The organism is Achromobacter sp. MYb9, assembly GCF_002975275.1.
GTDB lineage: Bacteria > Pseudomonadota > Gammaproteobacteria > Burkholderiales > Burkholderiaceae_B > Achromobacter.
This window is the reverse complement of sequence record NZ_PCOQ01000007.1, coordinates 1-57,017: the sequence shown is the minus strand read 5'-3', so window position 1 is coordinate 57,017 and position 57,017 is coordinate 1. Positions and strand designations below refer to the sequence as shown.

General features: G+C 65.1%; 53 protein-coding genes (1 of these 53 running past the window's edge). 26 read left to right on the top strand and 27 right to left on the bottom strand.

The annotated features are described in order from the left end of the window. Positions 1 to 691 carry the 5' portion of an NADPH:quinone reductase gene (locus tag CQ050_RS12625; protein WP_105557176.1) on the bottom strand. Its footprint begins 293 nt before the window's first position, so the window shows 691 of its 984 coding nt (coding positions 1-691); its start codon is at positions 689 to 691; its stop codon lies beyond the left edge, outside the window. A gap of 141 nt (positions 692 to 832) precedes the next feature. Here CQ050_RS12625 and CQ050_RS12620 point away from each other — a divergent pair, with 141 nt between their 5' ends. After that, complete coding sequence (locus CQ050_RS12620) at positions 833 to 1,177, top strand: helix-turn-helix domain-containing protein (protein ID WP_105557175.1); 345 nt, start codon at positions 833 to 835, stop codon at positions 1,175 to 1,177. Positions 1,178 to 1,358: 181 nt separating this feature from the next. Here CQ050_RS12620 and CQ050_RS12615 read toward each other — a convergent pair whose 3' ends face one another. Further along, complete coding sequence (locus CQ050_RS12615) at positions 1,359 to 3,143, bottom strand: tetratricopeptide repeat protein (RefSeq protein ID WP_105557339.1); 1,785 nt, start codon at positions 3,141 to 3,143, stop codon at positions 1,359 to 1,361. Between the two features lie 208 nt (positions 3,144 to 3,351). Between CQ050_RS12615 and CQ050_RS12610 the strand changes: the two genes are divergently transcribed. The 4 genes from CQ050_RS12610 to CQ050_RS12590 all read left to right on the top strand — a co-directional run bounded on the left by CQ050_RS12610 (position 3,352) and on the right by CQ050_RS12590 (position 10,916). Then, on the top strand, positions 3,352 to 8,688 hold the full coding sequence (locus CQ050_RS12610; protein ID WP_158266048.1) for an autotransporter domain-containing protein: 5,337 nt from the start codon (positions 3,352 to 3,354) through the stop codon (positions 8,686 to 8,688). A 648-nt stretch (positions 8,689 to 9,336) separates the two neighbouring features. Further along, a complete protein-coding gene (locus CQ050_RS12600; protein ID WP_158266047.1) occupies positions 9,337 to 9,867 on the top strand; it encodes a hypothetical protein in 531 nt (176 codons plus the stop codon). Between the two features lie 151 nt (positions 9,868 to 10,018). After that, positions 10,019 to 10,519, top strand: coding sequence for a hypothetical protein (locus CQ050_RS12595; RefSeq protein ID WP_105557172.1), 501 nt, complete (start codon positions 10,019 to 10,021; stop codon positions 10,517 to 10,519). 67 nt (positions 10,520 to 10,586) lie between these two features. Continuing rightward, on the top strand, positions 10,587 to 10,916 hold the full coding sequence (locus tag CQ050_RS12590) for a YciI family protein (protein ID WP_105557171.1): 330 nt from the start codon (positions 10,587 to 10,589) through the stop codon (positions 10,914 to 10,916). 4 nt (positions 10,917 to 10,920) lie between these two features. Here CQ050_RS12590 and CQ050_RS12585 read toward each other — a convergent pair whose 3' ends face one another. Then, positions 10,921 to 11,808, bottom strand: coding sequence for a LysR substrate-binding domain-containing protein (locus CQ050_RS12585; protein ID WP_105557170.1), 888 nt, complete (start codon positions 11,806 to 11,808; stop codon positions 10,921 to 10,923). A 150-nt stretch (positions 11,809 to 11,958) separates the two neighbouring features. Between CQ050_RS12585 and CQ050_RS12580 the strand changes: the two genes are divergently transcribed. The 3 genes from CQ050_RS12580 to CQ050_RS12570 all read left to right on the top strand — a co-directional run bounded on the left by CQ050_RS12580 (position 11,959) and on the right by CQ050_RS12570 (position 14,600). Continuing rightward, complete coding sequence (locus CQ050_RS12580) at positions 11,959 to 12,354, top strand: RidA family protein (RefSeq protein ID WP_105557169.1); 396 nt, start codon at positions 11,959 to 11,961, stop codon at positions 12,352 to 12,354. 1 nt (position 12,355) lies between these two features. Further along, on the top strand, positions 12,356 to 13,513 hold the full coding sequence (locus CQ050_RS12575) for an NADH:flavin oxidoreductase (RefSeq protein WP_105557168.1): 1,158 nt from the start codon (positions 12,356 to 12,358) through the stop codon (positions 13,511 to 13,513). 133 nt (positions 13,514 to 13,646) lie between these two features. After that, positions 13,647 to 14,600, top strand: a complete 954-nt coding sequence (locus CQ050_RS12570) for a LysR family transcriptional regulator (RefSeq protein ID WP_105557167.1) — start codon at positions 13,647 to 13,649, stop codon at positions 14,598 to 14,600. Here the strand turns inward: CQ050_RS12570 and CQ050_RS12565 are convergent. The 7 genes from CQ050_RS12565 to CQ050_RS12535 form a co-directional block, all read right to left on the bottom strand. Then, complete coding sequence (locus CQ050_RS12565; protein WP_105557166.1) at positions 14,535 to 15,269, bottom strand: SDR family oxidoreductase; 735 nt, start codon at positions 15,267 to 15,269, stop codon at positions 14,535 to 14,537. The genes CQ050_RS12570 and CQ050_RS12565 overlap by 66 nt on opposite strands. 109 nt (positions 15,270 to 15,378) lie before the next feature. After that, positions 15,379 to 15,759 carry a hypothetical protein gene (locus CQ050_RS12560; protein WP_233214003.1) on the bottom strand — a complete coding sequence of 127 codons (381 nt, stop codon included), beginning with the start codon at positions 15,757 to 15,759 and terminating at the stop codon, positions 15,379 to 15,381. 168 nt (positions 15,760 to 15,927) lie between these two features. Further along, positions 15,928 to 16,365 (bottom strand): GNAT family N-acetyltransferase, encoded by a 438-nt coding sequence (locus CQ050_RS12555; protein ID WP_105557165.1) that lies wholly within the window; start codon positions 16,363 to 16,365, stop codon positions 15,928 to 15,930. Positions 16,366 to 16,545: 180 nt separating this feature from the next. Then, positions 16,546 to 17,175 (bottom strand): TetR/AcrR family transcriptional regulator, encoded by a 630-nt coding sequence (locus tag CQ050_RS12550; RefSeq protein WP_105557164.1) that lies wholly within the window; start codon positions 17,173 to 17,175, stop codon positions 16,546 to 16,548. Next, the gene (locus tag CQ050_RS12545; protein ID WP_105557163.1) at positions 17,172 to 17,489 is read right to left on the bottom strand and encodes a multidrug efflux SMR transporter; all 318 of its coding nucleotides are present in this window, start codon (positions 17,487 to 17,489) and stop codon (positions 17,172 to 17,174) included. Before CQ050_RS12545 ends, CQ050_RS12550 begins: the two co-directional genes overlap by 4 nt. Positions 17,490 to 17,554: 65 nt before the next feature. Then, a complete protein-coding gene (locus CQ050_RS12540; RefSeq protein WP_105557162.1) occupies positions 17,555 to 18,292 on the bottom strand; it encodes a 3-oxoacyl-ACP reductase family protein in 738 nt (245 codons plus the stop codon). A 105-nt stretch (positions 18,293 to 18,397) separates the two neighbouring features. Continuing rightward, the gene (locus tag CQ050_RS12535) at positions 18,398 to 19,174 is read right to left on the bottom strand and encodes a bifunctional diguanylate cyclase/phosphodiesterase (RefSeq protein ID WP_158266046.1); all 777 of its coding nucleotides are present in this window, start codon (positions 19,172 to 19,174) and stop codon (positions 18,398 to 18,400) included. A 214-nt stretch (positions 19,175 to 19,388) separates the two neighbouring features. Here CQ050_RS12535 and CQ050_RS12530 point away from each other — a divergent pair, with 214 nt between their 5' ends. From CQ050_RS12530 to CQ050_RS12515, 4 genes are all read left to right on the top strand, one after another. Further along, on the top strand, positions 19,389 to 19,973 hold the full coding sequence (locus CQ050_RS12530) for a YSC84-related protein (RefSeq protein ID WP_146121023.1): 585 nt from the start codon (positions 19,389 to 19,391) through the stop codon (positions 19,971 to 19,973). Between the two features lie 157 nt (positions 19,974 to 20,130). Continuing rightward, on the top strand, positions 20,131 to 21,126 hold the full coding sequence (locus CQ050_RS12525) for an AraC family transcriptional regulator (protein WP_233214000.1): 996 nt from the start codon (positions 20,131 to 20,133) through the stop codon (positions 21,124 to 21,126). Positions 21,127 to 21,443: 317 nt separating this feature from the next. Then, on the top strand, positions 21,444 to 22,343 hold the full coding sequence (locus CQ050_RS12520; protein ID WP_369868274.1) for a DUF1254 domain-containing protein: 900 nt from the start codon (positions 21,444 to 21,446) through the stop codon (positions 22,341 to 22,343). A 34-nt stretch (positions 22,344 to 22,377) separates the two neighbouring features. Beyond that, entirely contained in the window at positions 22,378 to 23,418 is a 1,041-nt protein-coding gene (locus CQ050_RS12515) for a helix-turn-helix domain-containing protein (RefSeq protein ID WP_105557158.1), read from the top strand. Between the two features lie 12 nt (positions 23,419 to 23,430). On the opposite strand, the gene CQ050_RS12510 is transcribed toward CQ050_RS12515, so the two are convergent. The 4 genes from CQ050_RS12510 to CQ050_RS12495 all read right to left on the bottom strand — a co-directional run bounded on the left by CQ050_RS12510 (position 23,431) and on the right by CQ050_RS12495 (position 26,725). Next, positions 23,431 to 24,222, bottom strand: a complete 792-nt coding sequence (locus CQ050_RS12510; protein WP_105557157.1) for a hypothetical protein — start codon at positions 24,220 to 24,222, stop codon at positions 23,431 to 23,433. Positions 24,223 to 24,275: 53 nt separating this feature from the next. Further along, positions 24,276 to 25,034, bottom strand: a complete 759-nt coding sequence (locus CQ050_RS12505; protein ID WP_233213998.1) for a phosphatase PAP2 family protein — start codon at positions 25,032 to 25,034, stop codon at positions 24,276 to 24,278. A gap of 384 nt (positions 25,035 to 25,418) precedes the next feature. Continuing rightward, positions 25,419 to 25,970 (bottom strand): Dps family protein, encoded by a 552-nt coding sequence (locus tag CQ050_RS12500; RefSeq protein ID WP_105557155.1) that lies wholly within the window; start codon positions 25,968 to 25,970, stop codon positions 25,419 to 25,421. Between the two features lie 146 nt (positions 25,971 to 26,116). Continuing rightward, a complete protein-coding gene (locus CQ050_RS12495) occupies positions 26,117 to 26,725 on the bottom strand; it encodes a TetR/AcrR family transcriptional regulator (protein ID WP_199196808.1) in 609 nt (202 codons plus the stop codon). A gap of 182 nt (positions 26,726 to 26,907) precedes the next feature. Between CQ050_RS12495 and CQ050_RS12490 the strand changes: the two genes are divergently transcribed. After that, positions 26,908 to 27,609: a DAPG hydrolase family protein gene (locus CQ050_RS12490; protein ID WP_105557153.1), complete on the top strand. Its 702-nt coding sequence runs from the start codon at positions 26,908 to 26,910 to the stop codon at positions 27,607 to 27,609. A 61-nt stretch (positions 27,610 to 27,670) separates the two neighbouring features. Further along, entirely contained in the window at positions 27,671 to 28,846 is a 1,176-nt protein-coding gene (locus CQ050_RS12485; protein WP_105557152.1) for an MFS transporter, read from the top strand. Positions 28,847 to 28,969: 123 nt separating this feature from the next. On the opposite strand, the gene CQ050_RS12480 is transcribed toward CQ050_RS12485, so the two are convergent. Next, positions 28,970 to 29,182 (bottom strand): YbdD/YjiX family protein, encoded by a 213-nt coding sequence (locus CQ050_RS12480; protein WP_085946884.1) that lies wholly within the window; start codon positions 29,180 to 29,182, stop codon positions 28,970 to 28,972. Between the two features lie 18 nt (positions 29,183 to 29,200). After that, the gene (locus CQ050_RS12475) at positions 29,201 to 31,282 is read right to left on the bottom strand and encodes a carbon starvation CstA family protein (RefSeq protein ID WP_105557151.1); all 2,082 of its coding nucleotides are present in this window, start codon (positions 31,280 to 31,282) and stop codon (positions 29,201 to 29,203) included. A 313-nt stretch (positions 31,283 to 31,595) separates the two neighbouring features. On the opposite strand from CQ050_RS12475, the gene CQ050_RS12470 reads away from it, so the two are divergent. The 7 genes from CQ050_RS12470 (at position 31,596) to CQ050_RS12440 (ending at position 38,959) form a co-directional block, all read left to right on the top strand. Continuing rightward, positions 31,596 to 33,017 carry a cache domain-containing protein gene (locus CQ050_RS12470; protein ID WP_105557150.1) on the top strand — a complete coding sequence of 474 codons (1,422 nt, stop codon included), beginning with the start codon at positions 31,596 to 31,598 and terminating at the stop codon, positions 33,015 to 33,017. Continuing rightward, a complete protein-coding gene (locus CQ050_RS12465; protein WP_105557149.1) occupies positions 33,014 to 33,670 on the top strand; it encodes a response regulator transcription factor in 657 nt (218 codons plus the stop codon). The genes CQ050_RS12470 and CQ050_RS12465 overlap by 4 nt, the downstream gene beginning before the upstream one ends. A gap of 129 nt (positions 33,671 to 33,799) precedes the next feature. Further along, a complete protein-coding gene (gene folE / locus CQ050_RS12460) occupies positions 33,800 to 34,345 on the top strand; it encodes a GTP cyclohydrolase I FolE (RefSeq protein WP_105557148.1) in 546 nt (181 codons plus the stop codon). A 230-nt stretch (positions 34,346 to 34,575) separates the two neighbouring features. Then, the gene (tauA, locus tag CQ050_RS12455) at positions 34,576 to 35,604 is read left to right on the top strand and encodes a taurine ABC transporter substrate-binding protein (protein ID WP_105557147.1); all 1,029 of its coding nucleotides are present in this window, start codon (positions 34,576 to 34,578) and stop codon (positions 35,602 to 35,604) included. Between the two features lie 30 nt (positions 35,605 to 35,634). Next, the gene (locus CQ050_RS12450; protein WP_105557146.1) at positions 35,635 to 36,471 is read left to right on the top strand and encodes a taurine ABC transporter ATP-binding protein; all 837 of its coding nucleotides are present in this window, start codon (positions 35,635 to 35,637) and stop codon (positions 36,469 to 36,471) included. Further along, positions 36,464 to 37,291, top strand: coding sequence for an ABC transporter permease subunit (locus CQ050_RS12445; RefSeq protein WP_105557145.1), 828 nt, complete (start codon positions 36,464 to 36,466; stop codon positions 37,289 to 37,291). The genes CQ050_RS12450 and CQ050_RS12445 overlap by 8 nt, the downstream gene beginning before the upstream one ends. 129 nt (positions 37,292 to 37,420) lie before the next feature. Continuing rightward, positions 37,421 to 38,959, top strand: coding sequence for a PLP-dependent aminotransferase family protein (locus CQ050_RS12440; RefSeq protein ID WP_105557144.1), 1,539 nt, complete (start codon positions 37,421 to 37,423; stop codon positions 38,957 to 38,959). 31 nt (positions 38,960 to 38,990) lie between these two features. Here the strand turns inward: CQ050_RS12440 and CQ050_RS12435 are convergent, their stop codons facing one another. The 11 genes from CQ050_RS12435 to xsc all read right to left on the bottom strand — a co-directional run bounded on the left by CQ050_RS12435 (position 38,991) and on the right by xsc (position 52,072). Continuing rightward, on the bottom strand, positions 38,991 to 40,406 hold the full coding sequence (locus tag CQ050_RS12435) for an FAD-binding oxidoreductase (protein WP_105557143.1): 1,416 nt from the start codon (positions 40,404 to 40,406) through the stop codon (positions 38,991 to 38,993). A 68-nt stretch (positions 40,407 to 40,474) separates the two neighbouring features. Beyond that, on the bottom strand, positions 40,475 to 40,867 hold the full coding sequence (locus CQ050_RS12430; RefSeq protein WP_105557142.1) for a nuclear transport factor 2 family protein: 393 nt from the start codon (positions 40,865 to 40,867) through the stop codon (positions 40,475 to 40,477). 110 nt (positions 40,868 to 40,977) lie between these two features. Continuing rightward, entirely contained in the window at positions 40,978 to 41,952 is a 975-nt protein-coding gene (locus tag CQ050_RS12425; RefSeq protein ID WP_105557141.1) for a GTP-binding protein, read from the bottom strand. Between the two features lies 1 nt (position 41,953). Continuing rightward, on the bottom strand, positions 41,954 to 43,609 hold the full coding sequence (locus CQ050_RS12420; protein ID WP_105557336.1) for an amidohydrolase: 1,656 nt from the start codon (positions 43,607 to 43,609) through the stop codon (positions 41,954 to 41,956). 25 nt (positions 43,610 to 43,634) lie between these two features. After that, entirely contained in the window at positions 43,635 to 44,660 is a 1,026-nt protein-coding gene (locus CQ050_RS12415; RefSeq protein WP_199196800.1) for an ABC transporter ATP-binding protein, read from the bottom strand. After that, entirely contained in the window at positions 44,657 to 45,655 is a 999-nt protein-coding gene (locus tag CQ050_RS12410) for an ABC transporter ATP-binding protein (protein ID WP_105557140.1), read from the bottom strand. The genes CQ050_RS12415 and CQ050_RS12410 overlap by 4 nt, the downstream gene beginning before the upstream one ends. After that, positions 45,652 to 46,554, bottom strand: a complete 903-nt coding sequence (locus CQ050_RS12405) for an ABC transporter permease (RefSeq protein ID WP_105557139.1) — start codon at positions 46,552 to 46,554, stop codon at positions 45,652 to 45,654. Before CQ050_RS12405 ends, CQ050_RS12410 begins: the two co-directional genes overlap by 4 nt. Continuing rightward, positions 46,551 to 47,519, bottom strand: a complete 969-nt coding sequence (locus tag CQ050_RS12400) for an ABC transporter permease (protein ID WP_105557138.1) — start codon at positions 47,517 to 47,519, stop codon at positions 46,551 to 46,553. The genes CQ050_RS12405 and CQ050_RS12400 overlap by 4 nt, the downstream gene beginning before the upstream one ends. Positions 47,520 to 47,531: 12 nt before the next feature. Next, the gene (locus CQ050_RS12395) at positions 47,532 to 49,109 is read right to left on the bottom strand and encodes an ABC transporter substrate-binding protein (RefSeq protein ID WP_105557137.1); all 1,578 of its coding nucleotides are present in this window, start codon (positions 49,107 to 49,109) and stop codon (positions 47,532 to 47,534) included. 131 nt (positions 49,110 to 49,240) lie between these two features. Beyond that, positions 49,241 to 50,179 carry a bifunctional enoyl-CoA hydratase/phosphate acetyltransferase gene (locus CQ050_RS12390; protein WP_105557136.1) on the bottom strand — a complete coding sequence of 313 codons (939 nt, stop codon included), beginning with the start codon at positions 50,177 to 50,179 and terminating at the stop codon, positions 49,241 to 49,243. 81 nt (positions 50,180 to 50,260) lie between these two features. Next, complete coding sequence (xsc, locus tag CQ050_RS12385) at positions 50,261 to 52,072, bottom strand: sulfoacetaldehyde acetyltransferase (protein ID WP_105557135.1); 1,812 nt, start codon at positions 52,070 to 52,072, stop codon at positions 50,261 to 50,263. 160 nt (positions 52,073 to 52,232) lie between these two features. Between xsc and CQ050_RS12380 the strand changes: the two genes are divergently transcribed. The 5 genes from CQ050_RS12380 to CQ050_RS12365 form a co-directional block, all read left to right on the top strand. Next, positions 52,233 to 52,991 carry an IclR family transcriptional regulator gene (locus tag CQ050_RS12380; RefSeq protein ID WP_105557134.1) on the top strand — a complete coding sequence of 253 codons (759 nt, stop codon included), beginning with the start codon at positions 52,233 to 52,235 and terminating at the stop codon, positions 52,989 to 52,991. A gap of 163 nt (positions 52,992 to 53,154) precedes the next feature. Then, complete coding sequence (dbpA, locus tag CQ050_RS12375; protein ID WP_105557133.1) at positions 53,155 to 54,543, top strand: ATP-dependent RNA helicase DbpA; 1,389 nt, start codon at positions 53,155 to 53,157, stop codon at positions 54,541 to 54,543. Positions 54,544 to 54,746: 203 nt separating this feature from the next. Further along, positions 54,747 to 55,154 carry a DoxX family protein gene (locus CQ050_RS12370; RefSeq protein ID WP_105557132.1) on the top strand — a complete coding sequence of 136 codons (408 nt, stop codon included), beginning with the start codon at positions 54,747 to 54,749 and terminating at the stop codon, positions 55,152 to 55,154. A 250-nt stretch (positions 55,155 to 55,404) separates the two neighbouring features. After that, entirely contained in the window at positions 55,405 to 55,569 is a 165-nt protein-coding gene (locus tag CQ050_RS30960; RefSeq protein ID WP_199196799.1) for a hypothetical protein, read from the top strand. Positions 55,570 to 55,599: 30 nt separating this feature from the next. After that, a partial coding sequence (locus CQ050_RS12365; RefSeq protein WP_105557334.1) for a BcpO-related WXXGXW repeat protein occupies positions 55,600 to 57,017 on the top strand: 1,418 nt, incomplete at its 3' end.

Here is a 57,017-nt window from a genome sequence, read left to right as displayed (position 1 = left end):
CAATGTCGATATCCAGGTTCGCCTTCACGTTAACGTCGACGATGCGGTCCACGCCCGTGTTTCCCGTGCGTGCGTTGACGGCGGCGGCAACGTCGTCATTCAAACGGTCCAGCACCAGATCCGCGCCCGCCGCGCGCGCGACGGCGGCCTGCTCTTCATTCATGACGGTGGCCGCCACCCACGCGCCCGCCCACTTTGCCAAGAGGATGGCGGCGGTACCGACCACGCCCGCTCCACCCTGCACCAGTACATTCCTGCCCCGGATGTCGCCATCGGCGAAGAGACAGCGATGGGCCGTCAAGGCCGGGATGCCGAGTGATGCCCCGACCTCGAAGGACACGTTGTCAGGCAGTGGCACGGCTTGCGTCGACGGCACCACGACATAGTCAGCCGCGGTTCCCGTCGGCCTGCCGTACTGCGCCTCATAGATCCATACCCGCTGGCCCACCCGACCCGCCTCTTTCGAATCGCCCACCGCATCGATGACGCCCGCGCCGTCCTGGTGCGGGATGACTCGCGGGAACGGCATCGCGGCAGAGAACCCCGTGCGGGCCTTGAGGTCCGTCGGGTTCAGCCCCGACGCGTGCACCCGCACCCGGACTTCCCCGGGACCGGGTTGGGGATCGGGAACTTCAGCGACGCAAAGCACCTCATGCGCGGGGCCCTGGCGTTCGTAAAAAGCGGCTTTCATGGATTTTTCTCCGACATGGAAGGCAAGCTTCCGTAAGACGGCATTATCAAAATCCAGTGTCTTTTTTACAAGTAGGCACACTCTTTATACCTAAGGATAAAAACTATACTATTGAGCCTCAATCCGAACGGAGGCAGCGTCATGGCGGCTGGAAAGCTCGATCAATACCGATGCGCGGTGGAAATCACCGTACACATCGCGGGCGGCAAATGGAAGCCGTTGATCATTCACTACCTGCTTGGCGGAACCAAGCGTTTCGGCGAACTGAAAAAGCTGATCGGCAGCGTCACGCAGCGCTCGTTGACGTTGCAGCTGCGCGAACTTGAGGCCAGCGGCATTGTCAGCCGTGAAGTCTTTGCCGAAGTGCCTCCACGGGTGGAATACACGCTGACGACGCTGGGCACCACGCTGGCTCCGACACTGGAAGCGATGAAGTCCTGGGGCGAACACTACCTGGAGAGCAAGACCCGCAAACGGAAGGGCTGACCACCGCAAGCCGCGCCCCTACTGCGTAAATCCGGGGCACAATCACGCCGGTGCCAACTTTCCGGAATCATCATGTAAGCCATCATTGCCGCCTTGACCTGTGCCGTGTTCATCGTGCTGTCGCTGTGGCATATCTATTGGGCACTGGGGGGCCGGGTGGCCTACCTGATTGCCTTGCCGGTTAAAGACGGCAAGCGCTTTTCAGCATGCAGAGCGCGTCCGCTACTTCCGCCAGCACCGGGGCCCACGCTTGCGGGGCGGGTTGGCGGAACAGCCGCATGGACGGATACCACGGGGAGTCCGCACGGTCGCGAAGCCAGCGCCAGTCGGGTTCAAACGGCAACATGACCCAGACCGGACAGCCCAGCGCGCCCGCAAGATGCGCGGGCGATGAGTCCACGGACACCAGCACGTCCAGCAATGTGAGGATGGCGGCGGTGTCGTCGAAATCGCGGATGTCATCGCAAAGCGACACCATCGCCATGCCCTGGGGCGGCATGGCGGCCTGAGCCGCCGCATTGCCCTTTTGCAGCGCGATGAAGGTCACGCCGTCTTGCGCCAGCGGCGCCAGGTCGGCCAGCGCCAGCGATCGTTGCGCATCGTTCGGATGGCTTGGCCGCCCCGCCCATGCCAGCCCGACCCATGGACGCGGCAACGTCGCCAGGCGTTTGCGCCACTGTTCGACCCGCTCCGGGTCCGCGCGCAGATAGGCGGTGCGGACCGGCAGGTCGGTCACGCGCAAACCCAGCGCAAGCGGCAAACTCATCAATTCACAATGGAAATCGAAAGCGGGCGGTATCGTGCCGGCACGAATCACCTTGTCGGCCCCCTCTCCGCGTTCGGCCAACGCATGGATATTCGGATTGACTTCCAGGACCACGCGCGCACCGCTGCGTTCACGCGCCCATGCCAGCAACTGCAAAAACTGGAACGTGTCGCCGTAGCCCTGTTCGTCGTGAATCAGCAGCGTCTGGCCTTCGATGGGCTGCCCCGCCCATCGCGGCTTTTGCATATGCCGTTCGCGCATCGCGGTATGCGCCATCCGGTAGCGGAAGCGGTACTCGCGCCAACCCGCTTCGAAGTCGCCTTGCAACAGCAACACCTCGGCCAAATTGAACCGCGCGCCGGCATCGCCCGGCACGGCGCGCACGATGCGTTCCAGCATCGACCGCGCCTCGTCCACCCTGCCCTGCGAACGCAGGGCCTGAACGGCTTTCCGCCAATGCGCGACGGCCTCCGGATCTGCCGGTACGCCTTCGGCCTTCATCGCGTCGCAAGCAAGCTCGATGCGCGCCAGGATCTGAGGGCCCTGCGGTATCAGCGGGTCGATGTCGATGGCGCGGCGGATGGCCGCCAGGGCCTCGTCATGGCGACCGTCGTCGCTCAGGGCCACCGACTGGTTGCAGAGCGCTCGCGCGTAGTCGGGATTCAATGCCAGCGCGCGGCCGTAATGTGCAAGCGCCTGCGCGTTATCGCCCAGGCGCTTGCACGTATTGCCCAGATTGTTGTGAACCTCGGGACTGTCGGGCAATAGCGCGGCGACGCGTTGCAGGCATTCAAGGCTGGCGGGCAGTTGCCCGGATTCCTGCAAGATGATGCCCAGATTGTTCCAGCCCTCGACCGACTGAGGCTCCAGCGCCACCGCGCGCCGCGCCGCGGTTTCTGCTTCGTCCAGCAGCCCCTTCTGGCGACACATCTCGGCCAGATTGCTATGACAGACGCTCGGCGCAAGCGGTGAGCGGCAGGCGGCCCGCATGTGCTCGATACCCACGTCCAACTGCCCATAGGCGTGCGCCATCACACCCAGCAACTGACGCGCGCCGGGATGATCCGGCGCCACGTCCAGCACCCGCAGGCAAAGTTGTTCGGCATGTGCCGCCTGGCCTGCGTCCCAATGCGCGCACGCCTGGCTTAACGCGGTTGAGATGGTCAGCGTTGGGACGGCTGGCGGGTTGTTCTTGCCCATGCGATCAAGATCCACGACGGGGAGGCGGCGGTCAACGAGCAGGCATTATCCCTCATGCCGCCAAAGACTCCACGCAATGGCCAGGCAGCCTTCGTCGCCGGGGATATGTCTTTTCAAAAGCCGGAATTTGGCCTTTTTTCGGCCGATTACCTTCCGCGAAGATCGATTATTTATTGACCCGAATTCACGCCCACCGGAGCACCCTGCTTTGAACCACATATACCGCCTGGTATGGAACCGTCGCTTGCGCGTCTGGCAAGCCGCGTCGGAACTGGCATCGCAATCGCGCGGCGGACCGTCGCCGGCGGGAGGCTGCGTCACGGGGCGCCGGCCCCGCTATGTGGCACAGCTGACCCTAACGATCGGCCTATCCGCCCTGAGCGCCGCGGTTCAGGCGGCCTGCACGGAATTGGGCACGGACGTGACCTGCACAGAAGCGGCCGATCCGGCATCGCCCAGCTTCTCCAGCGGCGCGAACGACCTCACGGTGCACGTCGCGCGGGACGCATCGTTGGGGGTCTTGCTGAACAGCGGCAGCGCGGCGATGGCGTTGACGGGCAACAACGTGGCATTGACCAACGAAGGCAGGATCGACTCCAATCTGCTCGGCAGCCCCATCTTGCCTTCGGCGGGGCTGACCGTCGGCAATGCCGCCGCCAACACCCACCGCATCGTCAACACGGTCAACGGAACCATCTCCGGCACCGCGGGGGGCTACACCACCCTCCCCAACTTGAATGGCATGGCGATAGCCGTTCAGAACGGCAGCGGCGGAGTGAGCCATCTTAGCAACGCAGGCATGATAAGCAGCCGCACGATCTCAAGCGTGCAGATCAATAGCGCGGACCTGCCCGTCGTGGCGGCCTTTGGCGGCGGCAACATCGAATTCGTCAATTCGGGCACGATCCTGGGCCGCGTTGCGCTCGAGGCGCCCGCCGATCCCGACAAGGGAAACAGCTTTGCCAATTCAGGGTTCGTCGTTGGCAGCGTATCGCTGGGCCAGGGCCGAGATAACACGTTTACCGCTGTCACCGGTTCCCTCGTCGTGCGCGGAGGCGGCTCCGCCAATGCTGACCTTACCGTTACCGGCATGCCGGGCCTGCGTTTTGCGCCCCCCGGCACGATCGATGGCGGGACAGGCGGCAACAACACGCTGGTTCTGCAGAATGTGCTGCCGGCAGATTCGGGCAGTGGCACCAGCGGCAACGGCAGCGCGTCCGGCGACACCTACATCAACTTCCAGAATTTGCGGATCAACAGCGGCACATGGAGTCTGAGTGGCGCACCGCTCACGACGGGCGGCGGCATTGAGCTCAACGGCGGTTCGGCGCAGCTGGCAAATGGCGAGGTGCTGGGAACGGGCGCCATCACCGCTCGGGGCGGCAGCGTCTCTGCCGCCGCCGACGATTTGACGGTCGCCAACCCCATCACGCTCGTGAACCTCGGGGCCGGCAATCACAGCCTCCTGGCGACCGGCACCCACCCCTTCACCTTGTCGGGCGTCCTGTCGGGGATGGGCGGCCTGACCGTCGCAAGCGGCAGCACGCTTATCCTGCGCGGTATCAACACGTATGCCGGCGGCACCACCGTCAACGCCGGAGCCACCCTTCAGGGTGATACCGCCAGCCTCCAAGGCAACATCGCCAACAGTGGCACGTTGTCTTTCACGCAGGACACCACGGGCACCTATGCCGGCGTACTTTCCGGCACCGGAACGCTAAGCAAATCCGGCACAGGCACGCTGATGCTGGCCGGCGCGAATACCCATACCGGTGAAACCCGCGTCACCGCGGGCACGCTTGCAATCAGCACGGGGGGCAGCCTGGCAGCGTCGACGGCCAACCTGTCGTCTGGCACGACGCTGGATCTGAGCGCCGCAGGAAACCAGTCCCTGCAAGCGCTGCTGGGCGCGGGCAACGTATTGCTGGGTGCCAATACGTTGACGCTTGACGGCAACACCAGCAGCACATTCCAAGGCATCATTTCGGGTACCGGCGCGCTGGTCAAGGCAGGCACCGGAAGCCAGACGCTGACGGGACCGAACCCGTTCGCGGGCGGTCTGACGGTCAACGGCGGCACGCTGGCGTTGGGGCCGGGGGGCAGCCTCATCGCAAGCTCCACGATCACCGTCAACACCGGCGGCACCTTGGACCTGTCCGGCGGCAGCGACCATTCGTTGCAAACGCTGAACGGCACCGGTGGAAAAGTGGATCTTGGCGCCACGACGCTGACCTTGCAGACGGGCGCCTACGCCGGAGAGATCGCGGGCACCGGCGGCCTGCAAAAGTACGGGGCCGGCACGCTGGCGCTCAACGGCGTCAACAGCTATACCGGCAACACCCAGGTAATGGGAGGCTTGCTGCAGATCGGTGCGGACGCCTCGCACGCCACGGCGCGCGTCAATGGCAATATCACCGTGGCCAACCACGCCACGCTGGGCGGCTTCGGCCAGGTTAACGGTGACGTCACCGTGACGGCTGGCGGCCGTCTCGCCCCGGGTAATCCGGGCGGCGTGTTCACCGTCAATGGCGACCTGAGCCTGGGCGCCTCAAGCCTGGTCGAGTTTAGCCTGGGCGCATCCGGCGCCAGCCACAGCGTGACGGTCAATGGCGACCTGCGCCTGAATGGCAGCCAGTTGACCGTGCAGGATGCTGGCGGCTTCGGCATCGGACTGTATCGGCTGTTCGACTATACCGGCTTGCTGTCCACGTCCGGCGCCGGCCTCGTGGGGCCTGCGGATCTGTCCATTCAGTACCTTGCCGGATCCATCAACCTTCTAAACACCGCAGGCACGGACCTCAATTTCTGGAACGCCAACGGATTGGCCAGCCCCACTCAGATGGGCGGCGGTTCGGGCGTGTGGTCGGCAACCGGCGCCAGCTGGACGAACGCCGCGGGCGCCGTGACCGGCCCCCGCCAGCCTGCCGACGCGTTTGCGATTTTCGGCGGCGCGGCGGGCATCGTGACGGTCGATGCAACGCCAGGGACGGTGTCCGCGAAAGGCATACAGTTCGCCAGCGACGGCTATCGCTTGAACGGCGACGCGCTGACACTGGGCGGCGTTTCGTCCGCCGCGTTTGGCGAAGTGCGTGTCGGCGATGGCAGCGCGGCCGCCGCGTCATGGACGGCCACCATCGACAACGTGCTGACCGGCAACGGTATCAATAAGACAGGCCTGGGCACGCTGGTGCTAAACGGGGCCAACGCCTACACGCTTGCCACGCGCCTGACCCTGGGCACGCTTTCGGTGTCCAGCGACAGCAACCTTGGCGCCTCGACGGCCGGGCTGGACTTCCAGGGCGGCACGCTACGCGTGACCGGCACGGGATTCCAGAGCACCGGCCGGGCCATCACGCTGGGCGCCGCAGGCGGTGGTCTGGACATTGCCGACGCCGGCAACACCTTCACGGTTGCGCAGGCGCTTGCAGGCGACGGCGGTTTGGCCAAGCTGGGGGCTGGCACCCTCGTGCTGACCGGCAACAACACCTATCTCGGCGGCACCTCGGTCCGGGCCGGCACGCTGCAAGTCGGCGATGGCGCCAGCTCGGGCAGCATCACCGGCAACGCCGACGTGTCCGCCGGGGCGGCGCTTGCCTTCCAGCGCGGCGACCGCGTGGTATTCGCGGGCAACCTGAGCGGCGCCGGTCAATTACGCCAGGCCGGCATGGGCACGCTGGTGCTGACGGGCCAGAACACACACACCGGCGTGACGACGATTGAAACCGGCACGCTGCAGGTGGGCGACGGCGGCACAACCGGTTCGATCGTCGGCGATATCGTCAACCAGGGCAGTCTGGTCTTCAACCGCTTGGACGACTTCACCTACGCTGGCGCGCTTTCCGGCGCAGGCGCGACCGCCAAGCAAGGCGCCGGCGCCCTGCTCATGACGGGCGACAGCAGCGCATATACCGGCACCACGCAGTTGACCGCCGGCACCCTGCAGGTCGACGGCCAGCTGGGCGGCAAGGTCCAGGCCGCTGCGGGCACCACACTGGCGGGCACCGGCACCCTGGACAGCGTGACCATCGGATCCGGCGCCACGCTGTCGCCGGGCAATGCCGCCCAACCGCTTGGCCAGATGCGGCTGCGGGGTGACCTGGCATTCCAGCCGGGCTCCACCTATCGCGTCGCGTCAACCGCCAGCGGCCAGAATAGCGGCGTGCACGTGGCAGGCACGGCCACGCTGTCGGGTTCAGTCGTGCAAATGGCCCAAAACGGCAACTATGCCCCCTCCACGACCTACGCGATCCTGACCGCCGAGAATGGCGTGCTGGGACGTTTTGACGCAGTGTCCAGCAACCTGGCTTTCCTGACGCCGACGCTGTCGTACGACAGCCACCGCGTCGATCTGACGGTGAGCCTGAAGCAGGTGCCCGACGACGGCGGCACGCGCCCGATCCAGTTCGCCGACGCCGCCACCACCGGCAACCAACGCGCGGTCGCCGGGGGGCTGCAAAGCCTGCCCACGAACAGCGCGCTCTACCAGCATGTACTGAACCTGCCTGACGGCGCGCCGCCTGCGGCCTACAACGCCCTGTCCGGCGAGTCGCACGCCAGCGCGATTTCGGCGCTGCAAGGATTGACCAGCACCTTCAGCCAGGCGCCCATCACGCGCCTGCGCGCCAATCTCAATGCGGGCTGGATGCCCGGCGCGCCGACCGCCCAGCTTGGCCTGGGCGACGCGGCAGCGCTACCGCAGGCAGCCGCCCAGCCGTTGTGGACACAGGTATCGGGCAACTGGACCACGCTGGGTGGCGACGGCAATACGGCCAGAACGACTCTCTCCGACGCCGGCATCACCATCGGCGGCGACCACGCTGTGGGCGCTGGCTGGCGCCTGGGAGGTGCGTTAGGCTACAACGACGGCCGCAGCCGGACCACCGACCGCGCTTCCCGTACCGAAGCCGACAGCTACAGCATCGCGGTCTACGGTGGCAAGGCATTCGACGCGGGCGCGGGCAAGATCAACGTGAGCCTGGGAGCGGCCTACACCTGGAGCGACCTGGACACGCAGCGCAACACCGCCGCCGCCGGGCTCGACCAGACGCTGAAGGCCAGTTACAGCGCCAGCACCAGTCAGTTCTTCACCGAACTGGGCTACGCCGCAGCGGTAAACGACCATCTCACCCTGGAACCCTTTGCCGCGGCGAACTATAGCGATATGCGCACGCGTGGCTTCTCGGAATCGGGCGGCGACGCGGCACTGCGCGGACAAAGCAGCCGCAACGACGTCACCACCACGACCCTTGGACTGCATGCGCTGACCCGCTTCGATAGCGCGGGCGCGCGCGGCTACGCGCGCGGCACGTTGGGGTGGCGCCATGCCTTCGGCGACGTGAATCCGGCTAGCGCGCTGAGCTTCGTCCAGGGCGGCGATTCGTTCACGGTGACTGGCGCGCCCGTCGCGCGGGATGCGGCCGCGGTCGAACTCGCCGTGGGAATCGAGGTCAGCAAACGCACCACGGTCGGGGTCGCGTACGGCGGACAATTTGGCGACGGCAACCGCCAGAACACCGGCACGCTCGACGTGCGCTACCGGTTCTGATCGGGCAGGTTGGACCGGAATGGTCGGAGGCGGCCTTGTGCCGCAGCCGGCCGCCGGCACGCCTGCTATTGGTCCACTGACCGCATGTCGCAGGTTGTCTCCGCCGATGCGCAGAGGCCCCGAAACCACGCCCGCCCCCGCGCGCGATCCTTGGGAGCAAGCGGCTCCCACTTGGCGCTGTTGCGCATTTCGTAATCCAGCAACCGCTCGCTGCCCGCGTCCGGACGGGCGTATCTCCGCGCCGATTGGATGCCGACCTGCGCATCGCCCGCTTCGATCCAGCCCTCGCCGCGATATACGGGCCGCGGCCGGATCTCGTCGCTACCGTGGCAGCCGCCTGGATGCCGGACACGGGCGCCAGCCCCAACGTGGCAAGCGCCATGAGCATTCGTCGAACACGCATGGGTTTCATCATGTCGTCGGGTTGAAGCCTTGGGTCGGCAAAAGCCGAGCACGGCAAACGGTCGTGAAATCCGCCTTGGCTGCGCGGCTCGCTGGGCGTCGGGTGGCGCACGCCGGCCCCGAACGGTCAATGGTTGTATCCTTTCGGCCGTTGCAATCATTCGCGAGGGAGCGCCCGTGCATTGCCAAACCTGTGGGGCCGCGCATCGTGGCCGCGGCCGTCTTTGCGACGAATGCCAAAGGACCTTGTCCGGCCTTTCCGAGCCCAGGAAGACGCCGGAGCCCGGCGGTTTCAACACAGATCCAGATCCCATGGTGGCGCCCGCCTCTCAAGAACCTCCGCCCGGGGATGGCGGCTGGAGCCGGCCCGCGCTCGTTCGCACAAGCGTCATTCCCATTGCGTTGGGCGGCCGCCCCCTGAAGCAGCGCTGGCTCGCGGCAGTGGGCGCGGCCGGCCTGATGGCGACGATTGGCGAAATGGCTTTCAGGTGGGGCGTCTGGTGGTTCTGGCTGGTCGTCCCCAGCGGATTCGCGTGCTTTATCGGTTATCGCCTGATTCGGAAGGGATTTGTCCGGCTTGCGGATCTGATCAACGTCGAATCCGATCCGTCGGGGCGCGTCTATCTCACCACCTTGAGCGGAGACTGCCCGGTATGTAACGGAGAGGTCAAGCTCAAGGGCGTGGGCCCCAAGCAACATATCAAGACCGTCATTCAATGCACGGCTGACTCGACGCATCGCTGGGAATTCGACCCCGCCCGCCTGGATAAGCTATAGGCGCCAGGCGCCTGCCGCTTGCGGTTATGCCAAAATTGTCCTGCAAGCCACCTGGGCGCGCGGAATTCCCGCAAGCGCCGGGCTACAGTGCAACCTTCAGGGCCGCCAGGCCATGGGGCCGCACGCCACCGAATCCAGGAGAACTACCGCAGTGAATGACACCCGCATACCCGAGACTGGCATGCCCGAAGACCGAAAGGAACAAGAGGCCAGGCTTTGGCGCGATGACGGCTGGACCGCCCGGATCATCAAGAACGAGGACGATGACGGTTGGGCTGTCGAGATGACCCTGGACGGACAAGCCGAGCCGGCCCTGGTGGGCCCCTGGACCATGGGCCGTGACAAAAAGAACCCCAAGCCGCTCGACTCCCCAGCCTTCTTCACGTTGGTCAAAACCGCCAATGAAGTCCTGCGCCGCCATGAACAGCAATTGCATGCGACGCTGCACAAAAGCGTGAAGATCGACGCCGCCGCCGGCCGCCTGACGGTGAAGCTGGATATCGTGCCCGACGAAGACGAGCCCTATGCCGTGCTAAGCGCCTACGACGAATTCGGCGAGCAACTGGCCGAAACCCATGTTGCGCCGACCTACAAGCTGACCGTTCAGCGCGCCTCGGACTGGGCCAGCGGGGGCTTCGGCAAGCACGGCTGACACGCCGGCCTCAGGCAGAGGGACAAGGCCGGCGACGGATTTTTCAACCCTCTCAAGGAGACCGACCATGCCAAAGTTCGTAACGATCGGATATGGCGACCAGGCAGGTTACGACCGCACGCCGGCCGCCATTCGCGACGCCGCCCATGCGCACGACGCCACACTGCAGAAAGACGGCGTGCTGATGGGCATTGCAGGCCAACCCGTGCAGGTGCGCAACCCCGAAGCTGCCGGGGTCGAAACCACGCACCAGGCCTTCATGAAATCCCCCTTGCCGGTGGCGGGCTTTGCCATCATCGAAGCGGCCAACCTGGCCGAGGCCATAGACATGGTGTCGCGAACCCCCTGCGCGGTCGCGCACGGTGTCGTTGAGGTCTGGCCGCTGCAACAGCCATAACGGGTCAGCCTCCCGCCGCCTGCGCACGCAACCACTGCGCCACCGCCTGGACGGGCGCCGAAGGCGGGCGATCGGCGTGCCTGGCCAAATGGTAGGTGTGCCCGTCGATCGCGGGTCCGAACGGCTGCACCAGATGGCCCGCTTCCAGTTCGTCGGCGATCAGCGCCAGGCTGACCAGCGCAATGCCATGGCCCGCGACGGCCGCCTGTATGGCATGACCTTCGTCGGAAAATCGAAGTTGACCCGCTTCTGGCGGCAGGGGCCGCCCCGCGACCGTGCACCAACGTTCCCAGGTCGGGTTGTCGGGCTGAGGACGTTTCCAGTCGAAACGGATCAACGGCACGCGAGCCAGGTCGTCCGCCGACACCACGCCCAGACGCGGATTGGCCACGGGCGCAAAGCGGTCGGTGAACAGCGGCTCCGTGACCAGGCCGGGATACGGCCCCCGGCCGTAACGAATCGCGATGTCGACCGCCGTCGAGCGCAGGTCGACAAGGTCGTCGCTTGCCTGCAACTGCAAGTCGATACCGGGATGCCGGCTGCGGAAATCGCTCATGCGTGGCACCAGCCACTTCACGGTAAAGGCATTCGTCGCCGAGATGCTGACCTGACTGCGTGTTGGCTGCTGCATCAACTTGGCCAGCGTCGCCTCGAACGCGTCGAACCCGTCGCGCAGCACCGGATACAGCTGCGTGCCCGCGTTGCTTAGCGACACCTTGCGCACCTGGCGATCAAACAGAACCAGCCCGATCTGCGTCTCCAGCGCCCGGATCTGGTGGCTGACGGCGGTCGGCGTCACCGCCAGTTCGCTGGCGGCGGCCTTGAAACTGCCCAGGCGCGCGGCGGCTTCGAATGCCCGAAGCGCAGAAAGCGGAAGAAATCGGCGTTGCATGAACGGTTCCGGCAGATAGATGAGATATTCTCTTCTTATAGCTGACAAATGAACCTTTGTCACACGCGCTGCGAATTCCTACATTTACGGCATGGACAGGCGATTTTCCGCTCTGTCCTCCGATCAACGATAAGTGAAGGAATTCGCACCATGCTAGAACGTGTCATCACCCAACCCGACAATTACGCCCCTTTCCTGCTGTCGCAAGGCATCCGCTTCGGAGACCTGCTCTTCATCTCGGGCCAGGCAGGCGCCGCTGATGACGGAAAGATCGTCGAAGGCGGCTTTCTTGCTCAAGGCGAGCAAGCCTTCTCGAATTTGCGCCGCGCGCTGGAAGCCGGCGGCTCCAGCCTGAAGGACGTGATCAAAGTCACCATCTTCGTGACGGATATGGGGCATTTCCAGGACGTGGTGACCTTGCGTCGCCGCTTCTTTTCGGCCCCCTACCCGGCCGACACGATTGCCGAGATCAAGGCGCTGTACGACCCCGCCGCAATGATCGAGATCGAAGCCATCGCGGCCGTCCGCCAAACGGAGGACCGTTGACATGAGCACGCAAATCGATCGTCCGGCGGGCGATGCGCAGACCGCGCACGCCAGATTGTTCGCGCCGCTGCGGCTGGGAACGGAACTTGAGTTGTCCAACCGCCTGGCCGTGGCGCCCATGACCCGGGTCAGCGCCACGGCGGATGGCCGCGCCACGGCGCTGATGGCCGATTACTACGAAGCCTTCGCGGCGGGCGGCTTCGGCATGGTGATCACGGAAGGCATCTACACGGACAAGGCTCATGCGCAGGGCTACCTTTTCCAGCCTGGCTTGGCGGACGACGAGCAACGTGATGCATGGCGGACCGTCGTGGATCGGGTGCATCGGCACGGCGGGCGCATTGTCGCGCAACTGATGCATGCCGGCGCGCTGTCGCAAGGCAATCCCCATCGGGGCTCGACGAAAGGCCCCTCGGCCGTGCAGCCGATCGGGCAGCAGATGGCCTTCTATCGGGGCGAAGGACCTTACCGCATGCCCGACGCCATGTCGGCCGACGACATCGCCGAGGCCATCGACGGCTTCGCGCAAGCGGCGCGCAGGGCCCAGGAAGCCGGATTCGATGGCGTCGAAATACACGGCGCCAACGGGTATCTGCTGGACCAGTTCCTTACGGCCCACACCAACCTGCGCCACGACCGCTACGGCGGCAGCGTGGAAAACCGCCTGCGTCTGACGGTGGACGTCATCCAGGCGGTGCGACGCGCGACGTCGGCGCATTTCGTGGTGGGCGTGCGCGTCTCGCAGGGCAAGGTCAACGACTTCACGCACAAATGGGAGGGTGGCGAGGCCGACTCGGCACAGATCTTCGGCACGCTCGGCAAGCAGCCTGTCGACTACCTTCACACCACCGAATTCGAGGCCTGGCGTCCCGCCTTCGGCACGGCCGGCCCCAGCCTTGCCGCGCTGGCAAAGCGCCACGTTTCGGTGCCGGTGTTGGCGAACGGGTCGCTGCATGGCGCGGGGCAGGCGGACGGGATCATCGCCCGGCAAGAGGCGGACTTTGTCTCGCTTGGCCGTGGCGCGCTCACGCATGCCGATTGGCCGGCAAGGCTGCGCGCCGGTAAAGCGCATGAGACATTCGACCGGGGCTTGCTGGCGCCGATCGCGAACCTTGCCAATGCACTTGGGCACCGCCCGAAGCGACCGGTGCCGGCCTGACGCGTGATTCCCCATGTGCCCGAACGCGCCTGCGACAGCAGGCCGTTTCCGACGCAAGGTTGGGAAAAGTCCCTCGCCGAAGAGCGCCGTTGACGTAAACTCGGTAGCCGGCGCCCTCCTCCTCCCGACCGACATGTTCCAACTACGGCAACTGAAAATTTTCGTCGCGGCAGCCGAGACGTTGAGCTTTACGCAAGCCGCCAAACGGGTCCACCTGTCGCAACCCAGCGTTACCGAACAGGTGCAGGCGCTTGAGCAGAGCGTCGGACACCCACTGTTCATCCGCCAAAACAACCGCCTGCGGCTGACCGCCGCCGGAGAAAGGTTCGCAAGCCGTGCGCGCGAGTTGCTCGCGATGGCCGACGATGCCTTCCGAGAGGTCCGCGGCGGCATCGGCGACCAAGGCGGCACGATCCGCGTCGCCGCACCGCAAACCTTGTGCACCTGTCTGCTGCTTCCCCAACTGCTCCGTTTTGCCGACTCGCATCCTGGAATACAGGTGTCGATCCAGGAAAGAAACTCCTTTGCGACGGCTCAGGCCGTGCTCGGCGGAACCGCCGACTTCGGCGTGGTGCACGGCTGGCCGGCGAACGACGCCAACCTTCACGCCGACCTCCTCGCGCGCGACATGCCGGTCGTCGTGATGCCTTCGGGCCATCCGCTCAGCCAGGCTTCCGGCATCAGGCCCGACGCGCTGGCGGCATTCCCCCTGATCGCCACCATGGAGGGCTGCCGCTATCGCGAGTATCTGGACACTCTGGTGCAGGAGTCCCCCGTGCGCCCCCGCATCCGTGGCGAAGCCGACAGCGTGCCGGCGTTGATGCGGATGGTGTCCGCGGGCCTCGGCGTATCGATTCTGCCCAGAATGGCCGTGGACGCCGACGCAACGGGGGCGCGCGTCGAATGGCGCCCGTTGTCCACCCTGGGCGAGGGTCTTCCCATCTGCCTGCTCACGTCGGCAAGCGCGCCCGCCCGCCACGTGGCGGCATTTATCGACGTGATTCGCCTTGCGGCCACGAGATCAGACGAGCCGATGCCCGCCGTCGACATGAAGCACCGTGCCGGTCGTGTAGCCATTGCCAAGTAGGAAGACGATGGCATCGGCGATATCGTCGCCGGCGCCTATCCTGCCGACCGGAAGCCGTTCAGCCATCGATGCCAACAGTTGGTCGCTGTCCGAGCCGGCCACGTCATTCCAGATCGGCGTGCGTACCCAGCCCGGCGACACGGCATTGATCCGCAACGGCGCCAGTTCGACGGCCATCGCGCGCACCGCCCCTTCAAGGGCCGCATTGATCGCCGCCACGGCGACGCCCTTCGGTCTTGGCCGGTAGGCGGCGATGCCGGAAGTCAGGGTGATCGACCCGTGAGCCGGCATCCGACGCGCGCCATGTTTAGCCAGCAGGATAGGCGCGACGACCTTCGACTGGATGGCGCGGTCCAGCGCGTCCAGTTCAAGCTGCGGCAGCAATTCGTATGCGCCGCGGATGTCGGCCGCGGTGCAAACCAGATGATCCACGGCCCCGGCGCGCTCGAATAGTTGCTGCACCGCTTCTTCCCTCGTCACGTCCGCTTGCAGCAGCTGCGGTTGGCCGAACTGGCGCAGCTGTTCGCTCGCCGCGTCGAGCTTGTCGCGTGACCGGCCCACGATCAGGACCTCGCACTGCATCCTCATCAACTGCGCACAAACGGCCAAGCCCATGCCCGAATTGCCGCCAACGACCATGATCCGTTGTCCTGCCAGACTGTTACCCATGCCCATCCTCCTGAAAAACCGTGCGTTAGGTGAGCAATGTTGGCGCGGCCCCCTATTGGGCGCCAGCAGGAATGCCTGATAGCCGCATCGGTCTTTCCGATTGGCCCTGCTATTTCGGGTAGGCCGCCGACATGGCTTTGAGTTGTGCGCAGGTCTTTTCCTTGTCCGCCGCGCTCAGCCCACCCAGTTGTCCGCGGGCCTTGGTGTATGACTGCGAGAAGGCGGTGTCGAAGTCCATGGCGGCCATGCCACGGGCGCCTGCCGCGGTCTTTTGCTGTTGCTTCATCTGTTCCAGCTGCGCGGCCGTGTAGGCATTGCAATACTCGGCGGCGGCGTGCATCTGGCCGCTCAACGCAGCCATGTTCGGCATTTGCCCCGGCGCGGCCAGCTGCGCGAGGGCGGCGCCGCTGCTCAACGTCAGCGCGGCAGCCACCAGGATGGCCTTACGGCGACGGGACACAACGGCGTGGGCTTGCTTGAAAATCGGCAATTCAGGTCTCCAATGCGTTAACGGATCAGGTTTGCGGAAATCAGGTTGCGGGCCGCCCGGCCACAGTGGCCACCGGCGACGTTGCTGCCGACGCAGCGCAGGCAATATGCCTTATGCGCTGTTAGCCGCTCATGAATCTATGTAACCATTAGCGTCAGCCGCCGTCCATCATGACGTCAGAACCTTCTTCATTGAAGGTGCGGGATGCAGCAGATAGTGCTCTCGCTCGTAGAACGCCACGGCATCCGGCCGCGCGTCAAGAAACACGGCCGTCATTCCGCGCGCACGCGCATCGCTTTCGGCATACTCCATCAAGGCGCGGCCGGCGCCGCTGCCCCGCACCGCGGCGTCGACGACAAGGTCATCAACATGCAGATGCGCACCACGTGCCAAGGTGTGGACTGGCCGCATGCCCAGCACGCCGATAATCTTCCCATCCCGAAAGGCCGCCACCAACTCATAGCCCGAATAGGACTGGCGGCGAACCCGCGCCATGAACTCCGCCTCGTCCAGCGATCGGAGTTGCGCGATGGCAGGGTATGCGTCGCCCCATTCGGCCGGTGATAACCGTCTGATTTCCAGTTTGCTGTGCCCTTGCTTGGTCATGGTTACCCTTATCCAGATGCGAAAGACCCTGATTGTGCACGAGTCCCGAAGCGCCGTACTTCTTGATGCCACAGGTACTTTCCGTTTTGATGTCGGCCATCGTTTCCGCCGTCGCCACTGCCACAAGCGTCGGTTTCGGTTCCAGTTTTGTCGCCTGGATGGTGGTTCAGCCGTAGTCCGTTAACCGGATGGCCACGCCAGCATCGCCGCGTCGATGATCATGTTGAGTTTCCTGGCCGAGGCGCCGTCACGCGCCTGGATGGAAAGCCCTTCAAGCACGGTGGTGTAAAAGGCGGCAAGCTGATCTACGTCTGCCGAAGCCAAAAGGTCTCCTTGCGCGATGCCCCGCGCAAGGCGATCCCTTAGCATCGTTTCTCCCTTCAATCGGTTGTCGGCAAGAAACGCGCGGACGCTGTCGTTTTCGGGCGCGCCCAGCAACGATGACAACACAATCATGCACCCTCGCGGCCCTTCGTCCACCGCATAGGCGCTTGCATTCGACCGCAGCATGGTTTCGACCGCTTCGCGGGCGGTTCGCGCTTCGCTAAGACTCTGTGACGTCGCCCGTCCTTCGACGCGGTCGTACAGTTCCACCGCCTCTCGAAAAATCTCTTCCTTGCAACCGAAGGTTGAATAGAGGCTGGGCTTGTTGACGCCCATGGCGCCGACCAGATCCTGGACCGACGTCCCCTCATAGCCTTGCGTCCAGAACGTCCGCATGGCGGCAAGCAACGCGCTGTCTCGATCAAAGGCTCTTGGGCGCCCGATTTTCGCGGCGGGCGTTGATCTGGGTTTGCTGCCGGCACTCATGATTCAATCATCCGCAGACCCGCTACCCCGACCCCGATCAGCCCCAGGAACACCATCTTGGCCAACGACATGTGCTCGCCCAGCAGCACGGTTCCGAAGACCGCCACACCGAAAGCTCCGATCCCCACCCAAATGGCATACGCAGTGCCTACCGGCAGATCCTTCAGCGCCAAACCGAGCAGAACGAGGCTAAGCATGGCCACGCTGATACCGATCAGGCTTGGCCAGAGTTTCGTCAAACCGTCTGCCTGCTTAAGCGCCAACGCCCAGACGATTTCAAGCGCGCCAGCCAGAATCAATAGTGCCCAAGCCATCTACGTCCTCATTTGTTCTTCACTGCGATTGCGTCAACTTCGCCCCACGGCGTCCGTCGGCGATGCTACGCCGTGAAGCCTCCGTCGATGGCGAGCGACGCGCCGGTGATGAATCGGCTGTCTGGCCCCGCAAGGTATCCGACGGCGGCCGCGATCTCGTCCGGCACGGCATAGCGCTTGATCGCCATGAGTTCCAGCTCCGCGGAAACCGTCGGACCGTCGGCAGGATTCATATCGGTGTCGGTCGATCCCGGATCGACAATGTTGACCGTGATACCGCGGCTGCCCACCTCGCGCGCAAGGCCCTTGGTGAACCCGATCAGCGCGGATTTGCTCATTGCGTAGAGCGTCACGCCGCCATAGGGCACGCGCTGGGCAAAGCAGGAACCGATGGAAATAATGCGGCCGCCGGCGCCCATGTAGGCAAGCGCAGCTTGCGAAGCCACGAAGACCGCCCTGGCGTGGATCGCCAACGTGTCGTCGATTTCTTCAAGCGTGGCGTCCTCGATGGGACCCGCAGGGAATACGCCGGCACTATTGACGAGTATGTCCAGCCCGCCCAGTTCCCGGGCAGTCTGCGCGACCGCCGCGCGGACGGCGGCGGGATCGCGGCTATCCGCCTTGATGGCCAAGACCTTGCTGCCCGTCACCGCCAGCTGCTCGGCAAGGCCTTTGGCGGCCTGATCCGACTTGGCGTAGGTAAAAGCAACATCCGCGCCCCTGTGCGCCAACCACCGGACGATAGCCGCGCCGATGCCCCGCGTGCCCCCCGTGACGAGGGCGACCTTGCCGTTGAATTCCATGTCGGCGGTTCCTTTTATACCGTTCGGTTAAAAAGGCTACGCGAACTGGAATTCGACGTCAAGGATTGTTAAGCGGATCCATCGGCCTCAGCGAGACCGCATGCATCACAAGAATGCTGAAACGTCGCCCGGCCGTCCAAACAGATAGCCTTGAAAGGCCGAACAACCCACCCCTTTCAGATAGGCCAGTTGCTCTGGCGTTTCGACGCCTTCGGCGACCACATCCACATCCAGCGCCTGAGCCAACATCAGGATGGCCCCGACAATCCCCTGGTCTTTCTTGCTGACGGCAACGTCGTCGATAAAGGTCTTGTCGATCTTGATTTGAGACACCGACAAATTCCTCAGGTAGCACATCGACGAAAAGCCGGTGCCGAAATCGTCTACCGCAATGCCAACGCCCGCCTCTCGGATCCGTTGAAATCCCTTCTGTTGGCGGCTCGCTTTCGAATCCAGAAACACGTTCTCCGTGACTTCCAAAATCAGCCGGCCCGGCGCAATTCCATACCTTTGCACCAGATGCACGACATCATCAACGAAATCTGCTTCGCGGAATTGATGCGCGCTGACATTCACGCTCAACGTCCATTCGGAAGCCGTGGGCATTCTGGACCATTGCTCCAGTTGCTGGCAGCCCTCGTGCAACGCCCAGGCTCCCATATAGATAATGGCTCCGCTTCGCTCGGCGAGCGGCACGAATTGCGCAGGCGGAATCTGACCGTACTCTGTCGAGTTCCAGCGCATCAACGCCTCCATACCGATGATTTTCAATGCCGCGTCGACAATGGGCTGGTACTGCAGAAACAGCTCCCCGCGCGCCGATGCATTGGCCAATGCATCGTGCAGCGAAAGGTAGGCCTTGTCAGCTGCAAGTTGTCTCATGACGTCTTCCATGCCCTGTGGTCGAGGCCAGATTAGGGCAATGCGTGAACGGCGTCTTGCCATTTTGCGCCAAATAAAAAATGGCCTTCAACCGCGCATAAAACGGGGCGACGGCACGCGCGCTCTCGTCTATTGACAAGCGTAGGCTCGATCTGAATACTCCTGCCGCGTTAGACAACGCAACGCGTAATCAACGCAAAGGAAATACCCGAAAATGGCAAACCCCAACTACCTAAAGCGGTTCCGCAGCCGGTTGTCCCTCGGCCTGGCAACGGGCCTGCTGACGCTTGTCAGCGTAACGGGTATGCCCGGCACGGCATGGGCGGACAGCGCCCAGCAAATTCGCCAAGACTCCGCCAAAGCCCTTCAACATCTTTATGCGGTTGAACCCAGTACGAAGGAACTGGGCGACAAAGCCGTGGCGGTTCTGGTCTTCCCCAAGATCTACAAAGCGGGCCTCATCGTAGGAGGCGAGCACGGGCAAGGCACGTTGTTCAAAGGCAAGGAACCCGTCGCTTATTACGATATTTCCGCCATGTCGCTAGGCTTGCAGGCCGGCGCGCAGACCTTTGGCTATGCGTTGTTTTTCATGAACCAGAAATCGCTGAACTATCTGGACCAAAGCGGCGGCTGGGCGTTGGGCAGCGGACCCAGCCTCGTGCTGTGGGACAAATCCACCGCATCCAGCCTGTCCACCACCACCTTGACGCAAGACGTTTTCGCCGTGCCGTTCGGCGCCCAAGGCCTGATGGCCGGCATGGGCCTTGAAGGCTCGAAGATCAGCAACATCAAGCCCTGACGTAGTCCGAAAATCTGCTGACCCTGAGCCAGGATCGCCGCAAATGTCTCATGATTTGCGGCGATTTGTCTCAGCAGGAAGATTCTCGCATTTGTTCGCAAAAGCCACGGTGTAAATTCGGCCACGCATTCACCTCAAGCGGGCCGTTCAAGTCTCTGTGTCTGAAGCCATTTCGCACCCAACGCCATCCATCAAACTTCGCAGTTTTTTGCAGATGGCTCCTTATCTGGCAAGTCGGGGCGTATCCGCTCTTGAGTTCTTCCAGCGCCTTGGCATATCGCCGAACATATTTCAAAATCCCGATATCTGGCTTCCGCGCTCCACGTGCTTTCGCATTTCAAACGAAATGGCCAGCATCGCGCAGGACCCGTTCGGCGGCGCCCATGTCGGCCAGCTGACGGAACTACGCTCTCTGGGCCCGTGGGGCGCGATGGTGTTGAATTCGGTCAATATCGCGCAGGCCTGCGCCAGGGCCGCCACGCACGCGGAATGGCTGCACCAGGGCGGGAAAGTCCACATCGTCACGGAAGGCCGCAGCACAAAGCTAATTCATAGTTTCACCGGACAACTCGAAGCCGATCCCCGCCAGTTCATACTCGGGAGCTTGGCCGTGCTTCGAAAAATACCGCTCATGTCCGGCGACGCCTCGACCATACGCGTGCACCTGAAGGCGACCAGAGCAAAGGGGGACGACGCGCTTGAGGCCTGCCTGGGACCGAACATCGTACTGGGCGCCGACTATGACATGATCGAATTCGACCGCGATTTGCTCGACAGCCCTTTGCTTGCGGTGAAGGACGATGCCCGCAAGATCACGACGGCATTGCAGTCTACGGTCGACACGGCCGGCCTGCTCATCGAACGCCTGTCCGATCAAGACAGGGCCAAGCTCACTTCGATCGCCCGCGAGATCGGGATGTCGGCGCGCACTCTTCAGCGGCGCTTGAAATCCAGCGGCGTTGACTTCGAAGCGCTGCATGACGAGACCCGTCGAAGCGAAGCGCTTCGGCTCATTGGAATGCGCAAATACTCCGCCACTGAAATCGCATATATGGTCGGCTACAGCGACCCCGCGCATTTCACTCGCGCGTTCAAGCGCTGGACGGGGCAAGCCCCTTCGCGCTTCCGCGCGCGGCTACACAACAGCCCCTGACCCGATGCGGCTTCGCTGAACGCCAGGCATTCGGCCGCACATCATTGGCATCAAATGGCAAGCCCGCCGCGGGGCGTTCTTGTACAGTCCGGCTCGGCAAACACCTCTGCCCGGGCACGCCGCCCACAAGCAACGCTAGCGTGCTGGAAGAGGAATCGAATCGATATTATTGAAGGACGTCAATGTCATATTCATCGGCCTCATGCATCGTCGCCTTGACGATGGCAATGCTTGGAACCGCGAACGCCCAGTCTTCCCCGGATAAGGGAGCCATAGTCGGCGTCGGCAATTTTGTTCGAGCCGAGACTGACCTGTACATGGCAAAGATCGTCGCCGACGGCAGCTTCGGACGATTCGTTCATACTCGCGAGCCCGTTTCCGTCGATGCGCAAAATGTCATCCGCATGAATCGGGACACCCTGTATTCGGGCGCGGTGTTCGATCTGGACGCCGGCGCGGTCACGATCACCTTGCCCGAAGCCGGCAAGCGGTTCATGTCGATGCAGCTGGTCAGCCAAGACCACTATGTACCGGCCGTCTTTTACGGCGCTGGCAAGCATACGCTGACCAAAGAGGCCATCGGCACTCGTTATGTTTTTGTGGCGATCCGCACATTGGTTGACCCCGCCGACGCGAAGGACATCCAGCAGGTGCATGCGCTCCAGGATGCCATTACCGTGAGTCAGGCCCGCATGGGGGAATTCGTCGTGCCGAAATGGGACCAGGCAAGCCAGAAGACGGTGCGCGATGCCCTGCTTGTTCTAGGGTCGACCATCCCCAACTACAACCAGGCGTTCGGCACGAAGGACACCGTCGACCCCATCCAGCACCTGATCGGCACGGCGACGGGTTGGGGTGGAAACCCGGCCAAGGACGCCACGTATCTGGGCTGGACGGCCCCGGACAATGACGGACGCGCCGTTTACCGGCTTAAAGTCGGCCAGGTGCCGGTCAACAGCTTCTGGTCCGTTATTGTCTACAACGCCCAAGGGTACTTCCAGAAGAACCCTTATGACGCTTACTCGTTGAATAGCCTGACGGCGGAAAAAAGCGCCGACGGCTCGATCGCCATCCAGTTTGGCGGCTGCGACGGCAAAATTAAAAATTGCCTGCCCACCATGCCCGGTTGGAACTACACCGTCAGGCTGTATCAGCCCCGTGAAGAGATCCTGAATGGCAGTTGGCGCTTTCCTGAGCCGCAGCGCGTCACGCAATAGTCTCCAGGCATGCGACTTAGGGTAAAACGTCAGCATGACCCGCGCTGAAACATTTATTTCCACTCAAGCCATCGCGTCTTCGTTTCGCGACGAGTACTGGCGCGAGGTCACGCGCCCTTTCTGCGACACAACGCTGCTTTCCACCGCCAAGGGCGCAACGTTGGAGGGCACCATGCGGATTCGCCATCTGGGCGGATTGACGCTGGGTTCGACGACTTTCAATGCGCAGCGTTACAAGCGGGGCCCCGCCACGATCGCCCGCAGCGGGCTGGATCAGTATTTGGTCCATGTTCTGGTCGCAGGGTCCATTCAAGGTGATTTTGACGACCGTGACGTCACGGCCGATGCGGGTGGAATCTGCTTCATCGATCTTGCCCGACCCTATCAATGCCGGGTGGACGCCGGAGAACGCCTGGCCATGACCATTCCTCGCGCCAATATCGACAAGATATTGGGGGCCCGCGATATTCACGGTCTGGTGCTTCAGGCCGGCAACCCGATGACGCGCCTGCTCAAGGATTACCTCTGCGGCTTCCACGCCGTGTCGGGGCAGTTGTCCGCAAGCGAAGACGTGGCGGCGCTAGAAGCCCTGACCACCCTGCTTTCGGCGGGCCTGGCCAACGCGGCGCCGATCCAGAACGCGCCGGATTCGCTCTTGGGCCAGGCATTGCGCGCGCGGGTCCTCGCCTATATCGATCATCACCTCGCGCAGCCCGAACTGGGCCCCGAGCTGCTGATGCAACGATTCAGAGTGTCGCGAGCCCATCTATATCGCGTCTTCGCCGAGTTGGGCGGCATCGCCCACATCATCAAGTGCAAACGCCTTGATGCGGCCTATGCCCGCATTGTCGACCCTCGTCATGCCAGGCATCCGGTCGGCCAGACCGCCGCGCATTTCGGTTTTCGAGATCCGGCAAGATTTCGCAAGGCGTTCATCGCGCGCTTTGGCGTTGCGCCGGACGAGGCCAGAGAGCAATGCCGTCTGGCCTTGCCTGCCGGCGATAGCCGCAACCTTCTGGCAAGCCATTTTTCCGCGCACAGTCATGGGCACCGCCACGGCCCGCAGGCGGCATAGCCGTCGGCCAATTCAGAACTGGTAGGAAAGGCCCAGGATAGGCCCCTGCTGAATGACGTCGTAGACGAAACCATTGCGGTCGTAGTTGACGCCAAGCGCCCGGTAGCCCAGTACCGCCGAAAAATTAGACTTGAACTGATAGGCAATAGCGGCCGTCACGTCCCAATCAAGCCTGGCCTGCCCCGCGCCGACAACTCCCCAGCCGGTCAGATACCAGTGATCATTCAGGGCATATTGACCGCGCAGGCCCGCCACCGCATCGATCCATGTGGCGCTGTCGCGTTCGCTGCGGCCGTCGAGCACGCCGCCTTTCAAGGATAGTTTGGTGCTTGCGTGCCAAAGCCGCCCGCCACCAATCACGTCAAGATGGCCGTTGTCGCCCTCAAGCACGCTGTAGCCCGCGCCAAAGAACCCCGAGAAGGAGGTGGTCGTGATGTCGACGCGTCGGCTCAGAACGCCATACTGCGTGTCGCCCCCTGCCGAGAGCTTTCCATACATCACATCCCCGATCAGGCTGAATCGTTCGTAGCGCGCGTCGATGGCGCCCATGAAAGCCAGATCAAGCTCGCTGAGGATGTCGTTGAAACTGGAATCCAGTCTGGCCGGCGCTTGCCCGAATTGCCCGACTTTCCCTTTGATTCCGGACGCCCAGGCATAGGGGCTTGCAGTGATACGCCATTGCGCGGACGAGTCGCCCTGCTTTTGCATCAAGGGGCTGATCGGCAAGCCGTCCTGGGCAAGGGCCGCCTGGGATATTCCGAATGCCATGCTTACGGCAATCAGGAGGAAAGCAACAAATTTCATGGTTTCTCGACGGAACGGCGGCATTGATGGGCGCGCGCGGGCGGATGGCGTGATCACTTGCCGGAAAGCGCCGCTTCCTCGGCCACGCAGTCCAGGCCCGGCGCGGCGTGCCCCGCCTTAGCCGCCTGAACTTCTTTGCGCGCGGCATCCACGTCAGCGACAAATTCAGGGTTGTTTTGCAGCAAGGCAACCGTTGCCGCGCCCATCGTGCGGCCCGCGTCCACATCGCTTTGCCAATGCGCGTTGCATACGACTCGGCTTTGTCCAAACTCCAGGCCTCGCCGCAACAGGCGATTGGCGCGTTCGGGGTTGATCTCGGCCAGAACAAGCGCCCAGGCCCAACCCGCGGCCGTATGACCCGAGGGGTATGAGCCATCCGAGCGAAGCAACGTCTCTTGTTCGGGGAAGCACGTGCCTTCGTTATGGACAACGAATGGCCGCACACGGTTATAGGTGTTCTTGACGCCGTAGGTGGACAGGCCGGCGTCGGTAAGGACCTTCTGCATCAACTTATACAGGTGCGGCGTCTGCGCTTCGGTGATATCGATACCCATGGCGCAAGAGAAACGCTGGGCGGGTTGCGGAAACTGCAGGTCCGCGTCCAGGCGAGCCAGATGCGCGCGCGCCGAGCCTCGCAGGGCAATCGTTGCCGCCCTTGCCTCTTCGTCGCGAGCCAATGCGGCGCTGCCCGCGGCGGGCGGCGGCCCAAGCAGGTCCAGGCTATTGGGCAAGGCTTCCTTGGGCAAATAACCGGGCGCCAATTCGAAGTGCGGATCCGTGACTGCCGGCCCATCGCCCGCTGCGGCGGCCATCGCGTTGCTCATGCCAATAGAAATAAAAAGAACGCTGATTGCCGTGCGACGTAGCTTTGAATGCATGGGTGATCGTTACCGTCAGTCGAATTGCGGGACACGCGACACCCCACGCCAGCCATTCTGGCACCGCGGCGGGAGTGGAAGCGTTGGCGAATTTACACTGAACGCCCAAGCAGAAAATGGCAAAACGGCAACCTGAGACAGAACGGCATGATTAATGGGACATTGCACTTGGCGCAGGGCCCGTCCGCTTCTGCATTGGCGTGATCAACGCGATCAACGCGCATATTGTTCCGCTTGCCAGATTGCGGCCGCACCATGCAAAACCGCCCAGTCCGTCAGGGCTGGGCGGTTTTCATTTCCGACGGAACGAAGCCGGACTCAATGACCCGTGGAGTCGCCCTGCCGGCTGGCCTCGAACAGGAACCAGGTGCGCCGTTCGGTTTCGTCGATCCAGTTTTCGATCAGGCTCGAGCTGGCAATGTCGCGGTGTTCGTCGGTGATGTTGTGGGCCTCGCGCAGCGCTGCCGCCAGCACCTTGTTGTCTTCACGCAATTCGGCCAGCATGTCCAGCGGCTGCACGTAGTCGGCATCGTTGTCCGAAATACGCTGGATGCGCGAGATATGCCCGATGGAACGTAGCGTCGTGCCACCGATCTTGCGGATGCGTTCCGCGATGGGGTCGGTCATGGCGAATAGCTGATCGCCTTGTTCGTCAAGCAGCAGGTGGTAATCGCGGAAGTGCGGCCCGCTTACGTGCCAGTGGAAATTCTTCGTTTTCAGATACAGCGCGAACACGTCGGCCAGTAACTGGTTGAGCGCGGCGGAGATGTCGCGGGTGGCGGCCGCCGCCAGGTCGGTAGGCGTTGCCAGTGGAAGCTTGCGGCGCTCTTTCAGCGTCTTGATGGTCTTCTCATTCAATTTCTTGGCCATGAAATGCCGCTCCTTGGAATGATAGAAAGTACGCAGTCGCGGCACGGATGAAACCGTGTGCGATACCCAAGGGTAATCCCCTAAACCGGCTTTGCCAATGGGCCGCGTCAGCTGGCGGCAAGCTGAATGCCGGCAGGTGCCGTCCGCTATCCACCATTCAGCGCAAACCCCGGTCCATCGTCGGTTTGCCGCCCACTAAAAATGGCCAGCGCCACCTGAATACGTTCGCTGACCGAGCTTTCGGGCAAGGGCGGAATCAGGCCCAGCGCCATCTGGCGCAAGGGCTCGGCGATCACCATGGAGAGCAACAGTCCAGCCGTCGCGTGTGGCTGGCGCACTCGGATCAGGCCGCGTTCGCCCAACCGGCCCAGCCAATCGCCCAGCATCGTAGTTCCGCGCTCGATACCATTCTTCTGGTATACCGGCAGCAGCGCGTCGCGCGCCGGAAAATCCGCAGTCAAGAGTCGGAACATACCCACCGCGTCGGACGACAATGCCCGTGCCGCAATCACGTCCAGCACACGCGACAACGCCGGCAAGACATCGGCGGACGCGCCAACTTCCTGCGCCATTACGGGTTCAAAGGCATCGGTCCACTTGCGCACCACTTGCCCTACAAGATCTTCCCGATTGGCCGCGAACCGGTAAATCGTCTTCTTGGCCATGCCAGCCCGCTTGGCGACCGCTTCCAGCGTCGTCGCGGCATAGCCAGAATTCAGCAACAGCCAAGTGGCGGCCTCAAGTGCCGCAACCAGTTGTTCCGATTCTGGCCGGGCGGGGCGTCCGCGCGCACGGGGCGCGGACGTGGGGGGTGATTGCGGCCTCAACGCCGTCCTCCTTGGGTTTCCGAGATGCGATCTTACACGCCTGCGATATTTAGGAAACGCTATTCGTTTCTTTATTATAGAATAGGCGCTCGCCAACCTGGAGCCCTTCTATGGCCACCCCCCACCCCGACGATTCCCGCATTCTGGCGGACATGGACACTTTGCTGGATCCCTCGCCCCTTCGCCTGGAGACCGGCATCACCCGGCTGCCCGGCGGCGGACTGGTGGTGGCCGCGCGCACCGACCTGCACGGCTGCAAGGGACGCATGCTGGACTGGTGGTTCACGTTCTTCGAAACCAGCCAGCACATCAAATGGTGGCATCCGCACGACCACGTGGAGCACCGAGGGTGGGACGCCCACTGGCAGCGCGGTGAAAGCTATATCGGCGCCTCGATTCACGCTGTCGAGTCGCTAGCCGACATCCCACCCGTCGCGGCGAAGCTGAAATTCCATGACCCGCGCGAGTGTTTTGATCCGGCGCGGCTAGAGGCCGCCCGCAAGCGCCAGGACGTGTCCGCCGCGGTGTATGCGCGGATTGGGTTCGGCGACGCCATTGCACTGGACGCCGACGGCGATCCGATGGATGGCGACATGATCCACCTCGCGCGTGACACGCCATTCGGATGCGTTCTGCGTAGCCGCTTCTACCTGGGCAAAGCCAGCGCCCACCCCGAGCACGAGGTGCCCGACGCACTGGGCTTGAACCTGCTGCGTCATTGCTATACCGAATTCACCTATTTGTCGCGGTTTCTGCCGTCGATCTACTACGGTGAACACGCCAATGGCGAAAAGGCCCCGCTGCCCTGGTAACGCTCTTAGCGGGTAGGAGTATGCTACGCGCCTTCGTATCAGCCAGATCGACACCATCGCTATGCGCGGCAATCCCGACGCCAGACAAGGCGCCATCGCGTTGCACGGGTTCTACTTCCTGTATTACGGCCTGCAGGGCGTCAGCATCCCCTTCCTGCCCTTATGGTTTGCCAGCCGCGGCGTGGACCCCGCCGTCATCGGGCTGATCGTCGCCACCTCCTTCCTGCCCAAGATCCTGTCCACGCCGGTCGTCGCCCACGTGGCCGACCAGAGCGGCCGCGCGCACGCGCTGATCGCCTTGGCGCTGGCGGCATCGCTTGTGCTGTTCTTCTGTTATCCGTTTTCGCAGACGTCCGGCGGGATGCTCGCCATCACGCTGCTGTTGAACGCCGTCTTCCCGGCCGTGCTGCCGTTGATGGACCGGATGGCGATATCAAGCGGCCGGGCGCAGGGTCATTCCTACACCGTGATCCGGGCTTGCGGCTCGCTAGGCTTTGCCGCCATCACCGTCGTGGGGGGCTACCTGATCAAGACGTTCGACGCCGACTGGGTGATGTGGCTGTCTATCCTGCTGATCATTGCCTGTCTGGCTTGCGTGCGGCTGCTGCCGCAGGCCGCGCGCCCCGCCGCCGACGAGACGCCGGCCCAGCGCGTGCGGACGCCCATGCTGGCGGTCCTGCGCGACCGCCCGCTTGTGATGTGCATCGCGGCGGCGTCGCTGGTCCAGGCCAGCAACGGCTTCCTGTATTCCTATTCCACGCTCTACTGGACCGCAAGCGGCCTGTCGACCGCGCTGATCTCTCTGTTGTGGGTGGTGGGCGTCGGCAGCGAAGTGCTGTTTTTTTTCCTGGCGCCAAAGGTCCTGGCCCGGACCGGAGCGCAATGGCTGATTCTGGCATCGGCGGTGATGACGGTCATCCGCTGGGCGGGCCTGTCGGCCACGACGGATCCGGCGTTGATCGCCGGGCTGCAGCTGCTGCAGTGCTTCACCCTGGCCGGCAACAACGCCGCCATCATGTGGTACATCACGCGCCACGTGCCCGCCGCATGCAAGACATCGGCGATCGCGCTATACGCGATGCTGTCGGGCGGCGTGTTCATGTTCGCCAGCATCCAGCTGGGCGGCGCGCTGTACCGAAGCTACGCGCCCGGCGGCTTCATGGTGATGGCCGCGTGCGCGCTGTGCGCGGTGCCGCTGGTGATTTATTCGGAAAGGCTGCGGCCGCGCGCATCGTAGAAGCGAGTGCGTCGTTCGCCGCGTGGGTCTTTTCGACGCTGGCGCGTCCAAAGAAAAAGCCCCCGCAGGGGCTTTTTTTATCGCAAGCACACGCAGTGTGCGCAGCGTAGGGGCATCATCCCATCAGCAACAGCCGATCCGTTTCTTTCCCCCGTAGCGCGCGTCCTGGCGCTCGCGGAAGAAAGCTTCGTAGGTCATCGGCTCTTGGTCAGGGTGGGTACGCCGCATATGCTCCACATATGTCTCGTAGTCCGGCACGCCGACCATCAGCCGGAGCGTTTGCCCCAGGTAACGGCCGGCGGCGCCGGCGGCTGAACTCATGTTGCCAAACAGCATGCGACGCCTCCTTGGGGATCAGTCCGCGCCCGCCGCGACGGGCAGGGTTTCGTAGGGCGTCTCGCGCGAGGTCGGCTTGTTCTCGGCGCGCGCGCGCTGCACCGACTTCAGGCCGAACACCACGATGCTGACCACCACGAACATGAAGATGGCGCACAGGCCGGCGTTGATGTAGTCGTTCATCACGACACGCGACATCTCGCCCAGCGACTTGGCGGGCGCCAGCACGCGGCCTTCGGCGATGGCCGCGTTGTACTTCGCGGCGTGAGCCAGGAAGCTGACGCGCGGGTCGGCGTCGAACAGCTTTTGCCAGCCGGCCGTCAGCGTGCAAGCCAGGAGCCACAGCGTGGGCAAGATGGTGACCCATGCGTAGCGGTCGCGTTTCATCTTGAACAGCACGACGGTGCCCAGCGTCAGCGCGATCGCGGCCAGCATCTGGTTGGCGATGCCGAACAGCGGCCACAGCGTGTTGATGCCGCCCAGCGGGTCCACCACGCCCTGATACAGGAAGTAGCCCCAGGCCGCCACGCACAAGGCGGTGGCGATCAGGTTGGCCGGCAACGAGTCCGTGCGCTTGAGCGACGGGGCGAAGGTGCCCAGCAGGTCTTGCAGCATGAAGCGGCCGGCGCGCGTGCCCGCATCCACCGCGGTCAGGATGAACAGCGCTTCGAACAGGATCGCGAAGTGGTACCAGAAGGCCATCATGCCCGGGCCGCCGATGGCCTGGTGCAGAATGTGCGCCATGCCGACGGCCAGCGTGGGCGCCCCGCCCGCGCGCGAAATGATCGTGCTTTCGCCGACGTCCTTGGCGGTCTGGATCAGGTCTTGCGGCGTGACCACGAAGCCCCAGCTGGATACTACCTGGGCCACCTGGTCCGGCGTCGTGCCGATGACGGCCGCCGGGCTGTTCATGGCGTAGTAGATGCCGGGCTCGATCACGCAAGCCGCCACCAGCGCCATGATGGCCACGAACGATTCCATCAGCATGCCGCCATAACCGATATAGCGGGCCTGGCTTTCGTTTTCGATCAGCTTGGGCGTGGTGCCCGACGCGATCAGGGCATGGAAGCCCGATACCGCGCCGCAGGCGATGGTGATGAACAGGAACGGGAACAGGTTGCCCGACCATACCGGGCCGGTGCCGTCCACGAACTGCGTCAGCGCGGGCATCTTCAGTTCCGGCGCCACGACCACGATGCCGATCGCCAGGCCGAGGATGGTGCCGATCTTCAGGAAGGTCGACAGGTAGTCGCGCGGGGCCAGCAGCAGCCACACGGGCAGCACGGCGGCGATGAAGCCGTAGACGATCAGGATCCAGGTCAGGCCCTTGCCATCGAAATCGAACATCGGGCCCAGCACCGGATGCGCGGCCACGTCCTGCCCAAAGGTGATGGCGGCCATCAGGCCGACGAAGCCGATGACCGAGACCTCGCCGATCTTGCCCGGACGGATGTAGCGCAGGTACACGCCCATGAACAGCGCGATGGGGATGGTGGCCGCGACCGTGAACGTACCCCAGGGCGAATGCGTCAGCGCCTTCACCACGATCAGCGCCAGCACGGCCAGGATGATCACCATGATCATGAAGGCGCCGAACAGCGCGATCACGCCCGGGATCTTGCCCAGTTCGGACTTGACCAGATCGCCCAGCGACCGGCCGTCACGGCGCGTCGAGATGAACAGGATGGTGAAGTCCTGCACGGCGCCGGCGAACACCACGCCCGCCAGGATCCAGAGCATGCCAGGCAGGTAACCCATCTGGGCGGCCAGCACCGGGCCCACCAGAGGGCCGGCCCCCGCGATGGCGGCGAAGTGGTGGCCGAACAGCACGTGCTTGTTGGTCGGCACGTAGTCCAGGCCGTCGTTGTGCTTCCAGGCCGGCGTCATGCGCGAGGCGTCCAGCTGGAAGACGTTCTTGGCGATGAACCGGCTGTAATAGCGGTATGCGATCAGGTAGACGCATACGGCGGCAATCACCACCCATAGCGCGTTGATGGTCTCGCCTCTGGCCAGCGCCACGGTGCCCAGCGCGAACGCGCCCAGTACCGCAACCGCCAGCCAGACCAGGTGCTGACCCAGTCCCTTACTGCTGGTATGCATAAGTGCTCCTCTTGCCTCCCGCCATGCTTGTGGCGTGAAACGCTTTTTTCGTCCCGCGGAAGGCAGACTCATTGTTGTGGGGTGGCGGGCGCGCTGGCGCCCGCACTGCGTCCGTTGAACGCGGGCGTTAGTATTTCGTTTTGCCCCCTTGCCAACAAGCGCGGAACTACGCAAGCCGCGTACGTGTTACTACGCACTGCGCCGCAACATAAACCGACGAAAACCGTAAAATCCTGCACCGCGACCGATAGCACTACAGGCAAAGCCGTCGTGACGCATCGCACCAATTCTTATCCGGGTTGCCCCCCACAATATGAAGCTGCGCCTGAAAATCCTGCTGCTTGCCGCCGTGCCCCTGCTGGTGGCGTTGGCCGCCATCGCGGTGGCCGTCTACGTGCAAGGCCTGCAACTGGCCCAGCGCGAAAAGCAGGTTGTGGAAAGCGCCTGGCTGGCCAGCAAGGAAAGCGAACTGCGCCACTACGTAAGTCTGGCCTACAGCGCCGTCGCGCCCTTGCAGGAGGCGGGCGACGACGAGGCCGCGCGCCAGCGGGCGCTGGAGCTGCTGGCGCAGATGGAATTCGGCCATGACGGCTATTTTTTCGTCTACGACCTGCAGGGCAAGAACCTGATGCACCCGCGCCAGCCGGAATTGGTCGGCCAAGACCTCTGGAACCTGCGCGACACGCGCGGCCAGGCGGTCATCCAGAACCTGCTCACGGCCGCCCGCCGCGGCGGCCAGCAAGGCGAAGTGGTGCACTACCTTTGGGAAAAACCCTCTACCCACCAGACGGTGGAGAAACTCGGCTATGTCGTAGTGCTGGACCGGTGGGGCTGGATGCTCGGCACGGGCATTTACCTGGACGATGTGGAGCAGGCCCTGGTGCGTATCGACGCCGCCGCGCAGGCCAACATCCGCAGCATGTTCGCCTGGGTGGCCGGCATTGCCGCCGTCGCCATCCTGGGGGTGGCGGCTTGCGGGCTGGCGCTGAACATCAGCGACCACCGGCAGTCCGACGCCAAGCTGCGGCTGATGGCCCAGCAATTGGTGCGTTCGCAGGAAGACGAGCGCGCCCGCCTGTCACGCGAACTGCACGACGGCATCAGCCAGGTGCTGGTGTCCATCAAACTGTCGCTGGAAGCGGCGCGCGAACGGCTGCGGCACTCATTGCCGGAGCAACCGCAGGCCCTGGCCCATATCGACCGGCCGCTGGGTGGCGCGCTGGACCGCCTGAACAGCGCCGTGGGCGAGGTGCGGCGCATTTCGCACAACCTCCGTCCCACCTTGCTGGACGACCTGGGCCTGCCGGCCGCGTTGGAGCACCTGGGGCGCGAGTTCGCCATTGCCAGCGCCGACGGGGCGCCGCCGCTGGCCGTCCGCCTTCGCACCACGGGGCGTCCGGTCAAACTGCCCGACGCCTATGCCACGGCGCTGTTCCGCGTCACCCAGGAGGCCCTGACCAACGTCCTGCGCCATGCCGGCGCCACCCGCGCCGACATGACGCTGGCCTACAGCGCGCACGACGTGCGCCTGACCATTTCGGACGACGGCCGCGGCTTCGATTTCGCCGAAGTCCAGCAGGACCCCCGGCGCGGCATCGGGCTGCGCAACATGCGCGAACGCATGAGCGCGCTATCCGGTAACCTGACTTTCCATACCAACGCGCAAGGCACGACCTTGCAGGCCTGGCTGCCCTTGCCGGCGCCGGCCACTCCTACCGCGACGACCCACGCATGACCGACACCCCCGATGCCATCCGACTCCTGCTGGTCGACGACCACCCCCTGGTACGGGACGGGCTACGCCTGCGCCTGGAGACCGTGCCGCGCCTGCGCGTGGTGGGCGAAGCCGGCAACGCGCAGGCGGCGCTGCTGTTCCTGGCGGAATGCCTGGCGGAGGATCCCCAGGGCGACACCCTGCCCCACCTGGTGCTGATGGACCTGAACATGCCAGGCGTGGGCGGGCTGGAACTGACGGCGCAATTGCATGAACGCTATCCCCAGATTGCCGTGCTGGTGCTATCCATGCACGACAACCCCGAATACATGGTGCAGGCGGTCAAGGCCGGCGCCCGGGGCTATCTGCTGAAGGACGAACCGGCGGAGGAGATCGTCACCGCCATCGGCGCGGTCGTGGCGGGCCGCAGCTACTTCAGCGCGGCCGTGGCCGTGCGGCTGTCCCAGGCCAGCGCCCCCGCCACCCTGCTGACGCAACGCGAACGCGACGTGCTGCGCCACATCGCCAGCGGCCAGGCCAACAAGCAGATCGCCCAGGCGCTGGGCCTGTCCGTGCGCACGGTCGAGACGCACCGGCTGAACATCAAGCGCAAGTTGGGCATCGACGGGCAGGCCGAGCTGATCAAGTACGCCGTGGAGAACCGCGGCGTTTGAGCCCCGGGGTTCAGGCCGGCGGCCTGACCCGCCGCCCGTGCTGCGGTAGACTTGCCTCCATTGCTGCGTCCCCGACGCCAGCCGACACGACACACCGCCACGACGCGCGCGCTGCCCCCAGGAGTCCCCATGTCATTGGAAAAGAACTACACCGCCATTCTCGAAGCACTAGGGGAAGACCCGTCCCGTGAAGGGCTGGCCGATACGCCGGCCCGCGCGGCCAAGGCCATGCGCCACCTGTGCCGCGGTTACGGCCAGAACCTGGACGAAATCGTCAACGGCGCGCTGTTCACGTCGGATACCCGTGAAATCGTGCTGGTCAAGAACATCGAGCTTTACTCGCTGTGCGAACACCACATGCTGCCCTTCATCGGCAAGGCGCACGTAGCCTACCTGCCGGCCGGCCGCGTCCTGGGCCTGTCCAAGGTGGCGCGCATCGTCGAGATGTACGCCCGCCGCCTGCAAATCCAGGAAAACCTCAGCCGCCAGATCGCCGAAGCCGTCCAGACCGTCACGGGCGCGGCGGGTGTGGCCGTCGTCATCGAAGCCCAGCACATGTGCATGATGATGCGTGGCGTGGAAAAGCAGAACTCGTCCATGGTCACGTCCGTGATGCTGGGTGAATTCCACGACAACCCGTCGACCCGGGCCGAATTCCTCAGCCTCATCCGATAGCAGGACCGCCGCCCTTCTTTTGGCGCATATCGCGGGCCCGCCCGCTGCGACGACGATGCCGGTACACGGCACCGCCGACGCGGCAGGCGGGCCCGGCCGCTTTGGGCCCCGGGGGGTTTGGCTCCTACTGATCCAGGCATCTGGCCCTAGCGTTCTGGTCCCATCCGGGCAAACTGGCACCCAGCAAGCCGGTTGCGCCGGGGCGCGGCCGCTCTCTCTCGGAGACCACCATGAACGCGATATTCCGCCACATCCGCCGCTGCACCCTTGCCGGCCTGGCCGCCGCGCTGCTGGCCGCACCCGCCTACGCCCAGACCAAGCTGGTTGTGGGCTACCAGCTGATCGTGGGGCCGTTCCTGTCCGCCATCGCCGACGGCAGCTTCGACACCGCCCTGAAAGAGGCCGGCTACCAGGTCGACTGGCGGCAGTTCACGTCCGGCGGCGACATCTCCACCGCGCTGGCCTCCGGCAACGTGCCGGTCGGCGTCCTGGGATCCACCGGCATCACCTCGGCGTCCACCCGGGGCGTGGACATGCAGTTGTTCTGGGTCCTGGACAACATCGGAAAATCCGAAGCGCTGGTTGCCCGCAACGGTTCCGGCATCAACAGCACCGCCGACCTGAAAGGCAAGCGCGTGGCCACGCCGTTCGTGTCGACCTCGCACTTCCATCTGCTGGTGGGCCTGGAGCAGGTCTGGAAGATCGCGCCGCGCGACGTGCGCATCCTGAACATGCAGCCCCCGCAGATCGTGGCGGCCTGGCAGCGCGGCGACATCGATGCCGCCTATGTCTGGCCGCCCGCGTTGACTGAAATCGCCAAGAGCGGAAAGATCATCGCCGACTCCCAGCAGATCGGGGCCGCCAGCGTGCCGACCTTCGACGGCATCGTGGTGGATCGCGCCTGGGCCGCCAAGCATCCCAAGTTCATGGCCGCCTTTACCGGCGTGCTGGCCAAGTCCTACGCCGACTATCGCGCCAACGGCGCCAAGTGGACCGCCGAATCGCCTCAGGTCAAAGGCATCGTGCGCCTCATCGGCGGCAAGCCGGACGACGTCGTCGAAGCGCTGGGCCTGCTGGTGTTCCCCACCGCGCAGGAACAAGCCTCGAACGAATGGTTGGGCGGCGGCAAGGAATCGGGCGCGGGGCGGGCCTTTGCGGCAAGCGCCACGTTCCTGAAGGACCAGAAGCAGATCGACCGCGCGCTGGCCGACTACAGCCCGCACGTCACCGACCAGTACGCGAAAGCCGCGGCCAAGTAAGCGGCCCGGCGCGCCTGAAGGGGAGCCCGCATGACCATGCCGTCCACCTCCGCCGCGCAGCGGCTATGCGCGGAACAAGTCAGCGTCACCTATCCCGGCCTGCACGATAGCGGGCCGGTGATTGCGCTGCAGAACGTCAACCTGACCATCCAGCCCGGCGAATTCGTCGTGGCGCTGGGCGCCTCGGGCTGCGGCAAGACCACCTTGCTAAGCCTGCTGGCCGGATTCCTGTCGCCCACCGAGGGGGAAATCACGCTGGGCGGCCAGCCCATCGTCGGCCCCGGCGCCGACCGCGGCGTCGTCTTCCAGAAGCACGCCCTGCTGCCCTGGCTGAACGTGCTGGAGAACACCGAGTTCGGACTGAAGCTTCAAGGCGTGGACAAAGAGACGCGCCGCGCCCGCGCCCGCCGCAACCTGGAACTGGTGGGGTTGCAGGATTTTCACCGCCACATGATCTATCAGTTGTCCGGCGGCATGCAGCAGCGCGTGGGCATCGCGCGCGCGCTGACCTGCGACCCCGCCATGCTGTTGATGGACGAGCCGATGGCGGCGCTGGACGCGCTGACGCGCGAAACCATCCAGGAGCTGCTGCTGGATATCTGGCGGCAGACCAGCAAGATGTTCTTCTTCATCACCCATAGCGTGGAAGAGGCGCTCTTCCTGGGGTCGCGGCTGATCGTCATGTCGCCTCGCCCGGGCCGCATCACGCACACCTTCACGCCGGACTTCAACCGGCGCTACCTGGAGACCCGCGATGGCCGTGGCATCAAATCCAGTCCCGACTTCATCGCCATGCGCGAACAAGTCCTTGGCATCATCTACGGCGACGAGCGCGCCGCCGCCTCGCCCGAAGTCGTCCATGTCTAGGAACCGGTCCGGGCATAAGCCCGCGACGCCGGGGATGGTCTACGGCGCGCCGGGCGCCGGCTACAGCGGGCACATCAGCCTTATCACCAGCCTGGCGCTGATCGCCCTGTGGTTCCTGGTGACCAGCGCCGGCTGGGTGCGGCCGCTGTTCCTGCCGTCCCCGATTGCCGTGTACGACAAGTTCGTGTCGGCCATGACGGACGGCGTCGCCAATTCCACCCTGGCCGAACATGCGCTGGCCAGCCTGACGCGCGTCTTCGGCGCCTTCTTCCTGGCCTGCCTGACCGCCATTCCCGTCGGCATCCTGATGGGCGTAAACCGCTATGCGCGCGGCATCTTCGACCCGCCCATCGAGTTCTACCGCCCGTTGCCGCCGCTGGCCTATCTGCCGCTGATCATCATCTGGTTCGGCATCGGCGAGTTTCCGAAGATCCTGCTGATTTATCTGGCCATCTTCGCGCCCATGGCGATCGCCGCCCGCGCCGGGGTGCGGTCGGTCTCCATCGAGCAGATCCATGCCGCCTACGCGATGGGCGGCACGCGAATGCAGATTGTCTGGCACGTGATCCTGAAGGCGGCCATGCCCGAGATCTTCACCGGCATGCGTATCGGCATCGGGGTGGGATGGACCACGCTGGTCGCCGCCGAAATGGTGGCCGCCGACCGGGGCCTGGGATTCATGGTGCTGAACGCCGCCCAATTCCTGGCCAGCGACACCGTCATCATGGGCATTATCGTGATCGGCGTGTTCGCCTTCGCCTTCGACTTGCTGGTGCGCTACCTGGAGAAATTCGCCATCCCCTGGAAGGGACGCATCTAAGACGTTTCCAACAGGGCAATCCCCCATTTCTTCGCCCTGGCGGCTCCTCTATCCTGAGGCTCAGATCCGGAACCCGACCCCGCACGCGTCCTGCGCCGGGGTCCCGCATCGCCTTCACAAGGAGCCGTCATGTCCAGCCAGGCCTCGATGCTCAAGCCTGTGTTGTGGGAACGCCTGTTTGAAAGGGAAAGCGCGCCCAACCTCAGCCTGCAGGGCCGCGTGCGCCAGATGCTGGTATCGGCCATCCTCAGCGGCCATCTGCCCCCCGGCATGCCGGTGCCGTCCAGCCGGCAACTGGCCGACCAGTTGCGCATCGCGCGCAACACCGTCGTTTTCGCGTATCAACAACTGGTCAGCGAGGGATACCTGGTGTCGCGCGAACGCAGCGGCCACTTTGTGTGCGATTCCGTCATGCAGGGGCATCCCGGTTCCGCCTCCGATGCCGCCCCCGCCGCGCCGCTGACCGATGCGCCCGATCCGCGGCGCGTACGGTGGGACGAACGGCTGCGCTTCCGGCCATCGCGGCAACGCAACATCACCAAGCCGCAAGACTGGCAGAAACAGCCCTACCCCTTCGTATACGGCCAGTTCGACCCCGACCTGTTTCCCACGGCCGAATGGCGCGAATGCTGCATCAAGGCGCTGTCCGTGCTGGACATCCGCAGCTGGGCGCCCGACCTCATCACCCACGACGACCCGACCCTGATCGAGCAGATCCGCACCCAGGTGCTGCCGCGCCGTGGCGTCTGGGCCGACGCCGAGGAAATCGTCATCACCGTCGGTGCGCAACATGCGCTTTATCTGCTGGCCGACCTGCTCGTCAACGACGACACCGTGGTCGGCATGGAAGACCCCGGGTATCCCGATGCCCGCAATATCTTCGCCAGCCACACCCGCAACCTGCTGCCGTTGCCCGTGGACGAACGCGGCCTGTGCACGGGCACGCACCTCCTGGGCTGTGACTACGTCTTCGTCACGCCCGGCCACCAATGCCCCACCACGGTCACGCTGGCGCTGGAGCGTCGCGAAAGCCTGCTGGCCTTGGCGCGCCAGGCCGACAGCATGATCATCGAAGACGATTTCGAAAGCGAAAGCCGTTGGGGCGAAGGCGCGATCCCCGCGCTCAAAAGCCTGGACCGCGACGGCCGCGTCATCTACGTCGGCAGCCTGGCCAAATCGTTCGCGCCGGGCCTGCGCATCGGCTATATCGTTGCCCCGCGCGAACTGACGAGCGAACTGCGGGCCCTGCGCCGGCTGATGCTGCGCCACCCGTCGGCCTATATCCAGCGCGCCTTCTCGCTGTTCATTTCGCTGGGCCATCACCATTCCCTGCTGCGCAAGCAGTCGCAGGCCTACCAGAAGCGCGGCGCCGAGCTGGCGCAGGCCCTGGCGCGGCACCTGCCCGACTTCAAGGCGATTCCCATCACGGGGTCATCGTCCTGCTGGTTGGCCGGCCCGCCGTGGCTGGATGCCGCCGCGCTATCCGAAGCCGCGCTGGCGGAAGGCGTGGTCGTAGAGCCGGGGAACGTGTTTTTCATGAATGGCGCCGACGCGCCGCGCAACTACCTGCGCGTGGGCTTCACGTCGATCCGGCCCGAACATATCGGGCCGGGGATCGAAAAGCTGGCGCAGGTGGTGCACCGTTACCGCCTGCGCACAGCCGCGTAGGCGGCCCCTAACGCCCGTTTGAAGTCCAGGGCTACAGGTGTTCGTCCCGCAGGTGGTACCAGCGGTACAGCAGGCCCTGGCCGATCCGGCGGAACGGCGCGAACAAGTGCCCGGGCAGCGGCGAATCGTAGATGGGCAGGTCCCAGGCCAGGCCATCCTTGCCCATCATCCGTTCGGCCAGCCGCCTGCCCGCGTGGGCCGAAAACGCCACCCCATTGCCGCCATAGCCGAACGCGTAGTACACGGGCAGCGCCGGATCCGGCTGCGTCACGCGCGGCATCATGTCGTGGCTGACGTCCACCCAGCCCCACCAGGAATACGCGACGTCCACGCCGCGCAACGACGGGAATTTGCGCGCCAGGCCTTCACGCAGCAACGCCAGATGGCGGGGGTGCTCGGCATCGGCGCCGCGTAGCGCGCTGCGGCTGCCAATCTGCATGCGGCCGTCCGGCAGCAAACGGTAGTAGAAGCGCAGGGTGCGGGTATCGGTGATGAATACGGTGCTCTTCAACCCCGCCGCCTCGCGTTCGGCCGGCGACAGCACCCGCGTCACCAGCGAATTCGACAGCACCGGCATGATGCGGTTGTCCAGCAAGGGGTTCACGCCCTGCGCGGTGTAGCCGCCGGTCGCGAACGCCACGCGGCGCGCGCGCACCACGCCCCCCGGCGTCTCCAGCAGGATGACGCCGTTTTCCTTGCGCCAGCCCAGCACGGGGCTGGATGGATGCACGCGCACACCCAGCGCCCGCGCCTGGCGCAGGTAGCCATAGGCCAGCTTCAGCGGGTGCACGCCCACGCCATCGGGCTCGTGCATGGCGCCGACCGCTTCATGGTCGTCGACATAGCGTTCACGCAGTTCGGCCTTGCCAAGCATCCTGGCGTCGTAGCCGAACACCTCGCGCATCACGCGAGCCTCGTTCTCCAGGAACCCCATCTTCTTCTGGCGATGCGCCGTGTACAGATGGCCGCCCGGCTGCGCATCGCAGTCCACCTGCGCGACCAGGCTCTTCCAGTATTCGAAACCCTCGCGGATTTCCGCATCCAGGCGGCGGGCGGTGTCCAGCCCCCAGCGCTCGATCCATTGCGAACGGTACAGGCGGCCCGATGCGTTCTGCCCCTGGCCGCCGTTGCGGCTGGTGCAGCCCCAGACGACGCGGTTGGCTTCCAGCACCACCGCCCGCACGCCGAAGTCGCGCGCCAGGGTCAACGCGGCCGACAGGCCGGTGAAGCCCGAGCCAACGATGACCATGTCGGCATCGACATCGCCCTGGATCGGGCCGTCGTCCTCGGGCGGATCGCCAGCGCTGGCGACCCAATAGGTCGGCGCATAGTCCTGGCCCCGGCCTGGCGGGGACACCAGCGGGTCATAGGTCGGGTTGTAGGCGTTGGCCCCTGGGGTGGCCGCACGGGGCGGGCGTGAGGTGTCGAAGGGCATTTGGGTATCCATGCTTCGAATCCGTGTCCTGGGTGTTTCCGGAAAGATCCCGGAGTGCTTCCGAGGCCCGAGGCGGGGCCTCAGGCACGGGCCGGCAAAGCCGGGCGCTGCTTGCGGAACGCGTTCTTGACGCGGATCTTGCCGTCCTGGAACGTGAAGACGTCGACCATGTCGGCCTCCACTCTTGATCCATCGGCGGCGGTGCCGGTGAACGTGCATTCGGATACGCCGCGATCACCCGCCACCCAATGCCGGCCGTGGTTCCATTGCGCATCCGGAAAGTTCTTCCAGGCGGCGGCGAAGGCCGTGCGGACGGCCTGCGTGCCGGTGTGCCGGCTGCCGCACGCATCCGGACCGCCCACGGTCTCGAACACGCAGTCCTCGCTCATGAAACTCATCAAGGCATCGATATCGTGGCGGTTCCATGCGGCCGCGAATTCGGCCAGCATCTCCACGGTGACGGTCTTGTGCATTGCCTACCCTCCAATAGACGCCAGCGCGGCATGCGCCTGCGTACAGGATCCAAGGTACGAGAGCGGTCCGGCAGGGTCTAGAACCAGAAACGGGAAATCGCTTGCACCAGTCACGGGGCCGTGGCGGGCGTGAGCAATGCGGACACTTGCCGCGGATCGATGGCGTCGCGCAAGCCGATGAACACCAACCCCGGTGCGTCCAGACCATCAGGCGGCGCCGCCTGCGTGTCATACCGCACGCGGCGGCCCGCCCACTGCACCAGCACCAGCCCGTGCCGGTCCGTGCGCACCCACCCCTTCGCCCTTAACAACTGCCGGGGCATTTGCCGAAGCTGCCCCGCCAGCCAGTCGGCGTTCAGCGTGCCGGGTGCCTGCCAGAGCCAGCTCTGAAACGGATGGTCGGGGTTCGCCTGTGGCATCGCGCAATGATGCGCCGCGTGGCCGCAACCGGCATGCCCGCAATCATGGACGGACGCGCCCGGCAAGGCCTCGCCGGACAGATAACGCAGATCGACGCGCCCTTCCCGGGTGTCGACCATGGCGGCGCCTTGCGTCATGCCACGCAGCCACTCGCGCACCCGCCCCAGGTCTTCCGGCGTGACGAGGTCGGTCTTGTTCAGCACCAGCAGATCGGCCGCCCGCAATTGCCGCGCGACGGTATCGCTTAACAGGGGATCATCGGCCAGGGCCCGCACGTTCGCGGCGTCCACCAGCACCACCACGCCCTCCAACTGCAGCAGCGGGTCGCACATGCCAACCTGTGCGATGCGCGACGGGTCCGACACCCCGCTGGCCTCGATCACGATCCATTCCGGCGGCGGGTCCAACGCCAGCACGCGCGCCAGCGCATCGTCCAGGCCGCCGGCCATCGAACAGCAGACGCAGCCATTGGCCAATCGGATCACCTCGTCCGCGCGCTGCGCAATCAGGCCGGCATCGACGTCGATCGGACCGAAGTCGTTGACCAGCACCGCCGCCCGGCGGCGGCTGGCGCTAAGCACATGATTCAACAGCGTGGTCTTGCCCGCCCCCAAGAAGCCGCCCACGACGGTCAGCGGGATGCGCGCCGCGCCGATGGCGGCCATGTCAGGCGCCCTCCAGCGCCAGCGGCCGCCCGCCGATAACGGTGCCCCGCACGGCGATGTCTTTCAACTGGTCGGCGGGCACCGTCGCAGGATCGTCTTCCAGCACGCAGAAGTCCGCGTACTTGCCCACTTCTATCGAGCCGACCAGATGATCCATGTGCAGGGTGTAGGCCGCGCCCAACGTGACGGCATGCAGCGCCGCGTCCACGCTGATCCGCTCGGACTCGCCCAGCACCCGGCCGGAGGCGGTCAGGCGGTTGGCTGCGCACCAGGCGGTGAACAACGGGCCCAGCGGCGTGATGGGGGCATCGGAGTGGATCGAAAACGGCACGCCCGCCCGCGCCGCCGAGGCGCAGGCGTCCATGCGGTTGGCGCGGTCCGGCCCCATGGTGAGCGCGTAATGGGCGTCGCCCCAATAGTAGATGTGGTTGGCGAACAGGTTGGCGCACATGCCCAGGCTGGCCATCCGCCGGAACTGCGCCGCGTCGGCCATCTGGCAATGCTGCAGCGTGTGCCGGTGATCGCGACGCGGCGTGCGGCGCAGGGCCAGGTCCACGGCATCGATCGCACGTTGCGTCGCTTCGTCGCCGTTGGTGTGGATATGCAGCTGCACGCCCGCGTCGTGATAGGCCTGGACGGTGGCGTCCAGTTCGGCAGGCGCGATAACCCAGATGCCGTTGGGCGCGCCGTTGTAGTAGCCCGGCCAGCGCACCCGGGCGGTGAAGCCCTGGATCGACCCGTCCACCACCAGCTTGACCATGCCCAGATGCAGCTTGTCGTGGTTCAGCCGCTTGGCCGCCGCCAGCTTCTCCAGGCAGCGCGCCGGATCGCCCGCGTAGGTCAGCGCAGAGGCGGCGGGCACGATGCGCACGGGATAATCGGCTTCGGCCGTAATGCGCGCCAGCGTCGCCACGCCTTCGTCGCCCAGTTCATTGACCAGGTCCGTCGCGGTGGTCACGCCCGCCCACTGCGCCACCTTGCCGAACATGCGCAGCCCGTCTTCCGACAGCCCCACCGTGCGGAACGGGCTGCCGATCAGGCGCATGACCGGGAACATGGCGGCAAATTCGCAAAGCTCGCCGCTGGGCCGGCCGTCTTCCAAACGCGTCACGCCTTCGATGTCGGTGTCGCGGTCGATGCCGGCGCGCGCGAGCATCGGTGTATTCACATTCATCAAATGCATGCTGGCGTGCATGATGACGATGGGCCGTTCGGGCGACACGCGGTCCAGGTCCTGGACGCGCATCCGTTGGCCGTCGAAGAAGATCGGATCAAACCCCCAGCCGATCAGGGTTTCGCCCGCCGGCAGGCTGCGTTCGGCCTCGCGCAGGCGGTCGGCGACCGCGTCAAAGCTCTTCAGCCCGCTCCACAGGCGGCCATCGGGCCCGCGGCGGTCGTAGTAGCCCACGTACACGAATTTCCACATGCCGCCTTCGGGCAAGTGGCAATGCCCCTCGACCAGTCCAGGCATCAGCACCCTGTTCGCATACCGGTCATCCACGTCGGCCGGCCCCCAGCCGGCCAGGTCCTCCCGGCTGCCCACGCCCAGGATGCGGCCGTCCCGCACGGCGACGTGCGTGGCGCGCGGCTGGGCCGGATTCATGGTCAGGATGCTGCGGGCGGCGTAGATCGTCGTATTGCCTTCGGGCCGGGTCATCGCGGGTTCCTTATGATGGTTGGGATCAGCCCGCAAGCGGCGCGACCAGCGCGCCATCGCGGACCGTTACGAAATGGCAGGCGACACGGTGGCCGGGCACCACCTCGCGCAATTCGGGCTCGCGCAAGGAACAGTCGGGCTGCGCGGCCGGGCAACGCCCAGCGAAACGACAGCCCGGTGGCGGGTTCACCGGGCTGGGCGGGTCGCCCATCAGCCGCACGCGGCGGGCGGCGGATTCGCGGCCGCCCTTTACCGTGGGCACGGCCGACATCAGCGCCACGCTGTACGGATGCAGCGGGCGTGTGAAAAAGGCGCGACGCGACGCCTGTTCAATGATCTTGCCCAGGTACATCACCGCGATGTCGTCGCAGATGTGCTCGACCACGGCCATGTCGTGCGAAATGAACAGGAACGATTGCCCCTGCTCGCGCTGGATCCGGCGCAGCAGGTTCAGGATCTGCGCCCGGATGGCGATATCCAGCGCCGACACGGGTTCGTCGCAGACGATCAGGTCGGGTGCGCTGGCCAGTGCCCGCGCCACGTTCAGGCGCTGCCGCTGGCCACCGGAAAACTGGTGCGGAAACAGCTGGCGCTGTTCGGGGCGCAGGCCGACCAGCTCGAACATCTTGGCGACGCGCGCTTCACGCCCGCCGGGTGGGTCGATGCGCATCAGGTCCAGCGGCGCCCGCACGATGTCCTCGGCGCGCTGGCGCGGATTCAGCGACGAATACGGGTCCTGGAACACCAGTTGCAGCCGGCGGCGCATCTGCCGCAACGACGATCCGTTCAGGGCGGTCAGGTCCGTTCCGTCGAAATGGATGGCGCCCGAAGTCGGGTCCGCCAGCCGCAACACCGACAGAGCCGTCGTGGTTTTGCCAGAGCCGGACTCGCCCACGATCGCCAGCGTGCGCCCGCGCGCCAGATCGAACGACACGCCGTCGACGGCCTTGACCACCACGGGTTTACCGTCGCGGCTCTTGCCACCCACCGGGAAATGCACGGCCAGGTTCCGGACCGACAGCAATGCGGGAACGTGCGGCTGCGCCATCATGCAGTCTCCTGATAGAGCCAACAGGCCACGTCCTGGCCCTCGGCCACGCGCGCCAATGGCGGGAACTCGGTCCGACAGCGCGCAAGCGACTGGCTGCAACGGTCCAGAAAGGGGCACCCCACGCCGCGGTCCCACACGGACGGCACCACGCCCGGGATCTCGGGCAGGTCCGGGCGGATATCGTCCGGCTCGCGGTCCAGTTCGGGCAGGCAGGCGATCAGCCCTTGGGTGTACGGATGGCGCGGATGCGACAGGATCTGCCGCACGCCGCCCTGCTCCACCACGCGCCCGCCATACATGACCACGACGCGATCGGCCATCTCGGACACCGCGCCCATGTCGTGCGTGATCAGCAGCACGGCGGTGCCGCGCCGCGCCTGCTGCTCGCGCAGCAGATCGAATATTTGTGCCTGCACGGTGACGTCCAGCGCCGTGGTGGGTTCGTCCGCGATCAGCACGTCAGGGTCGCACGCCAGCGCGATGGCGATCATCACCCGCTGGCGCATGCCGCCCGACATCTGATGCGGATAATCGTCCACGCGCCGCTCGGGCACGGGGATGCCCACCGACTTCAGCATGTCGATGGCGCGCGCGCGGGCGTCCGCTTTGCTCAGCCCCTGGTGCAGCCGCAAGGGCTCGGCGATCTGGTCGCCGACCGTGTAGACGGGATTCAGCGCGGTCATGGGTTCCTGAAAGATCATTGAGATCTTGTTGCCGCGCACGCGCCGCATCGCCTCGTCGTCGTGCAGCGCCAGATCCGCGCCCGACAACCGGACGCGGCCCGCGCCGATCCGGCCCAGCGCGGGAATCAGCCGCATGATGGCCAGCGCCGTCATGCTCTTGCCGCAACCGGACTCGCCCACCAGGCACAGGGTCTCGCCGGCGCGCAGCTCGAAGCTGACCTGGCTCAATACCTCCGCCACCCGGCCGCGCGCGCGAAACTCCAGGCTGAGCGACTCGACTTCCAGGGCGGGGACTTCCAGGCGCGCGTTCATGACCGCCCCCGCGACGTGGGGTTCAACGCATCGTTCAGCCCGTCGCCGATCAGGCTGACGGCCAGCACGGTCAGGAAGATGGCTGCGCCGGGCAAGGTCACGGCCCACCAGGCCGTCAGGATGTACGGACGATTGCTGCCGATCATCAGCCCCCAGCTCATGATGTTGGGATCGCCCAGCCCCAGAAACGACAGGCCCGCCTCGAACAGGATCGCCGTGCCGATGGCCAGCGTGGCAGACACGATCAGCGGCGCCAGCGCATTGGGCAGGATCACCCGCCAGATGATGCGCGCATCGCTCGCCCCGATCACGCGTTCGGCCAGCACGTATTCGCGCCGTTTCAAACGCAGGAATTCGCCCCGCGCCAGCCGCGCGGTGCCCGTCCAGCTGACTACGCCGATCGCCACGGCAATGGTGGCCAGCGACGGCGTGAACAGCGTCACCAGCACCATGGCGAAGAGCAAGGTGGGCAGCACCTGGAAGAACTCGGTAATACGCATCAGTGTTTCGTCGACCCAGCCGCCGTAGTAGCCGGCCAGCGCGCCGACCGTCAGGCCGATGGCCATCGACAGCACCGCGGCCACCACCCCCACCAGCAGGGTCGCCCGCCCGCCATAGACCATGCCGGTCAGCACGTCGCGGCCCAGGTAGTCGGTGCCCAGCAGCCTCTCGCCGCCGGGGGGATCCATCGGCGCGCTGGCGATTTCAAATGGATCCGCCTGCATCAGCATCGGCCCGAAGATCGTCACCGCCAGGATGAGCGTCAACAGCAGCACGCCGAAAACCGCCGACGGATTGCGGACGAACACCCGCAGGGCCTCGTAAGACTGCTTGGCCGGCGCGCGCGACGGCGTGGCCGCCACGGTGGCAAGGGGAATGACGGAAGGCGCTTGGCTCATGATGTCTTGATCCTGGGATCGATCAGGCGGTACGCCAGATCCGTTAGCTGATTCATCACCACAACGAGAAGCGACGCGAACAGCAGAATGCCCAGCAGCGTCGGATAATCCCGCCGAAGCACCGAGTCGAACGCCAGCCGCCCCAGGCCGGGCCAATTGAAGACCGTCTCGACCAGGATCGCGCCGGCCAGCACGTTGCCGAACTGCAGGCCCAGCATCGTCACCACCGGCAGCACGCCGTTGCGCAGGGCATGCTTGTACAGGACCGAACGTTCAGGCAAGCCTTTGGCGCGCGCCGTGCGGATGTAGTCGGCGGACAGCGCCTCCATGACGCTGGCCCGCGCCAGGCGGCTGTACTGCGCCAGATAGACGAACGCCAGCGTGAACGCCGGCAGCACCAGGTGATGCAGCACGTCTCGCACCCCCGCCCAGCCGTCTTGCGGACCGCCCGCCGAGCGCATGTCGGACACCGGGAAGATCGGCAATGCGGATGCGAACAGGATGATGAGGATGATGCCCGTCCAGAACACGGGCGCCGAATACCCCACGACCGACAGCAGCGTGATGCCCTGCGACAGGGGCCCGTTCGGCTTCCTGGCGGCCAGCGTGCCCAGCAGCGTGCCCACGATGAACGCGCTGAACACCGACGTCACCACCAGCAGCAGCGTGGCGGGCACGCGTTCCCAGATCAGGTGCGCCACCGGCACGTTGAAGAAGTAGGAATAGCCCAGATCGCCCCTCAGCACCTGCGCCAGGTACAGGCCCAGTTGCACCAGGAAAGGCTTGTCCAGCCCGTACTGCGTGCGCAACTGCGCCCGCAAGTCTTCGCTGATGCCGCCCATGGAACCCGCGATGGTCTCGACGGGATCGCCGGGCGAGATGTGGATCAACAGGAAGTTCAGTGTCACCACGGCCAGCAACAGCAAGCCCGCGTAGGCAAGGCGACGCAAGAGAAAACGCAGCATGGCAGCCTCGTCTTATTGCAGGTAGACATCGTCCAGCGGCGACAGCACGCCCCAGATCCCGTCTGGCATGCCATGCACTTTCTTGGACGTCAGGGTGTGGTACGGAATGACCGTCAGGAAATCGATCGGTACATCCTCGGTCACCAGGCGCTGGAACTCGGCGTACTGCGCGCGCCGCTTTTCCACGTCGGTCTCCATGCCCGCTTGCGCCAGCAGCGCATCGACCTTCGGGTTGGCGTAGGACTGCGTATTGGTCCAGATGATGTCGCGGATATTGGTCGACAGGTAAGTGCGGTGCACGCCAATGACCGGGTCGCCCCAGTTGAAGACGATGTCCGTCGTCATGTCGAAATCATGGCTGGCGATGCGCTTGGCCCAGGTCGGGAAATCGGGCGAGGCGCGAACCTGCACCGCGATGCCCACCTTCTTCAGCTGGCTGCGCAGGTACTCCGCCACGTTCTTGCCCTGCACGTCCGAACCCGGCATGTAGTCGACCGTCAGCGTCAGGCGCTCGCCCTTGGCATCTTTCTTGAACCCGGCCTCTTCCAGCAACTGCTCCGACTTCTTCAGATCAAGCGGGTACTTCTTCACGTCGGGCGTCGCGAAGGGGCTGGTGCCGACGATGGGCCCGTCGGCGGGCTTGGCGAAGCCGGCATTCAACGCCTTGGTGATGAAACCCTTGTCGGTCGCATACGCAATGGCCTGCCGCACGCGCACATCGTTCAACGGCTTGCGCGCGGTATTGAAAGCCAGCCAGCTCAACGCGCCGATGCCTTCGTAACCTTGGTTGGTCATGACGATGGCGGCGTTTTCCTTGGCGCGGCGCAAGATGGTCGGCTCGGTCATGAAGGGCAACACCCCGATGTCCCCGCGCTCAAGTCCGATCAACAGATTGGTGGCATCCGGATTGATCTTCACCACAATGCGATCCAGATAAGGCTTTCCCGGCAGGAAGAACTTGTCAAAGCGTTCCAGCACGATCTCTTGCCCCGGCTTGAACTCCTTGAACTTGAACGGCCCGGAACCCACCACATCCGTCGAATTCCGGGGATGGGTCTTGATATCCTGGCCGTCGTCGTAGATGTGCTTGGGCAGCACCGGCATCAGCGCCGGAGACAACGCCAGGAGAATCGCCGGATGCGGTTGGCTCATGCGCAGCACGGCCGTGTAGGGGTCGGGCGTGTCCACGGTTTGCACCGGCGCGAACATCGTCTGGAACGGGTGGTTGTTCTTGACCGCCATGACCGAAAATGCAACATCCGCCGATGTGACGGGCTTGCCGTCATGGAACACGGCGTCCTTGCGCAGATGCAGGGTCAGGGACTTGCCGTCGGGCGCCAGTTCCCAGGATTCGGCCAGGTAGGGTTGCGGCTTCCAGTCGGCGTCGTAGCGCAACGGGCTGGCAAAGAGCTGCGCGCTGGGCAAGGCCGTCGCGGTGCCCGATTGCACCGCGCCGTTCAGGTGCCGCGGCACCTGCGTGGACCCCACCACCAGCGTGCCGCCGGGTTTGGGCGCATCCGCCGCGACGGCGCCACCCGCCATCGCCATCACCGCCAGAATCGTTGCAAAGCCTTGTCTTGCGCTGCGCATGATTTTTCCCTTGATGTGTTTGCCGCCAGGCCATTCATTGGATGGCTTTCACACTAGCGTAGCGATCCCATGGACCAAGCCTTAGTACCAAACGGCCAGAGTCTTTGGTGCCAGCGTGGCCACGGGCAGGCTCAAGAAAGGCGGGCAGGGTTCGCGGCGACCGCGCGCGCATACAGGACCGCCACCGCGCAGCTATTGACCCGCGCCTGCATGGAGTCGGACCGGCTTGTCAGCAGCACCGGCACGCGCGTGCCCAGGACCAGCCCGGCCGTCCCCGCGCCCGCCAGCCAGGTCAGTTCCTTGTAGAGCATGTTGCCGGCTTCGATGTCCGGCACCAGCAAGATGTCGGCATCACCGGCCACGCGCGACACGATGCCCTTCTGCTCCGCGGCGTCGCGCGAGATCGCGTTGTCGAACGCCAACGGCCCGTCGATATCGCCCCCGCGGATCTGCTGGCGATCGGCCATTTTCGACAGCGCGGCGGCGTCCAGCGTGGCGGGCATCGACGGATTGACGGATTCGGTGGCGCACAACACGGCAAGCTTCGGACGCGGCACGCCCAACGCCCGCGCCAGATCGATGGCGTTCTGGGCGATGTCCGCCTTTTCCTGCAAGGAGGGGGCAATGTTGACGGCCGCGTCCGTCAGGATGAACCACTTGGGATACGCCTCGACCGCCATGACAAAAGCGTGGCTGATGCGGCGCTCGGTGCGCAGCCCGGACTCGCGCGACACCACGGCCGACATGAAGTGGTCCGTGTGCAGGCTGCCTTTCATCAGCATGCCGACGGCGCCGTCGCGCGCCAACGCCGCGGCAGCGCGCGCGGCAAGCTTCTCGTCGTCCGGGGTGTCCACGATCTCCACCCCGCCGGGGCTTACGCCCATCTCGGCCAGCAGGGCCGCGATGCGGCGCGCCGGGCCCACCAGCACCGGGTCGATGTAGCCGGCGTCCCGCGCCTGGATCGCCGCGCCCAGGCTCGACGGACACAAGGGATAAGCCACTGCGGTACGCTGCCGCCCGGCCAATAGCGCGGCATCGCGCAGGGGTTCGAACAATCGGTCGATTGCCATGGGTACGTGCTCCTGCCGCGGATGTCCGCAAGGTCAGCGGGGATGCTTGCGGCGCGGCGCCCGCCGCGCCGCAAGCATCGGTCAACCCTTGACGGGTTCGATCGACAGCGGCACTTCGCCTGAATGGAACGGCTGGTTCACGTACTGCTTGTACTTGTCCAGCAAGCGCAGCGGCTGCTTGAGCGCGTCGCGCCGGAACGGGTCGCCCAGCTCCTGGCTGACCATCATCTCCAGCACGGTGGTCTTGCCTTCCGACTGCGCCTTGCATGCCGCCTGCAACGCGGCGCCAACCTGATCGGCGTGTTCGACGCGGATGCCTTCGGCGCCCATTGCCCGCGCCAGTTCGGCGAAGTTAGGGTTGAGCAGGTTGCTGCCCACGAATCGGCGCCCGTAGAAGTCCACCTGATTCTTCTTTTCCGCGCCCCACTGCCCGTTATGGAACACCACGGCGGTCACCGGAATCTTCTCGCGCACGCAGGTCAGCAATTCCTGGAAGCTCATGCACCAGGCGCCGTCGCCCACATAGGCCACCGCCGGGCGGTCCGGGCGCCCCAGCTTGGCGCCGATCAGCGCGGGCAGCGCATAGCCGCAATTGCCGAAACTCATCGCGGCCAGCATGGAGTTGGGCTCATCGAAACGCAGATAGCTGTTGGAGACCGAGCAGATGTTGCCGATGTCGGTGGACACCATCACATGCTTGGGCATCGCGCGTTCCAGCTCGCGCAGCATGCGGCGCGGGTGCATGCGGCCGCCGCCCTGTTCGATGATGTCCAGGCTCCAGTCATCGCGTTCGTGCGACCACCCGTCCAGTTCCTTTTCCCATTCGGCCTTCTGCGAGGCGATCTGGTCGCCACGCGCCGCCTTGGTACGGGTGCTGGCCACCTCGCGGCCCTTCAGCTTGGCGGTCAGCGCCGCGGCGGCGGGCCGCGCGTCGCCGCAGATGCCGACCGACACCGGACGCACCAGGCCCAGCATGCGGTGGTCGGCGTCCACCTGGATGATGCGCGCGCCTTGCGGCCAATAGTCCAGGCCGTGCTGCGGCAAGGTGCCGAAGGGTCCCAACCGCGTGCCCAGCGCCAGCACCACGTCGGCTTGCGACAGCAACTTCATGCCGGCCTTGGCGCCTTGGTAGCCCAACGGCCCGCACCACAACGGATGACTGGCGGGGAAGGCGTCGTTATGTAGATAACTGGTCACGACCGGCGCGCCCAGCAGTTCGGCCAAGGCCACGCATTCGGCCTGGCCTTCCGAGAACAGCACGCCGCCACCGGCCACGATGACCGGGAACTTGGCCTCGGCCAACAGTCGGGCCGCCGCTTCCAGGTCTTCTTCCGAGCCCGGCCCGCGACGGATACGGCGCGGTTCGGGGATGGCCACGTCGATCTCGCCATAGAAATAGTCGCGCGGAATGTTCAACTGCGCCGGGCCGCGCTCGGCCAACGCGGTGTCGAAGGCCTTGGCCGTGAATTCCGCCATGCGATCCGGACGATTCACGTGCGCCTGGTACTTGGTGATGCGGGAAAAAATGGGCAGTTGTTCGGTCTCCTGGAAGCCGCCCAGGCCCATGCCGGACGTGCCGGTCTCGGGCGTGATCGCCACCACCGGGCTGTGCGCCCAGTACGCCGCAGCCACCCCCGTCACGAAGTTGGTGATGCCGGGGCCGTTCTGCGCGATGCACACGCCGTGGCGGCCGGTCACGCGCGAGTAGCCGTCCGCCATGTGCGCGGCGCCCTGCTCGTGCACCGTGGGCACGAAGCGGATGCCTGCGGCGGGAAACAGGTCCAGCGCATCCATGAAGGCCGAACCGACAATGCCGAATACGTCTTTGACGCCCTGCGCGACCAGCGTTTCGACAAAGGCTTCGCTGGGGGTCATGTGTTGCTTGCTGCTCATGTCTCTCTCCTGGCAGGCCGGCGCTTGTGTGATTGCATCGTGGCCGGGGTGAATCGATACTGCCGGAGAAAACCCGCCCGTCCCACCCCCTGGCGTTTCATTTTCTGCAAAATCCGTGCGACGATAGGTCGTTGGCCGCCGAATCTTCAAATATTGAAAGATGAAAGACGAATCCTCCGCCGCTTTGCGCGCGCTGACCTTGCTGGAACAGGTCGCCCGATCCGAAACCCCCGTATCGTTGGCCGCGCTGACCGACGCCACCGGCCTGCCCAAGCCGTCCGTGCTGCGCATCCTGACGCGGCTGGTCGAAGCCGGCATGCTGCTGCGCGAGCCCGCCGGCAAAAGCTATGTCAGCGGCCCGCGGCTAAGCGCCCTGGCACGCGAAACCCTGCTGAATTCGCCGTTGCGCGGGGAGCGCCATCGCATCCTGGACAGCCTGGTCGATGAAATCGGCGAAACCTGCAACTGCACCATGCTGGATGGCGACGAAGTCATCTATCTGGATCGGGTGGAAACGGCCTGGCCGCTGCGCGTGAACCTGCAGACGGGCTCGCGGGTGCCGCTGCACTGTTCGGCCAGCGGCAAGCTGTTCCTGGCCCACATGCGGCGCGAATCGCGCGCGCGCCTGCTGGCCGCCGCCCCCTTGCCGCGCTACACGCCCAACACCCTGTGCGACGTCGCCTCGCTTGAGCAGGAGTTGCGCGCCATCAAGAAGGAAGGCGCCAGCTTCGACCGCGAGGAGTTCCTGCTGGGCATCGTCTGCATGGCCGTGCCCATCCTGCATGGTCCACGCGTCATCGCCGCCGTCGCGCTGCACGCGCCGGTGGCCCGGTTGTCCATCGACGGCGCGCGAGCCTGGCTGCCGCGCATGCAGGAAGCGGCCCGAGCGCTGGCCGGCACATACGAACCGCAGCCGTAAGCGCAACGGGCGCCAAGGCCGGGCACGATGATGCGCGCGCCCGGCAACGTTATCGGTCCCTGTTTTTTATGCCGCGCCGGCTTGCCTTGCGACGGCCGGGCCGGGGCCAGGGCTTACACTGTCGGTCGACTCAGTTTTTCGCGTTTTTTGCGATCCCCTTATTGTGACCCACACGCCCTTCTCCTCCCTGCCCCTCTTGCCCGCCCTGCTCGACAACCTGCAAAGCCTGGGGTTCGAGCAAATGACGCCCATCCAGGCGCAAAGCCTGCCGCTTATCCTGGAAGGCCGCGACATCATCGCGCAGGCCAAGACCGGCAGCGGCAAGACCGCGGCGTTCGGCCTGGGCGTACTGCAAAAGCTGGACGCAAGCCAGTTGACGCCCCAGGCGCTGCTGGTGTGCCCCACCCGCGAACTGGCCGACCAGGTGGCGCAGGAACTGCGCCGGCTGGCGCGCCTGATCCCGAACGTCAAGATCTTGACTCTGTGCGGTGGCGCGGCCGCCCGCCCCCAGGCCGAATCGCTGGCGCGCGGCGCCCACCTGGTCGTCGGCACGCCCGGCCGCATCCAGGATCACCTGACGCGCGGCAGCCTGGACTTGTCCGGCCTGACCACGCTGGTGCTGGATGAAGCCGACCGCATGGTCGACATGGGCTTCTACGACGACATCGTCGCCATCGCCTCGCACTGCCCGGCCAAGCGCCAGACGCTGCTGTTTTCGGCCACCTACCCGGACAACATCCGCAAACTCAGCGCCCGCTTCCTGCGCAACCCCGCCGAAGTCAAGGTAGAGGCGCAGCACGACGCCAGCCGCATCGAGCAGATCTTCTACGAGATCGACGGCAAAGACCGCCTGGATGCCGTGGCCCGCCTGCTGGCGCATTTCCGTCCGGTTTCCACGTTGGCCTTCTGCAACACCAAGGTTCGCAGCCATGACCTGGTCGAACGACTGCAGGCCGACGGCATCAGCGCCCAAGCCCTGAACGGCGACCTGGAACAGCGCGAGCGCGACGAGATCCTGATCCAGTTCGCCAACCAGAGCTGCGCCGTGCTGGTCGCCACCGACGTCGCCGCCCGCGGGCTGGACATCCAGAACCTGGGCGCCGTCATCAACGTGGACGTCACCAAGGACACCGAAGTGCACGTTCACCGCATCGGCCGTAGCGGCCGGGGCGACCAGAAGGGCCTGGCGCTCAGCCTGTGTTCGCCCGACGAAATGCGTTGGGCCAACCTGGTCGAGCAATACCAGGGCTCGCCCCTGAAGTGGGGCGACATCAAATCCCTGAAGCCCAAGGCGGATCGCCCCCTGCGCGCGCCGATGGTCACGCTGTGCATCCAGGGCGGCAAGAAAGACAAGCTGCGCCCGGGCGACTTGCTGGGCGCCCTGACGGGCGATGGCGGGCTGACCTTCGAACAGGTCGGCAAGATCAACATCACTGAATTCAATTCCTACGTTGCGCTGGACCGCCAGATCGCCAAGCAGGTGTTCTCGCGCGTGTCCAACAGCAACATCAAGGGCCGCCGCTTCCGCATGCGGTTCCTTGAAGAATTCTGATTGCTGCCGGGTCAGGTTTTTTTACGGTGAAGCGGTAGAAAGACCGCGATGATTGCTTGATGATTTTGCTCGGGTTTTGCCATAATGGCCCCGCCCTGCCCGGCGTTTCCGCTTCCATCGCGGCGCGCCGGCTGCGGAACCAAAGGTCAACGGCGTGCTCCAACGAGCCGCTGTCCCCTTAACCATCACAAGAGAAATCCACCATGCTCAAGTCCGACGATACCGGCAAGCTGATCCTGCGCCTGACCCTCGGCATTCTGATTCTGCTACATGGCCTGTCCAAATTGATGGGCGGCGGCGTCACCGGCATCAGCGGCATGCTGTCGTCGCACGGGCTGCCCGGCTTTTTGGCCTATGGCGTCTATATCGGCGAGATCATCGCGCCGGTACTGCTCATCATCGGCGTCTACACCCGTCTGGGCGGCCTGGTGATCGCCGTCAATATGGTGGTTGCGATCATGCTGGCCCATACCGGCCAGTTGGGCAGCATCACCAACAACGGCGGCTGGGCCCTGGAACTGCAAGGCATGTTCCTCTTCACCGCCCTGGCCATCGCCTTCATGGGCGCCGGCCGCTTCAGCCTGGCCGGCAACGGCGGCCGCTGGAACTGACACGCGGGACCGCCTGGCGCCGGTTGACGGCGCCAGGCACGAAAAACGGGGTCGCTCAGGCGGCCCCGTGGCTTTTCCAGCAGAGATTGATACGAACGACATGCGCTGTCACTCAGGCGCAAACATCCGTCACCTGAAAGCTGTTTCGGAACGATTACAGGCGCGAACTCGGGCCTGAGGGTATGGCCTAATCCGTATCAGCGCATCAGGCACTGCATCGCACGCCCGGCGCTGGTTTGGAGTGACCAAAATGAAGAAGCGTCTGCTGGTGGTCCTGGCAATAGCCAGTTCGTTGGCGGGATGCGTGGTGGTCCCGGCCCGCCCGGGCTACTACCGCCCGGCCCCCGTCTATTACACGCCGCACTACTATTACCCGGCGTATCCCGCCCCGCATTATTACTATCGCGGATATTGATCCTCGCCACCGAGGCGATCAGGAACAGCCATGACATACTCCGTCCGGATTTCCCGCGTGCGGCCCTTGGCCACCGCAGCGCTGCTGGCAGCCTGTGCCAGCGCGGCGGCGCAGACCTACGCCCCGCCGCCCCCGCCCGAGGCGCCCGCCGCCCCGGCCTATGACGGCAGCGACCCCGCCAATGTCAACCTGGCGCTGGTGGACCGCAGCCCGGAACCCCCGCCGCCCCTGCCCGTCTACGTGCAGCCGCCCGCGCCCGCCGACGGCTACATGTGGGTGCCCGGCTACTGGAGCCGCAACCGCTACGGCTTTTTCTGGGTACCCGGCGCCTGGGTGATGGCTCCCTACAACGGCGCGCTCTGGACGCCTGGGTACTGGGGTTTCGTGAACGGCCTGTATATCTGGAACGCCGGCTATTGGGGGCCCCACGTGGGGTTCTATGGCGGCATCAACTATGGCTTCGGCTATGTCGGCATCGGCTACGTCGGCGGCTATTGGAAACGCGACCGCTTCTACTACAACCGGTCGGTGACCAACGTGAACGTCACCCGCGTGACCAATGTCTACAACCACACCGTCATCGTCAATAACGTCGACAATCGTCGCGTCAGCTACCACGGCGGCCCCGATGGCATCCGCCGCAGCGCCGACCCGCGTGAGCTCGCCGCCCGCAAGGACCGCCACGCGCCGCCCACCGACATCCAGCGCGGTTTCGTGCGCGATGCCGGCAACAACCGCGCGCAGTTCTACGAACACAACAAGGGCCGTCCGCCCCAGGCGTTCGTTGACCATCCGAACAACAATGGCCGTCCGTCCGACTCGCAGCGCCCCGACATGCAACGCCCCGGCGGGGATGGACGCCCGGGGAACGGGCGGGATCAAGGGCACGACAATCGCCAGGGCGCCGGCGCGCCCAATGGTGCGCCCGCTTCCAATATGACCGGCGGCCCCAACGCCGGGCGCGGCCAGAATGGCAATCAGAACGGACGGCCCGGCTCGGACGGCCGACCCGGCGACGCCACGCCGCAGCGCGGCCCGCAACAGAATCCGGGGCAGACCGTCACGGGCACTTCGCGCCCCCAATCGCCAGCGCCGCAGCAGGCGCGGGATCCCGGGCGGGATCAGCAGCAACAGCAACAACGCGCACAGCAGCAGCAAGCCCGCGATCAACAAAGCCGCGAACAGCAAGCGCAACAGGCGGCGCGGCAGCAACAAGACCGCGACCAGCAACAGCAGGCACGGCAAGCGCGCGAGCAACAACAGGCGCGTCAGCAGCAGGCGCGCGAATCACAGCAACAGCAAGCGCGCGAACAGCAGCATCAACAGCGCCAGCAGGCGCAGCAACAAGCCCAGCAGCAAGCACGCCAGCAGGCTTCGCCCCGGCCTGAGAACCGCCCCCCGCAACAAGGCGGTGGAGGCGGTGGAGGTGGAGGTGGAGGCGGTGGAGC

What these genes read in the sequence shown, in the direction of transcription:
- CQ050_RS12420 (WP_105557336.1), bottom strand. Translation starts at nt 43,609, where the DNA reads ATGACCCGGCCCGAAGGCAATACGACGATCTACGCCGCCCGCAGCATC.
- CQ050_RS12570 (WP_105557167.1), top strand. Translation starts at nt 13,647, where the DNA reads ATGTTCCAACTACGGCAACTGAAAATTTTCGTCGCGGCAGCCGAGACG.
- CQ050_RS12580 (WP_105557169.1), top strand. Translation starts at nt 11,959, where the DNA reads ATGCTAGAACGTGTCATCACCCAACCCGACAATTACGCCCCTTTCCTG.
- CQ050_RS12425 (WP_105557141.1), bottom strand. Translation starts at nt 41,952, where the DNA reads ATGGCCGCCATCGGCGCGGCGCGCATCCCGCTGACCGTCGTGGGCGGC.
- CQ050_RS12440 (WP_105557144.1), top strand. Translation starts at nt 37,421, where the DNA reads ATGTCCAGCCAGGCCTCGATGCTCAAGCCTGTGTTGTGGGAACGCCTG.
- CQ050_RS12465 (WP_105557149.1), top strand. Translation starts at nt 33,014, where the DNA reads ATGACCGACACCCCCGATGCCATCCGACTCCTGCTGGTCGACGACCAC.
- CQ050_RS12515 (WP_105557158.1), top strand. Translation starts at nt 22,378, where the DNA reads ATGACCCGCGCTGAAACATTTATTTCCACTCAAGCCATCGCGTCTTCG.
- CQ050_RS12590 (WP_105557171.1), top strand. Translation starts at nt 10,587, where the DNA reads ATGCCAAAGTTCGTAACGATCGGATATGGCGACCAGGCAGGTTACGAC.
- CQ050_RS12415 (WP_199196800.1), bottom strand. Translation starts at nt 44,660, where the DNA reads ATGATGGCGCAGCCGCACGTTCCCGCATTGCTGTCGGTCCGGAACCTG.
- CQ050_RS12615 (WP_105557339.1), bottom strand. Translation starts at nt 3,143, where the DNA reads ATGGGCAAGAACAACCCGCCAGCCGTCCCAACGCTGACCATCTCAACC.
- CQ050_RS12475 (WP_105557151.1), bottom strand. Translation starts at nt 31,282, where the DNA reads ATGCATACCAGCAGTAAGGGACTGGGTCAGCACCTGGTCTGGCTGGCG.
- CQ050_RS12410 (WP_105557140.1), bottom strand. Translation starts at nt 45,655, where the DNA reads ATGAACGCGCGCCTGGAAGTCCCCGCCCTGGAAGTCGAGTCGCTCAGC.
- CQ050_RS12435 (WP_105557143.1), bottom strand. Translation starts at nt 40,406, where the DNA reads ATGGATACCCAAATGCCCTTCGACACCTCACGCCCGCCCCGTGCGGCC.
- CQ050_RS12395 (WP_105557137.1), bottom strand. Translation starts at nt 49,109, where the DNA reads ATGCGCAGCGCAAGACAAGGCTTTGCAACGATTCTGGCGGTGATGGCG.
- CQ050_RS12480 (WP_085946884.1), bottom strand. Translation starts at nt 29,182, where the DNA reads ATGCTGTTTGGCAACATGAGTTCAGCCGCCGGCGCCGCCGGCCGTTAC.
- CQ050_RS12575 (WP_105557168.1), top strand. Translation starts at nt 12,356, where the DNA reads ATGAGCACGCAAATCGATCGTCCGGCGGGCGATGCGCAGACCGCGCAC.
- CQ050_RS12510 (WP_105557157.1), bottom strand. Translation starts at nt 24,222, where the DNA reads ATGAAATTTGTTGCTTTCCTCCTGATTGCCGTAAGCATGGCATTCGGA.
- CQ050_RS30960 (WP_199196799.1), top strand. Translation starts at nt 55,405, where the DNA reads ATGAAGAAGCGTCTGCTGGTGGTCCTGGCAATAGCCAGTTCGTTGGCG.
- CQ050_RS12500 (WP_105557155.1), bottom strand. Translation starts at nt 25,970, where the DNA reads ATGGCCAAGAAATTGAATGAGAAGACCATCAAGACGCTGAAAGAGCGC.
- CQ050_RS12405 (WP_105557139.1), bottom strand. Translation starts at nt 46,554, where the DNA reads ATGAGCCAAGCGCCTTCCGTCATTCCCCTTGCCACCGTGGCGGCCACG.
- CQ050_RS12370 (WP_105557132.1), top strand. Translation starts at nt 54,747, where the DNA reads ATGCTCAAGTCCGACGATACCGGCAAGCTGATCCTGCGCCTGACCCTC.
- CQ050_RS12535 (WP_158266046.1), bottom strand. Translation starts at nt 19,174, where the DNA reads ATGAGACAACTTGCAGCTGACAAGGCCTACCTTTCGCTGCACGATGCA.
- CQ050_RS12485 (WP_105557152.1), top strand. Translation starts at nt 27,671, where the DNA reads ATGCGCGGCAATCCCGACGCCAGACAAGGCGCCATCGCGTTGCACGGG.
- CQ050_RS12550 (WP_105557164.1), bottom strand. Translation starts at nt 17,175, where the DNA reads ATGAGTGCCGGCAGCAAACCCAGATCAACGCCCGCCGCGAAAATCGGG.
- CQ050_RS12505 (WP_233213998.1), bottom strand. Translation starts at nt 25,034, where the DNA reads ATGGCCGCCGCAGCGGGCGATGGGCCGGCAGTCACGGATCCGCACTTC.
- CQ050_RS12545 (WP_105557163.1), bottom strand. Translation starts at nt 17,489, where the DNA reads ATGGCTTGGGCACTATTGATTCTGGCTGGCGCGCTTGAAATCGTCTGG.
- CQ050_RS12470 (WP_105557150.1), top strand. Translation starts at nt 31,596, where the DNA reads ATGAAGCTGCGCCTGAAAATCCTGCTGCTTGCCGCCGTGCCCCTGCTG.
- CQ050_RS12565 (WP_105557166.1), bottom strand. Translation starts at nt 15,269, where the DNA reads ATGGGTAACAGTCTGGCAGGACAACGGATCATGGTCGTTGGCGGCAAT.
- CQ050_RS12540 (WP_105557162.1), bottom strand. Translation starts at nt 18,292, where the DNA reads ATGGAATTCAACGGCAAGGTCGCCCTCGTCACGGGGGGCACGCGGGGC.
- CQ050_RS12380 (WP_105557134.1), top strand. Translation starts at nt 52,233, where the DNA reads ATGAAAGACGAATCCTCCGCCGCTTTGCGCGCGCTGACCTTGCTGGAA.
- CQ050_RS12620 (WP_105557175.1), top strand. Translation starts at nt 833, where the DNA reads ATGGCGGCTGGAAAGCTCGATCAATACCGATGCGCGGTGGAAATCACC.
- CQ050_RS12530 (WP_146121023.1), top strand. Translation starts at nt 19,389, where the DNA reads ATGGCAAACCCCAACTACCTAAAGCGGTTCCGCAGCCGGTTGTCCCTC.
- CQ050_RS12585 (WP_105557170.1), bottom strand. Translation starts at nt 11,808, where the DNA reads ATGCAACGCCGATTTCTTCCGCTTTCTGCGCTTCGGGCATTCGAAGCC.
- folE (WP_105557148.1), top strand. Translation starts at nt 33,800, where the DNA reads ATGTCATTGGAAAAGAACTACACCGCCATTCTCGAAGCACTAGGGGAA.
- xsc (WP_105557135.1), bottom strand. Translation starts at nt 52,072, where the DNA reads ATGAGCAGCAAGCAACACATGACCCCCAGCGAAGCCTTTGTCGAAACG.
- tauA (WP_105557147.1), top strand. Translation starts at nt 34,576, where the DNA reads ATGAACGCGATATTCCGCCACATCCGCCGCTGCACCCTTGCCGGCCTG.
- CQ050_RS12390 (WP_105557136.1), bottom strand. Translation starts at nt 50,179, where the DNA reads ATGGCAATCGACCGATTGTTCGAACCCCTGCGCGATGCCGCGCTATTG.
- CQ050_RS12450 (WP_105557146.1), top strand. Translation starts at nt 35,635, where the DNA reads ATGACCATGCCGTCCACCTCCGCCGCGCAGCGGCTATGCGCGGAACAA.
- CQ050_RS12555 (WP_105557165.1), bottom strand. Translation starts at nt 16,365, where the DNA reads ATGACCAAGCAAGGGCACAGCAAACTGGAAATCAGACGGTTATCACCG.
- CQ050_RS12490 (WP_105557153.1), top strand. Translation starts at nt 26,908, where the DNA reads ATGGCCACCCCCCACCCCGACGATTCCCGCATTCTGGCGGACATGGAC.
- CQ050_RS12430 (WP_105557142.1), bottom strand. Translation starts at nt 40,867, where the DNA reads ATGCACAAGACCGTCACCGTGGAGATGCTGGCCGAATTCGCGGCCGCA.
- CQ050_RS12400 (WP_105557138.1), bottom strand. Translation starts at nt 47,519, where the DNA reads ATGCTGCGTTTTCTCTTGCGTCGCCTTGCCTACGCGGGCTTGCTGTTG.
- CQ050_RS12520 (WP_369868274.1), top strand. Translation starts at nt 21,444, where the DNA reads ATGGCAAAGATCGTCGCCGACGGCAGCTTCGGACGATTCGTTCATACT.
- CQ050_RS12445 (WP_105557145.1), top strand. Translation starts at nt 36,464, where the DNA reads ATGTCTAGGAACCGGTCCGGGCATAAGCCCGCGACGCCGGGGATGGTC.